This window comes from Trichocoleus sp. ST-U1, assembly GCF_039961835.1.
Classification (GTDB): Bacteria; Cyanobacteriota; Cyanobacteriia; order Cyanobacteriales; family FACHB-T130; genus FACHB-T130.
The window spans coordinates 57672-115342 of the sequence record NZ_JAMPJZ010000008.1; the positions used below are offsets into that span (position 1 = coordinate 57672).

Annotated in this window: 44 protein-coding genes and 1 pseudogene (1 of these 45 only partly in view); 30 read left to right on the forward strand and 15 right to left on the reverse strand. The window is 46.2% G+C overall.

Translation table 11 applies throughout. The features are described 5' to 3' along the window. Positions 1 to 264: 264 nt before the first annotated feature. Complete coding sequence (locus NDA06_RS05095; RefSeq protein ID WP_190984559.1) at positions 265 to 519, forward strand: DUF4212 domain-containing protein; 255 nt, start codon at positions 265 to 267, stop codon at positions 517 to 519. An 8-nt stretch (positions 520 to 527) separates the two neighbouring features. Beyond that, the gene (locus NDA06_RS05100) at positions 528 to 2201 is read left to right on the forward strand and encodes a sodium:solute symporter family protein (RefSeq protein WP_190533006.1); all 1674 of its coding nucleotides are present in this window, start codon (positions 528 to 530) and stop codon (positions 2199 to 2201) included. A gap of 405 nt (positions 2202 to 2606) precedes the next feature. On the opposite strand, the gene NDA06_RS05105 is transcribed toward NDA06_RS05100, so the two are convergent. Continuing rightward, positions 2607 to 3965 (reverse strand): hypothetical protein, encoded by a 1359-nt coding sequence (locus NDA06_RS05105; RefSeq protein WP_190413487.1) that lies wholly within the window; start codon positions 3963 to 3965, stop codon positions 2607 to 2609. An 892-nt stretch (positions 3966 to 4857) separates the two neighbouring features. On the opposite strand from NDA06_RS05105, the gene NDA06_RS05110 reads away from it, so the two are divergent. The 10 genes from NDA06_RS05110 to NDA06_RS05155 all read left to right on the forward strand — a co-directional run bounded on the left by NDA06_RS05110 (position 4858) and on the right by NDA06_RS05155 (position 14053). Continuing rightward, positions 4858 to 5355 carry an HNH endonuclease gene (locus NDA06_RS05110; RefSeq protein ID WP_190413489.1) on the forward strand — a complete coding sequence of 166 codons (498 nt, stop codon included), beginning with the start codon at positions 4858 to 4860 and terminating at the stop codon, positions 5353 to 5355. Positions 5356 to 5820: 465 nt separating this feature from the next. Beyond that, the gene (locus tag NDA06_RS05115) at positions 5821 to 7113 is read left to right on the forward strand and encodes a bifunctional oligoribonuclease/PAP phosphatase NrnA (RefSeq protein WP_190413491.1); all 1293 of its coding nucleotides are present in this window, start codon (positions 5821 to 5823) and stop codon (positions 7111 to 7113) included. Between the two features lie 57 nt (positions 7114 to 7170). Further along, the gene (sixA, locus tag NDA06_RS05120; RefSeq protein WP_190984560.1) at positions 7171 to 7662 is read left to right on the forward strand and encodes a phosphohistidine phosphatase SixA; all 492 of its coding nucleotides are present in this window, start codon (positions 7171 to 7173) and stop codon (positions 7660 to 7662) included. A gap of 94 nt (positions 7663 to 7756) precedes the next feature. After that, complete coding sequence (locus NDA06_RS05125; protein ID WP_190413495.1) at positions 7757 to 8893, forward strand: citrate synthase; 1137 nt, start codon at positions 7757 to 7759, stop codon at positions 8891 to 8893. Positions 8894 to 9063: 170 nt separating this feature from the next. Next, positions 9064 to 9189 (forward strand): DUF4351 domain-containing protein, encoded by a 126-nt coding sequence (locus NDA06_RS05130; protein WP_199292304.1) that lies wholly within the window; start codon positions 9064 to 9066, stop codon positions 9187 to 9189. Positions 9190 to 9429: 240 nt separating this feature from the next. Next, positions 9430 to 10548 carry an NADH-quinone oxidoreductase subunit NuoH gene (gene nuoH / locus NDA06_RS05135; RefSeq protein ID WP_190430307.1) on the forward strand — a complete coding sequence of 373 codons (1119 nt, stop codon included), beginning with the start codon at positions 9430 to 9432 and terminating at the stop codon, positions 10546 to 10548. Between the two features lie 95 nt (positions 10549 to 10643). Further along, positions 10644 to 11228 (forward strand): NAD(P)H-quinone oxidoreductase subunit I, encoded by a 585-nt coding sequence (gene ndhI / locus NDA06_RS05140; RefSeq protein WP_190435723.1) that lies wholly within the window; start codon positions 10644 to 10646, stop codon positions 11226 to 11228. Between the two features lie 93 nt (positions 11229 to 11321). Next, positions 11322 to 11954 (forward strand): NADH-quinone oxidoreductase subunit J, encoded by a 633-nt coding sequence (locus NDA06_RS05145; protein WP_190413503.1) that lies wholly within the window; start codon positions 11322 to 11324, stop codon positions 11952 to 11954. Between the two features lie 15 nt (positions 11955 to 11969). Beyond that, positions 11970 to 12281: an NADH-quinone oxidoreductase subunit NuoK gene (gene nuoK / locus NDA06_RS05150; RefSeq protein ID WP_190413505.1), complete on the forward strand. Its 312-nt coding sequence runs from the start codon at positions 11970 to 11972 to the stop codon at positions 12279 to 12281. A gap of 452 nt (positions 12282 to 12733) precedes the next feature. Continuing rightward, positions 12734 to 14053 (forward strand): 3-isopropylmalate dehydratase large subunit, encoded by a 1320-nt coding sequence (locus NDA06_RS05155; protein ID WP_190435726.1) that lies wholly within the window; start codon positions 12734 to 12736, stop codon positions 14051 to 14053. Positions 14054 to 14236: 183 nt separating this feature from the next. Here NDA06_RS05155 and NDA06_RS05160 read toward each other — a convergent pair whose 3' ends face one another. Then, positions 14237 to 14494 carry a hypothetical protein gene (locus tag NDA06_RS05160; protein ID WP_190984561.1) on the reverse strand — a complete coding sequence of 86 codons (258 nt, stop codon included), beginning with the start codon at positions 14492 to 14494 and terminating at the stop codon, positions 14237 to 14239. A gap of 149 nt (positions 14495 to 14643) precedes the next feature. On the opposite strand from NDA06_RS05160, the gene NDA06_RS05165 reads away from it, so the two are divergent. The 3 genes from NDA06_RS05165 (at position 14644) to NDA06_RS05175 (ending at position 18437) form a co-directional block, all read left to right on the forward strand. After that, entirely contained in the window at positions 14644 to 17475 is a 2832-nt protein-coding gene (locus NDA06_RS05165; protein ID WP_190984562.1) for an NACHT domain-containing protein, read from the forward strand. Between the two features lie 94 nt (positions 17476 to 17569). Next, positions 17570 to 17725, forward strand: a complete 156-nt coding sequence (locus NDA06_RS05170; protein WP_206755330.1) for a hypothetical protein — start codon at positions 17570 to 17572, stop codon at positions 17723 to 17725. A gap of 142 nt (positions 17726 to 17867) precedes the next feature. Then, positions 17868 to 18437 carry a hypothetical protein gene (locus tag NDA06_RS05175; protein WP_190532993.1) on the forward strand — a complete coding sequence of 190 codons (570 nt, stop codon included), beginning with the start codon at positions 17868 to 17870 and terminating at the stop codon, positions 18435 to 18437. A gap of 207 nt (positions 18438 to 18644) precedes the next feature. Here NDA06_RS05175 and NDA06_RS05180 read toward each other — a convergent pair whose 3' ends face one another. From NDA06_RS05180 to NDA06_RS05195, 4 genes are all read right to left on the reverse strand, one after another. Continuing rightward, the gene (locus tag NDA06_RS05180) at positions 18645 to 18824 is read right to left on the reverse strand and encodes a PCP reductase family protein (RefSeq protein ID WP_190413517.1); all 180 of its coding nucleotides are present in this window, start codon (positions 18822 to 18824) and stop codon (positions 18645 to 18647) included. 122 nt (positions 18825 to 18946) lie between these two features. Next, complete coding sequence (gene cynS, locus NDA06_RS05185) at positions 18947 to 19387, reverse strand: cyanase (protein WP_190984563.1); 441 nt, start codon at positions 19385 to 19387, stop codon at positions 18947 to 18949. 201 nt (positions 19388 to 19588) lie between these two features. Continuing rightward, positions 19589 to 20773: an NAD(P)H-quinone oxidoreductase subunit H gene (locus NDA06_RS05190; RefSeq protein WP_190413521.1), complete on the reverse strand. Its 1185-nt coding sequence runs from the start codon at positions 20771 to 20773 to the stop codon at positions 19589 to 19591. 253 nt (positions 20774 to 21026) lie between these two features. Continuing rightward, positions 21027 to 21776 (reverse strand): LuxR C-terminal-related transcriptional regulator, encoded by a 750-nt coding sequence (locus NDA06_RS05195; RefSeq protein WP_190984564.1) that lies wholly within the window; start codon positions 21774 to 21776, stop codon positions 21027 to 21029. A gap of 114 nt (positions 21777 to 21890) precedes the next feature. Here NDA06_RS05195 and NDA06_RS05200 point away from each other — a divergent pair, with 114 nt between their 5' ends. The 7 genes and pseudogenes from NDA06_RS05200 (at position 21891) to NDA06_RS05230 (ending at position 29984) form a co-directional block, all read left to right on the forward strand. After that, the gene (locus NDA06_RS05200) at positions 21891 to 22553 is read left to right on the forward strand and encodes a DJ-1/PfpI family protein (RefSeq protein WP_190984565.1); all 663 of its coding nucleotides are present in this window, start codon (positions 21891 to 21893) and stop codon (positions 22551 to 22553) included. Positions 22554 to 22989: 436 nt separating this feature from the next. Continuing rightward, the gene (gene rsmH / locus NDA06_RS05205; protein ID WP_190984566.1) at positions 22990 to 23886 is read left to right on the forward strand and encodes a 16S rRNA (cytosine(1402)-N(4))-methyltransferase RsmH; all 897 of its coding nucleotides are present in this window, start codon (positions 22990 to 22992) and stop codon (positions 23884 to 23886) included. Between the two features lie 148 nt (positions 23887 to 24034). Further along, positions 24035 to 24763 (forward strand): ribonuclease PH, encoded by a 729-nt coding sequence (gene rph, locus NDA06_RS05210; RefSeq protein WP_277878239.1) that lies wholly within the window; start codon positions 24035 to 24037, stop codon positions 24761 to 24763. A gap of 246 nt (positions 24764 to 25009) precedes the next feature. After that, positions 25010 to 26536 carry a ferredoxin:protochlorophyllide reductase (ATP-dependent) subunit B gene (gene bchB, locus NDA06_RS05215; RefSeq protein WP_190526583.1) on the forward strand — a complete coding sequence of 509 codons (1527 nt, stop codon included), beginning with the start codon at positions 25010 to 25012 and terminating at the stop codon, positions 26534 to 26536. Positions 26537 to 26605: 69 nt separating this feature from the next. Then, positions 26606 to 26752 (forward strand): annotated as a pseudogene (locus tag NDA06_RS05220) (DUF4351 domain-containing protein); the annotation flags it as partial. 38 nt (positions 26753 to 26790) lie between these two features. Further along, positions 26791 to 27402 (forward strand): hypothetical protein, encoded by a 612-nt coding sequence (locus NDA06_RS05225; protein ID WP_348251688.1) that lies wholly within the window; start codon positions 26791 to 26793, stop codon positions 27400 to 27402. 1259 nt (positions 27403 to 28661) lie between these two features. Further along, positions 28662 to 29984, forward strand: coding sequence for an ATP-binding protein (locus NDA06_RS05230; protein WP_190984568.1), 1323 nt, complete (start codon positions 28662 to 28664; stop codon positions 29982 to 29984). A 48-nt stretch (positions 29985 to 30032) separates the two neighbouring features. Here the strand turns inward: NDA06_RS05230 and NDA06_RS05235 are convergent, their stop codons facing one another. Beyond that, entirely contained in the window at positions 30033 to 30812 is a 780-nt protein-coding gene (locus NDA06_RS05235; protein ID WP_190984569.1) for a PRC-barrel domain-containing protein, read from the reverse strand. Between the two features lie 291 nt (positions 30813 to 31103). Then, positions 31104 to 33197, reverse strand: a complete 2094-nt coding sequence (locus NDA06_RS05240; RefSeq protein WP_190532972.1) for an AarF/ABC1/UbiB kinase family protein — start codon at positions 33195 to 33197, stop codon at positions 31104 to 31106. A 279-nt stretch (positions 33198 to 33476) separates the two neighbouring features. Between NDA06_RS05240 and recN the strand changes: the two genes are divergently transcribed. Continuing rightward, on the forward strand, positions 33477 to 35351 hold the full coding sequence (gene recN / locus NDA06_RS05245; RefSeq protein ID WP_190984570.1) for a DNA repair protein RecN: 1875 nt from the start codon (positions 33477 to 33479) through the stop codon (positions 35349 to 35351). 155 nt (positions 35352 to 35506) lie between these two features. Then, the gene (locus tag NDA06_RS05250) at positions 35507 to 38125 is read left to right on the forward strand and encodes an adenylate/guanylate cyclase domain-containing protein (RefSeq protein WP_242030550.1); all 2619 of its coding nucleotides are present in this window, start codon (positions 35507 to 35509) and stop codon (positions 38123 to 38125) included. A gap of 220 nt (positions 38126 to 38345) precedes the next feature. Here NDA06_RS05250 and NDA06_RS05255 read toward each other — a convergent pair whose 3' ends face one another. Next, positions 38346 to 38747 (reverse strand): response regulator, encoded by a 402-nt coding sequence (locus tag NDA06_RS05255; RefSeq protein WP_190413546.1) that lies wholly within the window; start codon positions 38745 to 38747, stop codon positions 38346 to 38348. An 887-nt stretch (positions 38748 to 39634) separates the two neighbouring features. Between NDA06_RS05255 and NDA06_RS05260 the strand changes: the two genes are divergently transcribed. The 6 genes from NDA06_RS05260 (at position 39635) to cheB (ending at position 53788) form a co-directional block, all read left to right on the forward strand. Continuing rightward, positions 39635 to 44761, forward strand: a complete 5127-nt coding sequence (locus tag NDA06_RS05260) for a PAS domain S-box protein (protein WP_190984571.1) — start codon at positions 39635 to 39637, stop codon at positions 44759 to 44761. 250 nt (positions 44762 to 45011) lie between these two features. Then, the gene (locus tag NDA06_RS05265) at positions 45012 to 46466 is read left to right on the forward strand and encodes a protein-glutamate O-methyltransferase CheR (RefSeq protein WP_242047336.1); all 1455 of its coding nucleotides are present in this window, start codon (positions 45012 to 45014) and stop codon (positions 46464 to 46466) included. Positions 46467 to 46471: 5 nt separating this feature from the next. After that, positions 46472 to 47530, forward strand: a complete 1059-nt coding sequence (locus NDA06_RS05270) for a chemotaxis protein CheW (protein ID WP_190984573.1) — start codon at positions 46472 to 46474, stop codon at positions 47528 to 47530. A 794-nt stretch (positions 47531 to 48324) separates the two neighbouring features. Further along, positions 48325 to 49905, forward strand: a complete 1581-nt coding sequence (locus NDA06_RS05275) for a methyl-accepting chemotaxis protein (protein WP_190525026.1) — start codon at positions 48325 to 48327, stop codon at positions 49903 to 49905. A gap of 259 nt (positions 49906 to 50164) precedes the next feature. After that, the gene (locus NDA06_RS05280) at positions 50165 to 52681 is read left to right on the forward strand and encodes a hybrid sensor histidine kinase/response regulator (protein WP_190984588.1); all 2517 of its coding nucleotides are present in this window, start codon (positions 50165 to 50167) and stop codon (positions 52679 to 52681) included. Between the two features lie 54 nt (positions 52682 to 52735). Further along, the gene (gene cheB, locus NDA06_RS05285; RefSeq protein WP_190428709.1) at positions 52736 to 53788 is read left to right on the forward strand and encodes a chemotaxis-specific protein-glutamate methyltransferase CheB; all 1053 of its coding nucleotides are present in this window, start codon (positions 52736 to 52738) and stop codon (positions 53786 to 53788) included. A 94-nt stretch (positions 53789 to 53882) separates the two neighbouring features. On the opposite strand, the gene trpA is transcribed toward cheB, so the two are convergent. From trpA to NDA06_RS05315, 6 genes are all read right to left on the reverse strand, one after another. Next, complete coding sequence (gene trpA / locus NDA06_RS05290) at positions 53883 to 54680, reverse strand: tryptophan synthase subunit alpha (protein ID WP_190984574.1); 798 nt, start codon at positions 54678 to 54680, stop codon at positions 53883 to 53885. A 148-nt stretch (positions 54681 to 54828) separates the two neighbouring features. After that, positions 54829 to 55140: a DUF3007 family protein gene (locus tag NDA06_RS05295; protein ID WP_190413560.1), complete on the reverse strand. Its 312-nt coding sequence runs from the start codon at positions 55138 to 55140 to the stop codon at positions 54829 to 54831. Between the two features lie 24 nt (positions 55141 to 55164). After that, complete coding sequence (gene ndhL, locus NDA06_RS05300; RefSeq protein WP_190413562.1) at positions 55165 to 55377, reverse strand: NAD(P)H-quinone oxidoreductase subunit L; 213 nt, start codon at positions 55375 to 55377, stop codon at positions 55165 to 55167. Between the two features lie 905 nt (positions 55378 to 56282). Further along, positions 56283 to 56774: an FHA domain-containing protein gene (locus NDA06_RS05305; RefSeq protein WP_190984575.1), complete on the reverse strand. Its 492-nt coding sequence runs from the start codon at positions 56772 to 56774 to the stop codon at positions 56283 to 56285. A gap of 77 nt (positions 56775 to 56851) precedes the next feature. Next, positions 56852 to 57001, reverse strand: coding sequence for a hypothetical protein (locus NDA06_RS05310; protein WP_190677045.1), 150 nt, complete (start codon positions 56999 to 57001; stop codon positions 56852 to 56854). A gap of 237 nt (positions 57002 to 57238) precedes the next feature. Beyond that, on the reverse strand, positions 57239 to 57671 hold the 3' portion of the coding sequence (locus NDA06_RS05315) for an FHA domain-containing protein (protein WP_190413566.1). Its footprint extends 347 nt past the window's final position; only the last 433 of its 780 coding nucleotides appear in the window; its start codon lies off the right edge, out of view; it ends in the stop codon at positions 57239 to 57241.

Sequence of the window (57671 nt, forward strand, 5' to 3'; positions counted from 1 at the left end):
ATTTACTCGGAAGCGATCGCGGATTTTCTGCCACTTCCTAAGTTTAAGAAGCTGGAGCATTGCGGTATACGCTGAGCATGTAAGTGTAAATCTTCAAAAACCCGGATTTTGTAGGAACTGAAGTTATCTCCCTCCGGGATTTTACGTTTAGTTTTACGAGATGTTTCGCTGCTAGGTGGCTGCATCAAAAGAGCGCGATCGCGTCCACTCCTGATAATCTAATCAAATTATTCTCTTTTGAGGTTCTGGCAACCGCAAAAATCTATGCATCAAGATAAACGTCAGGCTTACTGGCAAGCCAATACTGCTTTAATTCGGAATCTTTTGATCGTTTGGGCGCTAGTATCCCTCGTTTTTAGCATTCTGTTAGTTGAGCCATTGAATGCGGTGCGTTTTGGTAACGTTCCTCTCGGCTTTTGGATGGCACAGCAGGGTTCTATTTTTGTCTTTGTAGGGCTGATTTTCATCTACGCCGTGCAGATGGACAAGCTCGATCGCAAATACGATATCGATGAGTGAGAGAAAGAATGTCAGTTGAAATCTGGACTATTTTATTGGTTAGTCTTTCTTTCATTGGGTACCTCTACATCGGTTGGCAGTCGCGCGTTAAAGAAAGTGCAGGCTTTTTCGTGGCGGGACGTGGAGTTCCACCCATCGCCAACGGTGCAGCAACAGCAGCAGATTGGATGTCGGCGGCGTCGTTTATCTCAATGGCAGGGTTGATTTCCTTCTTGGGTTACGACGGCTCGATCTATCTGATGGGTTGGACGGGTGGCTATGTTCTGCTAGCGTTGTTGCTGGCTCCCTATTTGCGGAAGTTCGGTAAATATACGGTGCCGGACTTTGTGGGCGATCGCTATTACTCCAATGTCGCCCGTTTAGTGGCAGTTGTGGCGGCAGTTTTTGTTTCCATGACCTACGTCGCTGGACAGATGCGGGGTGTGGGAATTGTGTTCAGCCGCTTCTTGCAGGTGGATGTAAGCACTGGCGTGATCATTGGGATGGTGATTGTCGGCTTTTTCTCCGTTTTAGGGGGAATGAAGGGGATTACCTGGACTCAGGTGGCACAGTACGGCGTGTTGATTATTGCCTACTTGATTCCCGCGATCGCGATCGCCATGCTGCTTACCGGCAACCCGATCCCCCAACTGGCGTTCCCTTTTAGCGATATTGTCCCTAAATTAAACCAAATCCAGGTTGACCTCGGTTTTCAGGAATACACCAAACCGTTTGTCAACAAATCGATGCTGGATGTTTTGTTTACCACCATTGCTTTGATGGTGGGAACGGCGGGACTTCCCCATGTCATCGTGCGCTTTTACACAGTTCCTGATGTCCGTGCGGCGCGTTACTCAGCGGGTTGGGCGCTGCTATTTATCGCGATACTCTACACTAGCGCCCCCGCGCTCGCAACGTTTGCCCGTTATAACCTGATCGACAGTTTGCACAACCAGACGATTCAGGAAATTCATCAACTCGACTGGGTGAACAAGTGGGAAAACACCAAGCTGCTTACCTTTGAAGATAAGAACGGGGATGGGCGGATTCAGCTAACGCCCGATAAAGCTACTAGCGAGATCGGCATCGATCCGGATATTATCGTTCTCTCGACACCAGAAGTGGCAAAACTCGCTCCGTGGGTGATTGGCTTGGTCGCCACGGGAGGATTAGCGGCGGCGCTGTCTACAGCATCCGGGTTGCTTTTGGTAATCTCCAGTGCGGTTGCTCACGATATCTACTACCGCATCATTAATCCAGGTGCGTCAGAATCGCTGCGAGTGATGGTGGGTCGAATTATGGTCGGGTTTGCGATCGCAATTGCCGGATACTTCGGCATCAATCCCCCCGGTTTTGTGGCGCAGGTAGTGGCTTTTGCCTTTGGTTTGGCAGCAGCCAGCTTTTTCCCAGTCATCATTTTAGGTATCTTCGACAAACGGACAAATCGGGAAGGCGCGATCGCCGGGATGTTAGTCGGTCTTATCTTTACCATTTCCTACATTGCGGGTGTCAAATTTTATGGAATGTCACCCTGGTTTTTCGGCGTTTCTGCTGAGGGAATTGGCACCTTGGGCATGGCGATCAACTTTGTTGTCACCTGGGTTGTTTCGCGTCTAACTCCGCCACCGCCGCTGGAAATACAGGAAATGGTGGAAGAGTTACGCACGCCGGGTGGGGAACCAGTCGCTTCGTCAAGCCATTGATCCTCGTTTGGATTTTAGATTTGGGGGTTTGAACGACCAAACAAGCGCCGCAACATAACTTCAAAATTGGCACAAGCGGCAGATCTACAACAAAATGGTATAAATCAACACACAGGTAGGGGTGATTCATCAATCGCCCCTTTTTTGTAGCCTGGTGGAGTAATTTTTTGAGACTCGCTACGTAGATGCGATCGCTTTACAGGTCTACTAACTCTAGCTCTAAAGGTTTACCAACTTATACCCATTCATTCTACTGGCGCTACACTTACGATTTTCTTTTTGCTCCCTTGTGAAGAGGATTGGGATTTCTGATGGCTAGCATCACAAGGAAAAATTAGTATTGAAGTAAGTTCCACCATCCCGCTTTAAACAGGTAGCCCTCTAGAGCCACTACCAAGTTTCCGGTTACTTCCGATACTTCCGAGAGAAAACTCGATAACCCTTCCCATCAATACTACCCGACGGAGAGAGACTATCTTCCTCCATATTGACTAAATCGAATTGAACATTTTCTGTATAAATTGTTAAAGTAATTCTGATTACTTCTAAAAAGTTAATCACCCAAGAGCATTCTTCTTGCGAATATTCTTCATAGTATTGAATCAATTTAGCCAAACAAACTTCTAAATGAGTCCGAGTGGGAGGACAAATTAGAATAATCTTCAGCAGTAGGATTGCTAGAGTAACCGATTTTCCTTCAGAAGCTAATGAAACGAACAGAGAAGAAGGTTCGCCATTATTCTTGATCGTTAAACATTCAATTACCCGTTTACAGGTTTTAATCAGCAGAAGGCTATTGATCTCTTCTTCATCAGCCTCTTTATAGATAAATTCTAATATTTTCCACAAATTAGTTTTTAAAGTCTCTACCTGACCTTGGCTTTCAGTCGAATAAAATAAATATTTTAGTAAGCCTTGCTTAAAATGCTTGTATTTCAATTCTTTGGTTTGTTTTAAAAAAATATTTGCAATGTTTTCATAGCTAAACATTCCGCGTCTAGCGATAACTTTTTTAACTAAACGGAGTGCTTGATCGCCCAAAGCCGTAGGATTTTGGTTTTTCTTATTGTTAAATCCCCTAGACTCAGAATGAGCTGTGTACATTGCCAGATCAAACTTAAACTGGTCTTTCAACTGCTTTGATAAGCCTTTAGCAGCTTGGCGCTGTTCTTCAGAATTTTTCTTATTAACATACTGAGGCGCTAACAAATAAGATGTATAACGGCTCTTCCAATGGTCTTGCTCTCGATTTTCATATCTAGAAACAAATAGCTTAAGTTCCTCGTAATCTTGGCTATTAACGAAATCTGCAAGCCAAGCTTTTAGACATTTTACACTTGGAGATGAGATGCTATCACAGTTAGCAGAATTAGAAATTAATTGAATTAAATCTTTTAAGGCTTGGTAGTGGCGAGCCAATATCCAGTTATTGAGAAGAATATAACAAGAACGCTTTAATGTATTTTTAAATTCTTCTTCGTTTTTAGAATCAACAATTGTTTTAAGTGCTTGTAGATGTGCTGAACCAATCGCCTTGACTGGATTAATAAATAAAGTTTTAAACTCATACAGAACTAAATCTGGTGCCCATTGTTTAACAATGTCCAAAAAAAACTGACAAATTATTTCCTGAGGATCTGGAATCTTCGGCACCAGCTTGTTTGAATTAATAAGTGGTTCAGTCTGATGAGTATCTAATAAGACATCCTTGAGTGTGGATGTCTTAAGAACTCTTGAGTGCTTACTGGTTGCTTGAACTTGCATTGCGCTATCGAGAATTCTTTATTCTAAATGTAAACTTTTTCTTTAGAGGATTTGGTGATTGAAAACCTTGATAGCGTATGATAGTCGCCTCATGACTTAGTGAGGCTGGATACCGCATGAATGTGACGCCTGTCACGCAGACGTCACATTCATGCGGGTAGCAAGTTTGTACACAGCGCGATTTTTAGCATGATTGCCGCCCGTACAGGACTTCTCAGCCTACATCAAGAAGCGGGTGAATGCTGAGTAGTATGCTCTTTCATCTGATTAAGGCGCGGGGTATCATCTATGTCAAAGTATGTCAAAGGCAATGACCATAGAACTACCAATCTCTTTACCCCTAGAAACCGTACTATCTTAACAGGGTGCCCGAAAAGTATGGCAGGTAGGCATTGCTCGCCTAATTTCATGCAACGTCAAAGCAAAAAAAATCCCGACTTCCTATAGCAGCCGGAGTTCTGAAAGGCTGGCATCTTCCAACTGAAATTAGGATTGCGATAAGAGAACGCTTGAAAAATCTATTGATACAGTTATTAGTTTTTATATTTTTAAATTGATTTTTTATCTTTAAAAAAAATTAATTTGAAGGATAAGTCACGTTTATAGCAACGATTAGAAAAAGTTAATGTAAAGACGGAATGTTGAAGAAGCATTTTCGGGACTCAAAGGCAAAATTTAAGTGTTATTCAACTATAGTTTTCTCTTAAGAGAACTGTTAGAAGCTGTCGTATAGCAGTGTTGAGGTCTGAAATCGGCAGGCTGAGGAGTGAGGTCTGAGGTTTGAATGAAAACAGGAATGCTCTCCTACTCCCTCTCTATCTCTTGACCCTGACAGCGTTTGGGTTAACTGTGTTACCATCTGGAAAAATCTTCTCAATATCTCAATCACCCTATGGGCAAGGTTCTGGTGTTAAACGCCTCTTATGAACCGCTCAACATCACCAGCTGGCGGCGGGCTGCTGTCTTGTTGATCAAAGGGAAAGCAGAGCGGGTTGAACACAACGGCAAATACGTCTACTCAGAGTTTCCACTCCCGACGGTTATTCGGCTGCGCTACTATGTCCGGGTTCCTTATAAGGAAATTCCCCTGACTCGTCGAAATATCCTCCACCGCGATAGTCATTCTTGTCAATATTGCGGTTATACCGGGGACGATTTAACGCTCGATCATGTAATTCCCCGCTCTCGTGGCGGCGGCGATACCTGGGAAAACATTGTCACCGCTTGCGTGCGCTGCAATGTCAATAAAGGCAGCCGCACCCCCAAGGAAGCCAACATGATTTTGCGGCAGCCGCCTCGCAAGCCTTACAGTAGTCTGCACTTTGAAGTTGCGAAACACCTCAAAAGTGGTACGCATCAGGAGTGGAAAAAATATGTGATCGGCCTTTAGCCCCCTGCAATTAAATCAACTGCGGGGGGTTTTAAAATTTGGCTAGTCAACAGACTGGCGAGTACGGGTGGTGCCCCTAGGACTGGGGGCTGAGGAACATTGCACTCTTCCTTAACCCCTCATTGCCAATCGGTAGCCATGAAAGAGCAAGAGCGCAACTGTAAAAGGTCAAGACTGGAAAACGCGACCGCAGGGGGAGTGTCGTTTGCCAGTTTTTTTGTCAAGATCTATGAATAGGTAGCTCTATATCAAGACAAGCGTAATCACGGCGTCTCTGGAAACCTGTTTTCGCAGTAAAGAGGCGAGCTTTCGCGGCATTTACAAGGGTTTCTGTACTGCGCTTTTTTTGCCCTTTGGGCGATTGACTGAATCTGTCAAATACTTGGCAGGAAGCGTGAGGAGAGAGACTGTTGCAGCAACTGGAATACTAATTTTATAGCTTTGCACACCTGCATTATCCATAATATGCGATCTAATTTGCTCAAGCCTCTCAATGGTTCTCCAATCGCCGCCGAGTCAAAGCCTATAGACACCAAGCCAGATTCGGAATCTGTGGTTGAAATTCAACTAACAGAGGCGGCTCCCACACAGACAGTGAATGGATCTGGTAATTATTCAGCTAGAGGGTCTAGCGAACCCCCACTGGAAAGAATCGTGGAATCGCTACGACAGACTTTAGAGCGTCACCGGGGCGATCGCCATCTGGTAATTTTGCAAGATTTTCCCGACCCGGATGCCCTTTCGGGTGCTTGGGCGTATCAACTGATTGCCAAGCAGTACAACATCCAATGCGAAATTGTGTACGCTGGCACTCTCAGCCACCAAGAAAATATTGCTCTGGTTAAACTTACAGGCTTACCCGCAAAACGCTTGGGCGTCCAGTGCCTGAAGGAAAAGGAGAAGGACTTGTCGGTGTATCAGGGCTGTGTTCTGATTGATAACCAGGGCACTACCTGTCAATTGCTGCCTTGGGTACAAAAGGCAGGAATCCCGATTACGGTGGTGATTGACCATCACAGTATACAGACGGAACTTCATGCTGAATTTACGGATATTCGCCCTTCTACACGAGCCACGGCGACGATTTTAACCCAGTACCTCCAAGGAGGGTTGCTCAAGCTGGATAGCGGTATTGGCGAACACGTAAAATGTGCGACAGCACTGATGCATGGTCTGAGGTCAGACACGAACCGGCTGATGCAAGCTCAGGAAGAGGATTTTCTAGCTGCGGGGTATCTCAGCCGTTTTTATGACGCCCAGCTGCTGAATGCAGTCTTGCAGGCGTATCGCTCAAAACGGGTGATGGATGTAATCGAGCGATCGCTAACCAACCGCACTGTCCAAAATAACTTCTCTATCGCCGGTGTTGGTTATCTTCGCTATGAAGACCGGGATGCCATCCCCCAAGCGGCAGACTTTCTCGTGACAGAAGAAAACGTCCACACGGCTGTCGTCTACGGAATCGTCCACGACGAAGACGAAGAACTGGAAGTCGTAATTGGCTCCCTGAGAACCAGCAAGCTGACTCTCGACCCCGACGAGTTTATCAAAGAAGCCTTTGGGCAAGACAATCAAGGACGCTTTTTTGGCGGCGGACGACTTTCCGCGGGTGGCTTTGAAATTCCGATGGGGTTCTTGGGCGGCTTCAATGAAAATTCTGAGTATGCCAAGATGAAATGGGAAGTTTTTGACACCCAAATCAAGCAAAAGCTGCTTCGGTTGGTCAACCCAAAAGACCATCTGCTTCATGGGGAGTAGAAGCGAGTGGAAGAATGGAAATTGCGACTCTTCCATTCTTCCATCAGCAATTAACCTATGAAACTTTATTTGATCCGCCACGGAATCGCCGCCGAGCCATCTGAGGACGTCAAAGATGAAGCGCGATCGCTGACCCATGAGGGACGCAAGAAAACCGCTAAAGTAGCAAAACGACTGGATGAAATCGGTGTGCGCTTCGACCTGATCCTCACCAGTCCCTTAGTGAGGGCACACCAAACCGCCAAAATTCTCGTCGCCGCCGGTTTGTGTCCCCATCTAGAAGAATCAATCGACCTAGCTCCTGGGGGTGACATCCAAGCTTGGCTGAGATGGTTAGAGGAATGGCGGCGAGCGGGTGGATCTCAATTAGCCGTGGTGGGTCATCAACCTAACTTGGGAAATTGGGCAGAAATTTTGGTGTGGGGCGATACCCAAGAAGCGCTAATTTTGAAAAAAGCAGGCATGATTGGATTAAGCCTTCCAGAAACCCAGTCTGCCGTGGGTCATAGCCAGATGTTTTTGCTTTCCTCACCCAAGTGGCTGTTGTAATCCCCGTTTAGAAATTCTGGTAAAACTAGCGACTACAAAAACGGTTTCTGGTAAGGTAACTTGAGTATGTTCCCCTCACCCAATCCGTAGCAACATGACTGTCTGCGAGTATAAACCAGGTTTAGAAGGCATTCCCGCTGCCCAATCCAGTATCAGCTATGTCGATGGAAAACAGGGAATACTAGAATATCGCGGCATTCGCATCGAAGACCTCGCAGAAAAGAGTACCTTCCTAGAAACGTCGTATTTATTAATTTGGGGTACGCTCCCCACGAAGGAAGAACTTGAAGCCTTTGAAAGTGAAATTCGCTATCATCGGCGGATAAAATATCGCATCCGGGACATGATGAAGTGTTTTCCGGAAACCGGGCATCCAATGGATGCGCTGCAAGCTTCTGCCGCTGCTTTGGGTTTGTTTTACTCCCGTCGCGCTTTAGATAACCCTGCTTACATTCGGGAAGCGGTGGTGCGCCTCCTAGCAAAAATTCCCACAATGGTGGCAGCGTTCCAACTGATGCGGAAAGGCAACGACCCCGTGCGCCCTCGCGATGACTTGGACTATTCTGCCAACTTCTTGTATATGCTGAACGAGCGGGAACCCGACCCCCTCGCGGCGCGGATTTTCGATGTCTGCTTGACGCTTCATGCAGAACATACGATGAACGCTTCTACCTTCTCGGCACGGGTGACGGCTTCAACCCTGACCGACCCCTACGCAGTCGTTGCCTCAGCGGTGGGAACTTTGGCAGGGCCATTGCATGGAGGGGCGAATGAAGAAGTCATCACCATGTTAGAAGAAATTGGCTCAGTGGCAAATGTTACTGCGTGGCTAGAGGATGCCTTACAGCGCAAAGCGAAAATTATGGGCTTCGGTCATCGCGTCTACAAAGTGAAAGACCCGCGAGCGACAATTCTCCAAAACTTGGCAGAACAACTGTTTGAGAAATTTGGTCACGATAAGTATTACGACATTGCTGTGGAGTTGGAAAGGGTACTTGAGGAAAAATTAGGCGAAAAAGGAATTTATCCAAACGTGGATTTCTATTCGGGTCTGGTTTACCGAAAGATGGGCATTCCTACAGATTTGTTTACACCCGTGTTTGCGATCGCTCGTGTTGCTGGTTGGCTGGCTCACTGGAAGGAACAGTTAGGAGAAAACCGCATCTATCGTCCGACTCAAATTTATAAAGGTTCTCGCGAAGCTGGCTACATTTCTATAGAACAACGATAGTCATCTAGAACCCGAAAAAACGCGATCGCTTCCGACAAAAATTGTATAGAGAAGCGATCGCGCTTTTTTTGTGGCGGAGACGGGAGGAGCGATCGCTGGTTCCGAAAATCGGGGTAGATGGGGAAGCTTACTGTTAATTGGTTGACCTTCGTAGGGATTAGTTGCCTCAGTTGACCAACAGATGCAAGAGCCGGATTCAACAGATACCCATCGCTCAATTAGAGGAGTTGGGTGAGGCGCTGTTGGATTTTACGGCACCGACGGATTTAGCCGTCTGGTTCGAGCAGTATCAGTGATAATTACACAGGCGATCGCACTTCCACACGCCAAAACACGCGATCGCGCCTTCCTTCTTCCTGACCACAGAAAACTTTAACTTAAGGATAAGTAGAATTTCTTATTTGCTGCGCTGGGCTGGATGCGCTCCAACGATATACTAGGCTGTGTAGCTGAAAAAAATCTTCACAAAAGAACAGATAGATTGATTCGATACATCTTGTCTCGAATTGTCCTAGTAATTACTTCGTTCGGGAAACATGAACCCAGGTATTGACCTACAAGGAACTTTTATCCAATCCCTCAGGGATCTGGGCATCCCAGCAGGTGCCGCCAAAGCCATTTGGATGCCGCTGCCGATGTTTCTGATGATTATTGGTGCTACCGTAGGGGTGCTAGTGGTCGTCTGGCTGGAGCGGAAGATTTCTGCTGCGGCTCAGCAGCGAATTGGGCCAGAATTCGCAGGACCACTGGGTGTTTTGCAGCCGGTCGCCGATGGTCTAAAGCTGGTTTTCAAAGAAGATATTGTCCCAGCCAAGACCGACCGCTTGCTATTCACGCTAGGCCCAATCATCGTCGTCATCCCAGTGTTTTTGTCCTTCCTGATTGTGCCGTTTGGGCAAAACCTGGTAATCTCTAACGTCGGAATGGGCGTCTTTTTGTGGATTGCCCTCTCCAGCATTCAGCCGATTGGCTTGCTGATGTCCGGCTATTCTTCAAACAACAAGTATTCCCTACTAGGGGGTTTAAGGGCGGCAGCGCAGTCGATTAGTTACGAAATTCCCCTAGCGCTTTCCGTACTTGCGATCGCGATGATGTCCAACAGTCTTAGCACCATCGACATCGTAGAACAGCAATCTGGCTACGGCGTCCTCAGCTGGAACGTCTGGCGGCAACCCGTAGGTTTCCTCATCTTTTGGATCGCCGCGTTGGCAGAGTGCGAAAGACTCCCTTTTGACCTGCCAGAAGCAGAAGAAGAACTGGTTGCCGGTTATCAGACCGAATACGCCGGGATGAAATTCGGTCTATTTTATATCGGCTCTTACGTCAACCTCGTCCTCTCTGCCCTGCTAGTTGCAATCTTGTATCTAGGCGGATGGGAATTTCCGATTCCCCTTTCAATGTTAGGCGGCTGGCTAGGAGTTAATGAAACCAGTCCCTGGTTGCAGGTGATTGATGCATCACTGGGGATCACCATGACCCTCCTAAAAGCCTACTTCCTCGTTTTCATAGCGATTCTGCTGCGCTGGACTGTACCACGGGTTCGCATTGACCAACTGCTCGATCTAGGGTGGAAGTTTCTGCTCCCAGTGTCTTTAGTCAACCTGCTACTGACCGCAGCCCTAAAATTAGCATTTCCCGTTGCTTTTGGCGGGTAATTGGTAATCGGTAATCGGTAATAAGTCGTGGGAAAAATTACCTTTTTCTACAATCACCAATAACCGATTCTCTAATCAGAGAGAGACACAGAACAATGCTTAAGTTCCTCAAACAAGTTGGCGATTACGCCAAAGAAACCGTCCAAGCGGCTCGATATATTGGTCAAGGGTTGTCTGTAACCTTCGACCATATGCGGCGGCGTCCGATTACCGTGCAGTACCCCTACGAAAAACTCATTCCTTCCGAGCGTTTCCGGGGTCGAATTCACTTTGAATTTGATAAGTGCATTTCCTGCGAAGTCTGCGTGCGGGTTTGTCCCATCAACCTGCCAGTAGTGGATTGGGAGTTTGACAAAGCAAGCAAAAAGAAACTCCTCAAGCACTACAGCATCGACTTCGGAGTTTGTATCTTTTGCGGCAACTGCGTGGAATACTGCCCAACCAATTGCCTATCAATGACCGAAGAGTACGAGCTTAGCACCTACGACCGTCACGAATTGAATTTTGACAACGTGGCACTGGGTCGTTTACCGTACAAAGTCACGCAAGACCCAATGGTGACGCCGCTGCGCGAACTTGTCTACCTGCCCAAGGGCGTCATGGACCCGCACGACCTGCCAGAAGGTTCCCGTCGCCCCGGTCAGCTTCCAGCGGAAATTCTGGAACAAACGGAAAAATAAAAGTGATTTGTCATTTGTCATTAGTCACTTGTAAAAAACTAATGATGAATGACGAATGACAAATAAACGATTGACTACTGACAAAGGACAAAAATGAATCTAGCTGAAGGCGTTCAGATTGTTTCGTTTGGCCTGCTGTCGCTAATGATGATTGGCTCAGCTTTAGGAGTGGTGCTGTTTACTAATATTGTCTACTCAGCCTTCTTACTGGGTGGAGTTTTTGTTAGCATCGCTGGGCTGTATCTTCTTCTCAATGCAGACTTTGTAGCGGCGGCGCAGGTTCTCATTTATGTTGGAGCGATTAACGTCCTGATTTTGTTTGCCATCATGCTGGTAAACAAGCGGGAAGATTTTGCACCCATTCGCAATCGCTGGATTCGCCAAGCATCAACGGCTTTGGTCTGTATCGGCTTGTTTGGGCTTCTGGGTACGATGGTGATCAGAACTCCCTGGACTTTAGCGGTCTTGACCACTCCCATTGAAAGTAGCATTGTGCAGATTGGTCTGCATTTCTTCAGTGACTTTTTGCTACCCTTTGAGTTGGCATCTGTGTTGTTGTTGATGGCAATGGTGGGCGCAATTGTTCTGGCACGTCGTGAGTATATTCCAGAAGAAATTTCACCTCAGCTAACTCAACCAACCTCGTTAACGTTGCCGGAACGTCCTCGCGAACTTTTGACGGTCGGCTCCGAAAGCGGTAAACTCCCCGCAGATACCAACACCTAGAAACCAAGAAAACTCATGCACCTAGAACTTCAGTATTTTCTACTGCTAGCCGCTGCCCTCTTCTGCATCGGTATCTATGGCTTGATTACCAGCCGTAATGCTGTTCGCGTGCTGATGTCGATTGAATTGCTGCTGAATTCTGTAAACCTGAATTTAATGGCTTTTTCTAATTTCCTCGATCCTCAAGAAATTAAAGGTCAGGTTTTTTCCGTCTTTGTGATTACTGTTGCAGCCGCTGAAGCCGCTGTGGGTTTGGCGATTGTGCTTTCGATCTATCGCAACCGCGAGACGGTGGACATGGAGCAGTTTAATCTGTTGAAGTGGTAATGGTTAATGGGTAATGGGTAATGAGTGTTTTGAGTTGAAGAAAGCTCTTGAATTCAAAATTTAGACGCGATAATGGCGTCTCTAGAACTGAAAAGTTTTTACCTATACCAATTACCCATTATTCCTTACTCGCAACGTCAGAAAAATCAGTGATTAATATTTAGGGATATAAATGTAGATTGATGAATCTACAATACAAGCGTTTTAATATTTATATTTATCTTCAGATTTATCTCCAGTAACGTTGAACCCTTATTTTTAGTTTTGCCTGATAAATTTGAGTAGTTAAATCGTGGACAAGGTTGAGAGTCAAACATTTCAGGTATCCAGCCCACATCTATCCTTAGTATTAGTTGTCTGAAATACATTGTTATAGAATGACAGAGGGCTGGAGAAAATAGGCATTATCAAATAAAAGCGATCGCGTCTTTGCAAGGAAGAGGAAAATAGCTATGGGGATGACTCTCACCGAAAAAATCTTGGCTCGTGCCTCTGGTCGGGCTATTGTCGAACCGGCGGAGAATATTTGGGTTAACGTTGATTTGTTAATGACCCATGACGTTTGTGGCCCCGGTACAATCGGGGTATTCAAGCGCGAATTTGGCGCAGATGCCAAAGTCTGGGACAAAGAAAAGATTGTTTTGATTCCAGACCATTACATTTTTACTGCCGACGAACGCGCTAACCGCAACGTTGATATTCTGCGCGACTTTGCCAAAGAGCAAGACATTAAATATTTCTACGACATCACCGACCGAGCCGACTTTAAAGCCAATCCAGATTACAAAGGTGTTTGTCACATTGCCCTAGCACAAGAAGGTCACACCCGTCCTGGGGAAGTGCTGTTTGGTACCGATTCCCATACCTGTAACGCGGGCGCTTTTGGTCAGTTCGCCACCGGCATTGGCAACACGGACGCTGGTTTCATTATGGGCACCGGCAAGCTGCTGATCAAAGTCCCGGCGACGATGCGCTTTGTCTTTGAGGGCGAGATGCCGAATTACCTGTTGGCGAAAGACCTGATCTTGCAAATCATTGGAGATATTGGGGTTGCTGGAGCCACGTATCGGGCGCTGGAATTTGCCGGTACTACCATTAACGGTCTGTCGATGGAAGACCGGATGACGCTGTGTAATATGGCGATTGAGGCGGGTGGCAAAAATGGCACGGTCGCCCCGGATGAAACGACGTTTGAGTACGTCCGCGCCCGGACTGATAAGCTTTTCGAGCCAGTTTATACGGATGCTGATGCTCGTTTCTACTCGGATCGGCATTATGATGTCTCTAAGTTAGAGCCGGTCGTCGCAAAGCCCCATTCTCCAGATAATCGTGCTTTGGCGCGGGAATGCCGGGATGTCAAGATTGACCGAGTTTATATCGGTTCCTGCACTGGCGGCAAAACCTCAGATTTTATGTACGCTGCCCGCATTCTTAAGGGACAGCAGGTGAAAGTTCCTACTTATTTAGTACCGGCAACGCAGAAAGTCTACGAAGACTTATTCACCCAGAAGTACGAAGGGCAAACTTTGTCTGAGATTTTCTTGGCGGCTGGTTGCATTGAGCCTGCGGCACCTTCCTGCGCGGCTTGTTTGGGTGGTCCCAAGGATACTTTCGGTCGCGTGAACGAGCCGGAAATTTGCGTTTCTACGACTAACCGCAATTTCCCCGGACGGATGGGGAATAAAGAGGCCGGGATTTATCTGGCGTCGCCTTATACGGCTGCGGCTTCGGCGTTGACTGGATATGTAACGGACCCCCGCGATTTTATGTAGAGCCGTAGGAGAGGGGAATTCGGAACCTCACCCCCAACCCCTCTCCGTTCACGGAGAGGGGCAATATTGAGTGGCTCGACATTCGTGGAGAGGGGCAATATTGAATGGCTCGACCTTTGTAGGAGGGGCAGGGGTGGGGCTATGTACTCCATCCCATAGAGAATTGCTAGAGTGCTAGAGGCTTCAACCCAGGCTGTTAATCAGGTCAATATAATTGATCCAACCTTGAAAGATGTCTTGAATAGTCCCGCTATTTTCCTCAACAAACTGGCTACCTTCTTCTGAAAAAGGCGATGATGCGATCGCATTATCCAATTCGCCTAAAAGATCCGTCAAGACACTTCCTCCGACGCAAGTAGCGGCTGCTTCATCGGCAAGTTCTTCCCATAACGGGGACTCAGCAGAGATATTCGCTTGCGTGTTAATGGTGCTTTCGTTCATAAAAAACCTCTGGGCATCAAAATTATCTGATATCAACTCCATACTAATTGGTTGTCGCGATCGCTCTTTTGAGACTCGCACGCTGAAAGCGATCGCGCCAACACACTCGCTATACTCGTAGTCTACGGAATTCAGTAGGTACGAGGATTATGGTGGATTGGTTAGTGGTCTGGGGAGTTCATACTGTTGCGGGATTTGTGTTTACAGAGGTTCTGGCTCCTTTAGCCAAAGGAGCTTTAGACGATTACGTTAAAGATTTTTTCAAGGACAGCATCAAGGATTTTACGGGATTATTCCAGAAAGATACCCTGCAAAAGGCAGCGGGTAAAGCTCTGAAGGAATTTTTGCAATTGGTGCAGCAGGAATTAGAAGATGCTGAACTTTCTGAAGAACAACTGAAAGCTTACATCACACCATTTAATCAATTTATTAATAATAAATCTGTTAAAGAGATACTAGGAAGTGGTTTTCAATATGACTGTCAAGCAATAAGTACTAAGAAATTATCTGAAACTTGGTATCAGCTAGACTTGATATCTTTGCCACAGGAATTTGATTGGGAACAAGTTGGCAAGCGTTATCTTAAAAAAGTTAAAGCCATTATCCGCGAATCAGACGAGTTACGCACTATACTTGACTCTCAAAATCTGGAAGCTATTCAGCAAAATACTAAAGAATTGGCTGGAATTCCTACTGAATTTGACTTGAAGCGGTATCAGCAAGGACTGCAAGAGCGATACAGCAATCTTAATTTAGATAGTTTAGATACGAGTATTTACGACTATCGAGAAAAACTCAAGGTATGGCAAGTTTTCATAGCACAAGATGTGCGGGAGTGCCAGGAATATTTACCCCAAGTTTACGAGATTCCTAAAGAGTATCAAAAACGACTGAGAGAGAGTAACCAACTCGAAGCTGATGTTAACCCGGAGGAGTGGGAACGATATAAACAGGTTTATTATCAACAGCCAATTCGCTCAGTTCTGGATATTGTTAATGACTTTCAAACTTATCCCTATGTTGTAATTTTGGGCGATCCGGGTTCGGGGAAGTCCACCTTGTTGCAATACATCGCTTTGAATTGGGCAAGAACGCCTCTCAATAGTGTTATTGAACAGCCAATTCCGTTGCTGATTGAATTGCGGACTTATATTCGCAATCGCGACTCTGGACAATGCAAAGATTTTCTCGAATTCTTCTACAAAGGCAGTGTTATTTGTCGTCTAAATCAGCATGAACTGCACGAACGGCTAAAAGCTGGCAAGGTTTTAGTAATGTTTGATGGGTTGGATGAGGTGTTCGATCCGGTGCAACGAGAGGAGGTTATTACTGATATCCATCGCTTCACGAATGACTATCCAAATGTGCGGGTAATTGTGACTTCTCGCATTATTGGCTACAAACCGCAACGGTTGCGAGATGCTGAGTTTTGTCACTTCATGATGCAAGATTTAGAGTCAGACAAAATTGAGAATTTTATCAAACGATGGCATGAATTAACGTTCAGCGATGAGGCTGATAAAGTTAGAAAGCGAGAGCGACTGCAAAGGGCAATTGAGACTTCTTCAGCAATTGGAGAGCTGGCGGGCAATCCTCTGTTACTGACGATGATGGCGATTTTAAACCGCAATCAAGAATTGCCAAGAGATAGACCAGAACTCTACAACCAAGCCTCGCGGTTGCTGCTGCATCAATGGGATGTGGAGCAGAAACTGCTAGAAAATCCGAGGGTAGATTCGGTAACGATTGACTATAAAGACAAGCAGGCAATCTTACGTCAGGTTGCCTACTTTATGCAAGCATCTGATAACGGTTTAGCTGGTAATCTAATTAGCGGGGATGATTTAGAAAAGATTCTAACTAGCTTTTTGAAAAGCACAGAAGTCAATCAGCCAAGAACTGTTGCCAGATTGCTGATTGAACAACTGCGGAGTCGCAATTTTATTTTGTGTTTCCTGGGTGCTGATTCCTATGCGTTTGTGCATAGGACATTTTTAGAATACTTCTGTGCTTGTGAGTTTGTTGAGCGGTTTGGGAAACGGGGGATTGGAGGGGGTTTGACGCTTGAAGAACTCAAAACAGAAGTTTTTGGCAAGCACTGGCAGGATGAGTCTTGGCATGAAGTGCTGCGGCTGATTGCGGGGATGATTGATACGAGCTTTGCCGGTGAAATTATTGACTATCTGATGGCTCAAAATGGCGAAGCGCAAAAATTTATAAATCTATTTCTGGCAGCTAAGTGTTTTTCAGATGTGAGAAATAGAGCTTTAATTGTAATAACTTCTACGAATTTACTCAATCACTTGAAAGGCTTAGCAAAATACGGAGATAAAGAACGAGCCTCAAGTCAAGAGGAGTACAAGCTGAATGAAGAAAAGTACAAACTAATCAAGAGAATTCGCACCCAGGCTGTCGCAGAGATTGCAACAGTTTGGAAAGATGACCCTAATACATTATTGTGGCTCAAAACTTGTGTCCAATCGGATAAAACTGGGTATGAGCGGCAGGCAGCATTGGAGGAAATAGCTAAAGGTTGGAAAAACGACCCTGATACTTTACCTATTCTTAAAACCTATGCTCAAGCATCTGACGACTGGGGTGTACAAGTTGTAGCAGTACAAGAGTTAGCAAAGAATTGGAAAAACGACCCTGATACCTTACCTATTCTTAAAACTTGTGTTCAAGCAGCTGGCAGTTGGAGTGTTAGACGAATAGCAGTCCAAGAGTTAGCAAAGGGTTGGAAGGATACGCCTGGTGTGTTTGAATTTTTGTGCGATCGCGCTGTCAATGACCCCTTTGAGCGCGACCATCCCTCAAATCGTAACCCTCGGCAATACGCACTTGAGGGAATCATTGAGCAATATCCCAGCCATCCCCAAACTATACTACTGTTGCGCGATCGCTCTCTCAATGACCCAGACCAGAAAGTGCGCGAGTTCGCTACAGAGAAACTAAAGAATTGGAGTAAAGGTTGCGAGTAGAGTAGCGTTGAGGATGCGATCGCTATCTGATTGACAAATCTTTCCCTGTAGATTGGGTTTCGAGAGTTTTGGAGAGTCTTGCAAGTTTTGCTTCTTGAATTTTGTCTGTCAACCAGCGGCTAACCAGAAAGCTTTAGCTTACTTTAGCTTTAAGCCGGAAATAAATTTCCCGGCTTTTTACGTGCTGCGATCGCTTCACAGGCACTTCACAGAAGCTTTACGATCGGGCGAGAATAACCGATTTATTTAAAGGATTGATAAAGATAGCTCTGATTTTATAGCACTTCTCCTTGGAGACTCCTTAAAGTGTAGGGGGAGCCGATAGGTATATTTACGGGGTTGTGAGAGGTTTGTTCACCATGCGGGTACTCTACTCAATTTAGGAAGCACCCATGAATCCACGAACAAGATCAAAATCAGAAAAGTCATCGGCGGGGCAGAATTTAGTCAAAGGTTTTGTTGGCATCGCTGGATTTCTTGGAATCTGTTATTTGGTCAGTATTCCAGTCATGTCCCAACTCAATCAAAACTCTACTCTCAAGGAAACTGCTTCTGAGGAGACTGGCACGACTAGGCGTTCTTCACCCAAAAAGACCAAGGCAAAACAGTCTACAACGACCGCCGATCCGACAACCATGTTCGGAGTCTATACAACCCAGCCGGATGCTACAACCCAACCAAATCAGTCTCCCGCCCCCTTGGGTAATACAACCTTGCCAGATGGGACGATAACGGCTCCCGGCACCACCAGCTTGCCGAGTAGCTATCCCACCACTCCCAGTACAAGCAATTCTGGCGGGTTAATCACGACTCCCGGCACCACCAGCTTGCCGAGTAGCTATCCCATCACTCCCAGTACAAGCAATTCTGGCGGGTTAATCACGACTCCTGGCACCACCAGCTTGCCGAACACAGGATTTTCAACTACACCCAATCCAACGATCAACTATAGCGGGTTTTAAACGTTCAACTGGGTGTGTGTCGTCTGATATAGCAATCCTATTTGAGTTGCGTTTCGGCTCTTCAGATCCCCGGCTTCTCTCTCGAAGTCGGGGATCTCGCCTTCACGAATCATTTACGACTGCGATACTTGAGGCAAAACTAAGACAAAACGCGATCGCGCTCTCAACCGAAAATACGATCGCCCTTAAACTTCCGGGCGAATTCTGCTACTGCCCAAACTGTTGTTTAGCTTGCTGATAAACTTCCACTGTTATTATTTTTTGCCCTGCTTCTTGTGCAAATTTTTCGATCTTTTTCCGAGCGGCGGGACGGACAAAAAAGGGAATTTCTTTCAACTTGGCTTCAGCTTCGGGTGTCCACTCTACGGCATTGGGTTGGTTCGCCACAGTTCTCTCCAAAAAATCCTTAAAACAGGAGTTTAACAGGGAAGCGATCACGCTTGCCAGCGTCTCATCAAGAAGGCGATCGCGCTGATGATGCGATCGCCTTTCCCAACCCTACCAACGAGCTACCACTTTTTGTAGGAGAGGAACTTGCCCGACATAATAATTTTTACGCGATCGCCTTTGGGATCTTCTTCTTTCTCTACATCCAACGTAAAGTCAATCGCGCTCATAATCCCGTCCCCAAACTTATCGTGAATGACGCTTTTTAGCGGCATTCCATACACTTGCATAATTTCATAAAAGCGATAAATCAGGGGGTCAGTAGGAACGACTGGCCCCAATCCTTTTAACGGGCATTCTGTTAGTTCTTTAGCATATATCGGGTCAACTCCTAAGGCGAAGATTAGCTTACTTGCCTCGTCTTCAGAAGCACTTGCTTGACGATAAATTACTGCCGCAATCCAGACTTCGTCGCGTCCAACAACCTTTTCTAAATCAGCAAAACTTAGCCCTTTTTCTTTTTTAGCAGCTAAAAGTATTTGAGTAATTTCAGGAATAGTCATTAACAAACCTCAACAAAAAAGTAGCAACGAAATGTAACGACTGTAATGAATATTTGCCCAGTTTGAGAAACAGTTAAACTATCTCCTTTAACCGACAATCGATTCAGTTACATTCGCTACCTATCCGCTACTACTTTTTAAGTTTCAGACGTTTTAGGCAGGCATTTCCTACCCTAATTCTGCCTTTTACCTTTCGCTTTTTTAGCGGTCTACAGAACCCATGATGATATCGATGCTACCCAAAATCACCACAATATCAGCGAGTTTTACACCCTTGAGAAGACTCGGGAGGATTTGCAGGTTGTTGAAATCGGCTGCACGAATCTTCCAACGCCAAGGGAAAACATTATCATCGCCAATAATATAGATTCCTAGCTCACCTTTCCCACTCTCGACACGGACGTAATGTTCGCCCTTGGGAATCTTAAAAGTGGGAGCGATTTTCTTACCAATGTACTGGTAGTCAAAGCCATTCCATTCGGATTTTGGCCCTTCTGCCATACGCTTGGCTTCCAAGTTCTCGTAAGGACCACCGGGAAGTGCTTTGATAGCTTGGTAAATAATCTTGACAGATTCGCGCATCTCCCGAATCCGCACCAAGTAACGGGCAAAACAATCACCGCCAGTTTCCGTATGCACTTGCCAGTCGAAGTCGTCGTAACATTCGTAGTGGTCAACTTTCCGCAAGTCCCACTTGACGCCAGAACCCCGCAACATAGGGCCAGAAAGTCCCCAGTTGATCGCTTCTTCGCGGCTGATGGTGCCCACGCCTTCCACGCGACGGCGGAAGATGGGGTTGTCTGTAATCAAGCGCTCGTATTCGTCAACTTTTGGCAGGAAGTAGTCGCAAAAGTCTAAGCACTTGTCAACCCACCCGTAAGGCAAATCAACAGCAACTCCCCCAATACGGAAGTAGTTGTTATTCACCATCCGATAACCAGTGGCGGCTTCCCACAGGTCATAAATCATCTCCCGTTCGCGGAAGATATAAAAGAAGGGAGTCTGAGCGCCCGTATCAGCCAAAAATGGTCCCAACCACAGCAGGTGATTGGCGATACGGTTCAATTCCAGCATGATGACGCGGATGTAGCTGGCGCGTTTGGGAACTGAGATACCGGCTAGTTTTTCCGGCGCATTAACGGTGACAGCCTCGTTAAACATTCCCGCTGCATAGTCCCACCGGCTGACGTAGGGGACGTACATGATGTTGGTGCGGTTTTCGGCAATTTTTTCCATACCGCGATGCAGGTAGCCGATCACGGGTTCGCAATCCACGACATCTTCCCCATCCAGGGTAACGATGAGTCGCAGCACTCCGTGCATGGAGGGATGGTGCGGACCCATGTTCAGCACCATCGGTTCTGTTCTAGTTTCTATCTTTGCCATAGTTCAGCCATCTCTCCTTGAAGCCGATTTGGGCAGCCGCACCTGAAATTTCGTAAACACGCCAAAATCACTCCGACTGGCACTGTCTGTTTACTACTGAGTGTTGATTTTTGTTTCGCTTCCTTAATTATATGGAGCTTTGTCCGCAGGATACGTCGGAAATCTAGCTGCATTTAACCAAGGAGAATTTTGGCACAACGTAGGGAATCCGGTGTTGCTGAAATCGTCATGATTTAGGCAACGCCGTCAAAGGTTACTGGTGAGCGTTCAGCGCCAAGTTAGATGGAGATGGCTTTGCACTTGGAAAAGCGTGTTGTGTCGCAAAAAGCTGTGCAACCATTTCTGTACGAGACGAAACCTCAAGCTTACGGAACATTCGCTTCAAAGCCTGCTTGACAGAATTCTCGGTAATCCAAAGTTCAGTTCCGATTTCTGTGTTGGTTCGACCCAGCGCTACCAAGTTGGCAATTTCCAACTCACGAGACGTTAAGCGATGGGTCTTTAAGGGTTGGTGCTGAGGTTCCAAAATCGGGTCTTTAACTGTGCTTGGCGCGAATCGCACGCTGGCGATCCAAACTGATAGGTGTAAACAAATGGCACTCAAATCAGCGATATCTTGGGCATCAAAGGCAGGCATTGATTTGTCACGGGTGCAACCCACTGAGCCGATTAATTGACCCCGATCGATAATTGGTCCTGCCATCACGTGCCAATGATCGGGACGAGGACAAATGATTGCCCAGGCTTTTGGGGATGTCACTAATCCTTCATGGACAGGCGTATGGCGCTCTGCTAGGTAACGCGCCACAGGATTATGTTCAATGGATAAGACAACATTCAGCACTTTTTGAAACTTGCGGTCGCCTAAAAGCTGGTCGAAGAAAAAAATTCCCGAACGCTTAGCAGCAAAGTACTCACCAATTTTTGGCACGAGTTGCGATCGCAGGTCTTGTTCCTCTTTTACCTGACTAATGGCTTCAAATAAAAGCTGCAAGGAAATCATCTTGGATTGGGTGTTATGCCTTAAAGAGTACTCGGTCGAGGACTAGGCGCAGTGGTTTGCCATCCCTAGTATAAGGATAGATTTCATTGCAAGCGCGATTAGAAGGATTGATGTATGACGGACTCACAAAAGCAGATTATTGGTTTGGTCATCTATCCCGGCATGACCGCACTGGATATTGTGGGACCCCAGCAAGTTTTTAGTGCGCTTCCCAATGTCCAGATTCATCGAATCTGGAAAACGTTAGACCCGATCGAAACCGATGACGGCATGGTGATTTTGCCGGATACCACCTTTGACCATTGCCCGCCCTTGGACGTCCTCTGTGTCGGCGGCGGCTTAAAACAGATGGCAATCATAGACGATCCAGAGATCCTTGGATTTCTGCGTCGGCAAGGAAGCACCGCAAAGTTTATTACCTCTGTGTGTGGCGGCTCTATGTTTTTGGCGAAGGCAGGACTGCTGCAAGGCTATCGAGCGGCGACTCACTGGATGATGCGGGAACACCTAGCCGCGTTGGGGGTTGAAGTCGGGACAGAGCGAGTCGTGATTGACCGTAATCGCATGACGGGGGGAGGGGTGACAGCAGGCATTGATTTTGGTCTTGTGGTTGCTAAAGCGCTTTGTGGTGAGGAAGCCGCCAAGATCGCTCAACTCTTGATGGAGTACGATCCAGCCCCGCCCTTCGATGCCGGTTCACCCGAAAAAGCGGGGCCTGATTTAGCGAACAAGGCGACGTCATACGCGATGGGGACATTGGGTTTACAAGTAGAATAGACAGCTTGACATAACTAGCCAATTCGGAAATTGACAGCGGTACAGGCTGGTTTTTCTGCGACTTCGATCGTCTTCAACAAGAGCTTGATGACTCAGGTATTCAATTGAGAAGGCGATCGCTATCAATGCAGACCAGCTCCTTTCAGGGTGCGAGTTAATTGGCGCTTTTCTCAAACAAGGGCAAATCCAGGCGGCAAACGTTTACCAAAAGCGTGCCCAAAATCACTACCAGCTACTATTGAAAGCAAGGCAAGAGCGCTCGACAATTAGCAACGGCGATAAATTTCCACTCTGAATAAACTGGTCTCGGAAATCCAGCTTCCAGCTCAAGCTTATGTCCTGCTCCTGTAACGATAAGCATGGGTATAACCAGAAAATCGGAAAAATTATAGGCAAAATAGAGGGTGCGCCTATTTATCGTCGCTAAGTTTTTTTGATGGATGAAATTGACAAGAGTTTGACCAATCAGACGGAAGCACCGGCATTTTTTCATCTGTCGGTACTGAGTCGGGAGTTAATTGCCGGGTTGGAAATCCGTCCGGGGGGACACTACCTGGATGCGACGGTGGGGGGTGGCGGACACAGTCGGTTAATTCTGGAAGCGGCACCGGATGTTCGGGTGACGGCGATTGACCAGGATGAACAAGCGATCGCTGCGGCTAAAACCCAATTGCACGATTTTAGGGAACGCATCCAATTTTGGCATGGCAATTTCACCAAATATCAACCGAATGGTGTAATATTTGACGGAATTATTGCGGATTTAGGCGTGAGTTCTGCTCAGTTCGATGTTCCAGAGCGAGGCTTTAGTTTTCGCCACCAAGCTGACTTAGATATGCGAATGAATCAGCAGCAATCGCTGACCGCCGCAGAAGTCATTAATCACTGGAAAGAAGCGGAACTGGCGGATATTTTCTTTAAATACGGGGAAGAGCGGCTGTCGCGGCGAATTGCTAGAGCAATTGTGGAAAAACGTCCGTTTCAGACAACAACCGAGTTAGCAGAGGCGATCGCGTATAGCGTTCCCCGTCAGTACCGCTACGGCAGAATTCACCCTGCCACACGGGTATTTCAAGCGCTGCGAATTGTCGTCAACGATGAGTTAAAGTCTCTAGAAACCTTCCTGAATCAAGCACCCAACTGGCTCAAACCAGGCGGTAGGATTGGCATCATCAGTTTTCACAGTTTAGAAGATCGCTTGGTAAAGCATGGTTTTAGAGAATCGTCGATATTGCAGGTGTTAACCAAAAAACCGATTACACCGCAAGACGATGAACTGGAAAATAATCCTCGCTCTCGCTCCGCTAAACTGCGAATAGCAGAACGAAAATGATAGCAAACGACTCGCCGCCTTAGCCGAAAGCTATAGCAGTGAGTCGTTCCTAAATAAATCATCGTAGATTGTTAAAGTTCAACAGATTAATTAACTTAAATTGACTGGTAAGTGCTGTATCCTAATCAAGAATTTTGAGGCAAGTGCGATGTCTTGGCTGCGTCCTGATGGTCGGCAATTTTACCAACTACGTCCGGTTCGGTTTGAACGAATGTTCACCCGATTTGCAGCGGGTTCGGTTCTAACGAGCTGCGGCGACACTCATGTTCTCTGTAGTGCGACGATTCAAAAAGGTGTCCCCAAGTTTTTAGAAGGCACCGGCAAAGGGTGGCTAACGGCTGAATATCGGATGCTACCGGGTGCGACACCCCAACGCCAAGCACGGGAATTTATGAAGCTGTCTGGACGTACTCAAGAGATTCAGCGATTGATTGGGCGCAGCTTGCGGGCGTCGCTAGATTTAGAGGCACTCGGAGAACGCACGATAACGATAGATGCCGATGTTTTACAAGCGGATGCCGGAACCCGCACAACATCGATTTTCGGCGGGTTTGTAGCGCTTGCAGACGCAATAGAAAAGCTGATAGAGCAGGGAGAGTTGACGCGATCGCCAATTCGCCATCAAATTGCCGCAGTTTCGGTAGGACTGTTGCAGGGAGAGCCAGTTTTAGATTTGAACTACGTTGAGGATGTGGCGGCTGAGGTAGATTTCAACGTGGTGATGGACGACCAACTGAACATCATTGAAGTTCAAGGAACGGCTGAGGAAGGCACCTTTAATCGGACTCAGCTCAATCAAATATTGGATTTAGCCGAACAGGGGATTCAAGAATTGCTAGATGCACAGCGCAAAGCATTGAGTTCCTCGACCCATTAAATAAAGGAATATCCCTAAAAATTAAGAATCGTTTCAGATCGACGAGAGTGCGATCGCTCTTATACCAGCCTGGATTATATAGATGAAGGGCATTCCAGGCACTTTTGCAGTTCACCAGAACCCTAACCGCTCATGAGATCGGGGTTGGTGGATGTTTGAGACAATCTGAGACAATTAGCCTTTGAAATCAACTGTTTCAGCTCATTCCAGATAGATAGATAGTCATCAGCACGAAGGGAGAACTCTATGAAATTGGCTTACTGGATGTATGCAGGTCCCGCGCACATTGGTACTCTGCGGGTCTCCAGTTCCTTTAAGAACGTCCACGCCATTATGCACGCGCCAATTGGCGATGACTACTTTAACGTCATGCGCTCGATGCTAGAGCGCGATCGCAACTTCACCCCAGTTACCATCAGTTCCGTTGACCGGAACGTTTTGGCGCGTGGTTCCCAAGAAAAGGTGGTGGACAATATCACCCGCAAAGACGTTGAGGAACATCCAGACCTAATTGTTTTAACTCCTACCTGTACCAGCAGCATTCTCCAAGAAGACCTGGAAAACTTCGTAGAACGAGCTTCCATAGAAACCAAGTCAGACGTAATGCTGGCGGACGTGAACCACTACCGCGTCAATGAACTGCAAGCAGCCGACATTACCCTGCGGCAAATTGTCCAGCTTTACATCGAGAAAGCCCGGAAAAAAGGCGATTTACCCGAAGGGAAAACTGAAAAGCCCTCGGTTAACATTCTCGGAATTTCCAGCCTCGGATTTCACAATCACCACGACTGCACCGAGTTGAAGCGGTTGATGGCTGACTTGGGGATTCAAGTCAACGAAGTAATTCCCGAAGGCGCATCAGTTCACAACCTCAAGAATTTGCCAAAGGCTTGGTTTAACCTGGTTCCTTACCGCGAAATCGGGCCAATGGCAGCTCAGTATCTGGAGAAAGAATTTGGGATGCCTTTTGTAGACATTACGCCGATGGGTGTGGTGGAAACTGCACGTTGCATCCGCAAAATTCAGGAAATCATTAATGCTCAAGGCGCAGATGTTAACTACGAAGACTACATCAACGAGCAAACTTTGCACGTTTCTCAAGCCGCTTGGTTCTCCCGTTCAATTGACTGCCAAAACTTGACAGGGAAGAAAGCTGTGGTGTTTGGTGACAGCACCCACGCCGCCGCCATCACGAAAATTTTGTCAAGAGAAATGGGGATTCACGTTGTTTGGGCGGGAACATACTGCAAGTACGATGCTGAGTGGTTCAAAGAGCAGGTAGGCGAATACTGCGATGAAGTGATCGTCACCGAAGACCACGGTCAAATTGGGGATGCGATCGCTCGTGTGGAACCTTCTGCCATCTTCGGTACCCAAATGGAACGTCACGTCGGTAAGCGTCTAAATATTCCCTGCGGCGTGATTGCAGCACCGATTCACGTTCAGAATTTCCCCATCGGTTACAAGCCATTCTGCGGTTACGAAGGTACGAACCAAATTACAGATTTGATCTACAATTCCTTCACTTTGGGAATGGAAGATCACCTGTTAGAAATCTTCGGCGGACACGACACCAAAGAAGTAATTACTAAGGGAATTTCTGCTGATTCTGACCTCGGTTGGAACAAAGAAGCGCAAGCAGAACTCAACAAAGTTCCCGGTTTTGTGCGCGGTAAAGTGAAGCGCAACACTGAGAAATTTGCACGCGATCGCGGTTTCAACGTCATCACTTTAGAAGTGATGTATGCAGCTAAAGAAGCAGTCGGTGCATAATTCAGCAGTTAGTCGTTAACCATTTAGCAGTCAGCCCTAAAAGCTGGCTGCTAGTCTCAAAAATCAGGAGCGATCGCCCCCGATTTACAATCAATAATCAACAGCTTATCCGCAACTGCTCTCGATGAATTAAGCGAAACTTTATTAGACTTTTCGGATGAAATCGAGCTAGCGACTTGCCTAGCACAGCATCAAGCTAAACGTTTTGGATTTTGAGAGCGATCGCCCCTTTACTGAAAAGTATTCTGGAAGCAATGAATTTTTTTAAGATACTTACCAGAATTTCTTATTCTTTGTCTGTTGCTGTCACAGGAATAGTTTCTGGTACGGTAACAATAATAGTTTTATGCCTGGTCACTTTTGAAGTAATTTCTTGTAGAAATGGGTCAACATTTCCCACCTATTTGTTGCCTAGCAGAAGATGTTATTCTAGTTATTGGGAAGTATTGCAAGGTTTTGCTACAAGTAGAGCAGGATTAATAATATTAGCTATTCTAATAATTCCACGCCTAATTACTTTTTGTGTACGGACATGGAACCTTCTTAATGAAAAAAACATGAAGAGCGCAAAAGGAAGGCGCTTGCGAGTGATAGTCTTAAATAAAATTGCACAGGATGTTGCTGTATATTGGTTAAAAGTTAGTTTTAAAATATCTTTATGGATCTTAATTGTAAACGGAGTATTCCTCTTATTTCCTTTAGCATTATGCGTAGGAAATGACTTATCAAAATGTACTATTTATCTACAATCCTTACCCTTTGGTTCAACAAGAGAAATTCTAATTAATATTTTAGTTTCTTTATTAATTATTTGTTTAGGTATTAAGGTGAGCAAGCACTTTGGGATAAGTTTATTAGAGGATTGAGTGATATAAATTTGTGAGTATTTACTTCCATATTGACACTAAACTAGAAATACAAGAAAATTAATCCAGTCACCTAGATTTTTTTGTTAATGCTGTATTAAATACATACTAAAGTTTGGGTGTAAAAGAAACTTTTTTGCCAGCCGTTTAGTTATTTGAAAATTTGGTTTTATTAGGTTGTATTAATATCTAAGTCATAGCCTAAAAAATAAGGGATTTCATGGCTATTATCAAATCAAATTAGTACATGACAATAGCGTTATACTTAAGTGAATAAAACAATGGAAATTTGTTTGAGCTAATAGTTGTCAGTTAATTTTAGGATGTAGTTATTTGCGAGTGTAGTTTTTGAGGAGAAGAGCGGTTGCATTATTTAATTAAAAGTGCGATCGCTTCCCCTTCATGTATAGATGTTTGCGTTTGCTTTGGTGGAGATGAGCGCGATCGCATGACATCGTTACTTTTATTAACTGCACTCCTAGGCTTTTGTATCAGTTTGCAATTAGAGTAAGGATAGACGCGATCGCTACTGCACTCTTACTCACTAACCTTGAAGTTAAGTTTATCGTAGAACCTCAGATGATGGAAATTGGAATTGGAATAAGTTAAAGCTAGCACTGCCTTTTTATTTTTATATTTATGAAAAAACTATTTCTTGAAAGTTTGGGTGGCTTTTTAAATAAGTTTTATATTAAATAACTAATTTTACTGATAAAAAATAATTTTAATCTACCAATAAAATTTGCAATTTAATTTTAATCCTATATTTTTATAAGTAAACTCAACATTAATTTAAAAGTTGATAATTGTATTACGGTAAAGTTATGAGTAGTTTAAAATCATAGTTGCACAGAATCATATTCTAATACTTATAATCGAAGATAGGGTTAAGTTAATTTCTGAGTATTAGTAAGCATAAATTGTTAATTAAAAGTTCATTGCCTTATTCTTGTGAAAAAAATGCTTAAGAATTCTCAAATTAAGTACTAAGCAATTATGATTAGTAGAGAGACTTAGCAATGACAGGATATTACGATAGTAATATTCAATTTTATAGTTTGCCGCTTCCTGTATTTACAAATATTATTCTGGTGGTAAGTAATAGCGCTGTTCCTAAGCTTGCATCTTTTGTGAGAGGATTTGCTTTTATACTAAATTCATAAATCTGTGAGTATGAAGGAAGCGATCGCTCGTGAATTTAGGAAAACTCCTGCAAGCGCATCAACCCTTAAGCTTAATTCTCACAGAACAAGTACGTGATGGAAGAGGAAATTTTTAACCAACAGATTGAGGCGGCACAACAGCGCCTGCACGAGCTGTGGCAGCGTACTAGGGAATCCCCATCCCTTCCGCATCCGCAGGAAACACTGACAATGGAGGCTTTGCAGGAACTCTCCACGGTTTTGGAAGAGTTGCAGGTGGCTACAGAGGAGTTGCAGCAACGCAACGAACAACTGGCGATCGCCTGCGAGACTGTAAAAGCAGAACGCCAGCGCTACCAAGAGCTATTTGAGTTTGCCCCAGACGGGTACATCGTGACGAATACCTCTGGAATCATTCAGGAGGCTAACCGCACAACCGCGGCTTTGCTGAACCGCTCCCAGAATTCTCTAATCGGCAAACCAATGGCGATTTTTGTGGCTAAGGAAGATCGCAAAACCTTTAGGGATATATTGACCGAATTGAATCACTTCCCGCAGTTGCACGACTGGGAAGTGCGCTTACAACCCTCAAAAGGTCAGCCGTTCCCAGCTGCACTGAACGTGGCTGCTATACGCGATCGCTCCGGCAACTTAATCGGTTTGCGCTGGCTAGTGCGTGACATCACCGAACGCCACAAACAGGCGGAACAAACCCGAAAAGCACTAGAACAAGAAAAAGAACTTAGCAATCTCAAATCTCGCTTCATCAGGGCTGCATCTCATGAATTCCGCACGCCACTGACAATTATCTCTATGTCTGCTGAATTACTGGAACGCTACAAACACAAATTATCTGACGTACAAAAAGACTCGCATTTCCAGAAAATAAGAGCTGCTAGCAAACAAATGGCTCGGTTGTTAAACGACATCCTTCTTCTGGATAAAACAGAGGCTGGCAAGTTAGAGCTTAATCCCATACCAGTAGATTTAGTAGAGTTTAGCCGCGAGTTGGTGGAAGAATTGCAACTTAGCATAGGCTCCCAACACGCGATTACTTTTATTCATCAAGGGCAGTGTGCTAACGCCTACCTGGATAAAAAGCTGCTGCGACAAATTATTGACCATTTGCTTTCAAATGCAATTAAATATTCTCCTAGAGGTGGCAAAGTTCATTTTGAACTTATCTGTCAGGATCGTGAGGCAATCTTCCAAATTCAGGACGAGGGAATAGGAATCCCAAAAGAGGACCAACGACGCTTGTTTGAGCGATTCCATCGAGGAACGAATGTCGGCACAATCTCTGGTACAGGGCTGGGATTGACAATCGTTAAAGAGTGTGTTGATTTACACGATGGTGCGATCGCTGTCGAAAGTGAAGTTGGCAGCGGCACGACTTTTACTGTTAAGTTGCCGCTCAATCACCTGAATCAAAACCGATAAGTAAAGATTATTTGATGTGCTTCATCATCGATTTTTTATCCTATTAGCTTAATTAGTGTTTCCAGGTAGCTCTGGAGGCTCGTTTGGTAAAGACTGAGCCGTCGTATCAATTGTTTTTATCGTCTCATTTGGTTGAGAAGTGTCTTGTCGCTGCGTCGCCTCAGAAAACTTTTCTTTAGCAATCCCAGTCACCGTTTCAGTTGTGTCTTTGACTTGCTCAGCAATATTTTGAGCGCTGCGCTTTAGCGCTTCTAAATCATCCTGAGTTTTCTTATAGTCTTCTCTCAGTAACTCTGCGGCTTGACTCATTTTTTGATTAAGTCCCTGGGTGTACTGTTGCGGAGTTTGGACGATGGCATCCGCGACAAGCGCTCGTTTACTACCCGTGCTAGAAATAGCTTCTACCGGGAGCAAATAAACACCATTCAAAACACCGCGCCAACCACTAGAAACAAATAAGTAATTAACAACAGCGCCGGTTTTAGGATTGAAGAGATAGTCTATAATTTTGCCAGCTTTGTTGCCAGCGTCAGTCCACACCTCATGTCCAATTAAAGAAATTTTCTGAATTGGCGTTTCGGGTTCAATAACTTCTGGAGTGTTGTTGACGATAATACTATCGGTGCCAATCGTAGTAATTTGCTCCCACCTAAACACCTGTTTCAGACTACCCAAAAATCCTGACTTGCAGCTAAACCCTACGACTTGGTGAGATTGAGAATTTAGCCACAATTGCTCTACCCGACCCACTTCTTCTGCTGTACTGCGATCGAGTACCAGCCGATTGAGTAAGTCACTTTGTCTAATTATCTGTGGTTGCGCGTTCATGACCAAAATCCTTAGAGATTCATCCAATTGGCAATATATGCTGCTTTAGATTAACAAGAGTCGGGAAGCGATCGCCTCAAACTTAGCTTTCTTGTAAACGTTTCCTAATCAAAGTGTAAGTTGAGGTTAAGCCAAGAAAAGCAACCGAATAAAGCAAAAATTGGGTGGAGCTGACGCTCCACCCAACCTAAAATCATTCTCAACTGAACGATATTGTCACCAGAGCGATCGCTCTTTACGCTCTTCAGTGAACCCAGCTAGTTTTCCCATGCCCCAACGGTCTCTACAGCCTTATCTCGCGGCAGCAGGCGGCAACGCTAAGCGTGGTGATGTTGGGGGATAAGTACGTGGCGTGTGACCGTTCTGAGAGGCTTTTGGGGGCGCATCCTGAAGTAAAACGTCCCGAATCAACCGCGCCGCCACTCGCTGCACCAAACCCCCGGCAATTTTTTGACCCATGCGCTGAGTTTCTGGCTTCATAAGCAATTGGGGAATCACAGGCAACAGTTGCATCGCATCAAATCCGCTCGTTTCCTGGAGAATATCCCAGATCCGTTTAATATGCTCCAGACTGGCGGGCGTTTCTGCCGACGGCGGTGCCTCATTCACCGTCATCCCCACCCGTTCGCGTAGCGAATACGTGACATTTTGGAAGGTGCGGCGTCCCAGCGAATCGATACCCTTCACAATTTCATCCGTTAGGTGTTCCCTGATAAATGCACCCCGCTCTGAGAACAGAAAATCTAGAGTCTGATTCAGCACCTGAGTCAGGTCATAATCGTCACTGAAACGGGCATTTTTTAACAGATTTTCCAGACGATTCCAGCGGAAACTGCCGTCTTTGAACAGGAGGTCGCGCAGAGATGCCCGCAATTCCGGGGAAGGGTCTGTCAAGAGGCGCTTGGCAACGTAGGGATACGCTTTACTGAGAACTTTAAAATTGGGATCGACATTAATCGCAATCCCCTCTAACGTGACCAGAGACCGGATAATCAGCGCGTAGTAGGCTGGAACGCGGAAGGGATACTCATACATCAACGCCGACATATCATCGGTGATGCTCTTAAAGTTCATCTCCGCGACACTAGCTCCCAGCGCGTTGCTGAAGACCTTGGAAAGGGCTGGGATGATGGGAGCCAGGTCAGTGTCTGGGGTTAAAAACTCTAGATTCACGTAGTCGCGAGCTAAGCCCTCAAAGTCCCGGTTGACCATGTGAACCACGGCTTCAATTAAGCCATACCGCTGATAAGGTTTGACATCGCTCATCATGCCAAAATCCAGATAAGCAAGTTGACCGTCAGTCGTCGCTAACAAGTTACCTGGATGGGGGTCAGCGTGGAAAAAGCCATGTTCTAGCAATTGCCGCAACGAACACTGAACGCCAACCTCGATTAAATGAACGGCATCAATTCCCTGAGCGCGGAGTGCCTCTGGCTGGGTCAATTTGGTGCCGTTAATCCACTCCATTGTCAGGACGCGACGCTGGGTGTATTCCCAGTAAATCTTGGGAATGTAAATATCTTGTAAGTGACCGTATAGAGAGGCAAAGCGCTCGGCGTTGTGACCCTCTTGGGTATAGTCCATCTCTTCATAGATGCGGGTGCCAAATTCATCCATGATGGAGACAAGGTCGCTCCGCACCTGTTTGAGATTTCTCTGCGCCCACCCGGCAAGGGTACGCAGGATGTAAATATCTAGGGCAATGTTTTCTCTTAAGCCGGGACGCTGCACCTTCACAGCAACGGTTTCGCCAGTCTTGAGCTTGCCTTTGTAGACTTGTCCCAAGGAGGCAGCGGCTACCGGGGTCGGGGAGAGTTCGGCGTAAATTTGTTCGGGGCGATCGCCTAATTCTTCCTCAATAAACCGATAAGCTAATTCATTGGGAAAAGGTGGCAGTTGGTCTTGCAGGTGACTTAGTTCGTCTAAATAAGTCGTCGGAACTAAGTCTGGTCGGGTCGAGAGCGCTTGCCCCACCTTAATATAGGCGGGTCCCAGTCTCGTGATGATTGTCCGCAATCGAATTGCCCGTTTCCGCTCGTTCTTGGGAACGCTACCTGTTTGCTTGTCCCACCACAAACTCAGTCCAAAGCGGAGTATCGGCACCAGAATATTGAACAATCGCCCCCAAACTTGGAATGGACGCCTCCGGTAGTAATCGGTAATGGCGACGGGGTCGTAGCGCAGTTCTTCTGCTTGGATATAGGCGGTTTGGGCATCTACGGCTGCTGGATATTGCTCTGCTGTCGGCGTCAGCTCATACTCCACCACGACCGCCTCTCCTGGCGCGGCGGACGCTGTCTGGGCAGGTTTCATCACACCTGTTGTAGAAATGCGATCGCTTGCGTCTGTCCGATGTGACATAGGGGAGACTCTTTTAACATTCATAAGCTTGGGAACCGACTCAGAGCAACTCTGTTAAGTATTGTAACAATAAGTAGGGGAAGCGCCAGGACAAGGTATTCCGGCTCTAGCTGGGGACAATGCCAGTTCGGTCAATTTCCCGCTACTCTGAAAAAGTTTCGGGACTTAAAACTAAACACTAAACTAAGTTTGGTAGCCCAGTACCTTTTTTAAATAACTCGCACAGCATCAAATGCTTCGCACTTGCCATTGTTCATTGGGTTGCCACTGCCTGCCCTCTTCCCTCAAGGTGAATTTTGCTCCATGCTCCTGTCCCTACGGATTGAAAACTTTGCCTTGATTGACCATCTGGAGCTTGAATTTGGCTCTGGATTGAATGTCCTGACCGGCGAAACCGGCGCGGGAAAGTCGATTATTCTGGATGCGATTGACGCCGCCTTGGGCGGAAAAGTCAGCAAATGGTCGATTCGCACGGGTAGCGATCGCGCTTTGGTGGAAGCCACCTTCAAGGTTGACCGAGTTGTGACCGAGTGGCTCTCCGAACAAGAGATCGAGCTGCTGGATGATACAGCCGTGGTTTGTTGTCGGGAGATAGCCTGCCTGCAAGGAAGCCTCCGCAGCCGCTCTCGCGTCAATGGCGTTCTGGTCAATCGGCAATTAATGGATCGCCTGCGCGATCGCTTAGTAGAAATTACTGCCCAAGGTCAAACCGTGCAACTCGTGGCACCTGCGCTTCAGCGAGAGTTACTGGATGTCTATGGCGGCGAGGCGGTGCTACAGCAACGCTCAGTCGTTCAAGCTGCCTATCTCGACTGCCAACAAGCACGAGATCGCCTAGACAAACGCCGTCAGTCCGAGCAGCAACGCTTGCAACGGCTCGATTTGCTACAGTATCAAGCCCAAGAATTAACTGCCGCTAATTTGAGCGAACCGGATGAGCCAGAACAGCTCGAACAAGAACGCCAGCGCTTAAGTCATGTGGTGGAGTTACAACAGCTGAGTTATCAGGTTTATCAAGCTCTTTATCAAAATGATGCGGGGGAGTCAGCGGGTGCAGACTTATTAGGTCAAGCTGAAGCCACGCTGATTGATATGGTAACGTATGATGCCACGCTGCAACCCGTTCTGGATATGGTGAGTACGGCTCTGGCGCAAGTGGTGGAAGCCGGACAGCAAATTAATGCTTACGGTGCTTCTTTAGAAGCCGATCCCCAGCGACTGGCGGAAGTGGAAGAGCGCATCCGCACCCTGAAGCAGATTTGCCGTAAGTATGGCCCGACGTTAGGGGAAGCGATCGCTTACAGTCAAAGCATCCAAGCTGAACTCGCTCTCCTCACCGATAGCGGTCACTCCCTCGAAGAACTGGAAAAAATCTATTCTCGATGTCATGAAACTTTGACCTTTACGGCTGACCAGTTGACCGCTTTGCGCGGCGTTGCTGCCAACGAACTAGAAAGCAGGCTCGTGGCAGAACTCAAGCCTTTAGCGATGGAAAAGGTGCAGTTTCAAGTCAAAATTACCCCTTGTCCCCCAACCGCAACAGGTGCCGACGCAATCGCCTTTTATTTTAGTCCCAACCCAGGCGAACCCCTACAACCGCTGTCTGCCACTGCCTCTGGAGGGGAAATGAGCCGCTTCTTGCTGGCGCTGAAAGCTTGTTTCTCGCAACTGGAAGCTGCCGGAACCCTAATTTTTGACGAAATCGATGTCGGGGTGTCCGGACGGGTTGCCCAAGCGATCGCTGAGAAACTCCACCAACTTTCTCAGGGACATCAAGTTCTTTGCGTCACTCACCAACCCCTCGTCGCCGCAATGGCTGACCGCCATTTCCGCGTCGATAAACACGTCGTTGAAGGAAGCCAGAAGCCAGATCCCTCCAAGAAGGCTGGGAAAAAGGGCGAAGTCTCGACAACCAACGCCGAAGCAATTCATCCAACCCTCCCCTTAGAGAGAGCAATTCAAGGACTCCGGGAAGAAGACCCGACATCTTACATCCTTCAGGCTTCCGAACGCACGGTTGTCCGAGTCAGCGTGCTTGACAATCACCAGACGCGCCGCCAAGAATTAGCAACACTAGCTGGGGGACATTCTGCCAAAGATGCGATCGCTTTTGCAGAGTCCTTGCTAGCTCAAGCCGCAGTCAAACATAATGGACGCAAGACCAAGAACAACAAATAAATAACCTGCCCTCTATCCAACCCCAAAACAAAGAGTAAACTGTTGAGTAAGTAGTATGGCATTTGCTCACTAGGCACAAAAAGTTTGGCTGTTAAATTTGTAGGATAATTCCACCGCCTCGTACCTCGCTCAAATTCAGGCATCTGAAAAAATCTATGACACCTTCATCTACCAAAATGCATGGTTGGAACGATACAGACAGGGTGATTGATGTTGTTCCCCACGATGAAAATCAAACAGGGAATCAAATTCCCCAAACCTCTACAAATATTCCTACTGGTACGGGTGGTGCATTAGCCACAAAAGAAGGCAGTTTTACGGCACTGCTCGCCCCACTGAATAAGGAAACTTTCAAAGAAGTCGTCACAGGTGTCGAAGAAAAGCTTCAGGTAGTCAATCAAACCCTGTCAATGTTGACTGATAGTCAGGGTTTTGATGCCATTCTTCAAGAAATGTTGAATGCCATTACCTTAAAAACCGGAGAATTACTCGGCGCAGATCGCACAACCATCTATTTACTAGATGAAGAAAAGAACCAACTCTGGTCAATTCTTGCTGAAGGCGCAGAGGGGCGACCTTTAGAGTTGCGGATTCCGGCAGATAAAGGCATTGCCGGTGAGGTAGCAACCCATAAAAAAAGTATTAATATTCCCTTTGATTTTTACGAAGATCCGCGCTCTGCGTTCGCCAAAAAGAAAGACCAAGAAAATGGCTATCGCACCTATACGATGTTGACTTTACCTCTGGTAAACGAAGAGGGAAATTTAGTCGCTGTCGTTCAATTAATTAATAAATTAAATTTACCAAATCAGCCAGGAAAGCCGTTAGGGGAAAGAATCGATCTCAATGGTTTTACTTCAAAAGATGAAAGAATTTTTGCAGAATTTGCGCCTTCCATTCGCCTGATTCTAGAAAGTTCCCGCTCTTTTTACATGGCAACGCAGAGACAGCGGGCTTCTGATGCCTTGATGAAGGCGACTCGATCCTTAAGCCAAAGCAATCTCGACTTAGAAGATACCCTGAACCGGGTGATGCATGAAGCCCAGGAGCTGATGAATGCAGATCGTAGCACCCTGTGGCTGTTAGATAGCGATCGCCATGACTTATGGACAAGAATCCCTCTTTCCGACGGTTCCATGCGGGAACTGCGAGTGCCAGTCGGAAAAGGTTATGTCGGGAAAGTTGCTGAATCCGGCAAACCCCTGAATATCTCCTTTGACCTCTATGCCGATCCAGATTCTGAAGTGTCTAAACAAGTCGATCAGGCAAATGGCTATCGTACTTGTAGCTTATTATGTATGCCAATCTTTAACGCTGACAAAGCGTTGATTGGTGTCACCCAACTTGTAAATAAGAAAAAACAGGGAGAATTTCCCCCTTATAATCCGGAAACTTGGCCCGAACCTCCCGAATGCTGGAAGGCAAGCTTTAATCAAAGTGATGAAGCTTTCATGGAAGCATTTAATATTCAAGCCGGTGTAGCGCTGCAAAATGCCAAATTGTTTGCTACGGTCAAACAGCAAGAACAAATGCAGCGTGACATTCTCCGCAGCCTTTCTAATGGAGTTCTCTCTACTGATAAATCCGGTCAGATTATTGCAGCGAATGAAAGCGCCAAGCGACTCTTAGGATTTAAAAATGAAGACCATATAGAAGGTAGAAAAATTGCCGATCTGATCCGCATCAAAGAAGGTGACTTTTCTAAATGGTTTAAAGCTGCGATAGACGCCGCTGAAGAAAAAAGCCGCCAGCAATACTACCCCGATCAAACTCTGCTCTCTACAGAAGAAGAACAACATAGCGTTCACCTGTCAATTAACTCCATTGCAGATGCCAGCGACAATAACAACGTCTACGGTGCCTTGGTGGTGATGGATGACATCTCTCAGGAGAAACGGCTCAAGAGTACGATGTACCGCTACATGACTCAAGAATTAGCAGAACAGTTAATCAATAGCGGTGATGCCAAACTAGGGGGCGATAAAAAAGAAGTTTCCATCTTGTTCTCAGATATTCGCAGCTACACCACCTTAACCGAAAGTATGAATGCAGAAGACGTGGTGCAGATGCTCAATGAATATTTTGAGTCGATGGTAGACGCTGTTTTTACACACAAAGGCACCCTCGATAAATATATTGGCGATGCCATTATGGCAGTCTTTGGTTCTCCCTTACCCTTGCCGGATCATGCCTGGATGTCGGTACAAACAGCCGTCGAAATGCGTCATCGTTTGACAGAATTTAATGCCTGTCGCCAAGACATCGGATTCCCAACGTTTAAGATTGGGATTGGGATTAATTCCGGTACGGTAATTAGCGGTAATATTGGCTCCAGTAAGCGCATGGAGTTCACCGCAATTGGTGACGAAGTGAATTTGGGATCTCGCTTAGAAGGTGCTAGCAAACAATATGGTTGCGATATTGTGATTAGCGAAAGCACTTATCAGCCTTGCAAGAATCTGATTTGGGCAAGAGAACTTGATTGTATTCGAGTCAAAGGTAAGACTACGCCAGTGAATATCTATGAACTGGTGGGACTGCGGGAAGAGAAAATCTCAGATCAAAAGCAAATGACGATCGAGCTTTACCATAAAGGACGCGAGTATTACCTAAATCGCAAGTTTACTCGCGCAATGGGTGAGTTTGGCACGATTCTGGAAGAAATTGACAAAAACGACAAAGCGGCTGCTTTGCACCTGAAACGCTGTCAGTTGTTTCTCCAAGAACCGCCTCCTGATAACTGGGATGGGGTTTTCACGTTGACGGAAAAGTAGGAATGGCTAATGGCTAATCTCAAGCCTCTATTTTTGCGATTAGCTATCAGCAAAATCACCCTGGAATCGGATAACTGTAACCGTCTTAAATGATTCCTGAAGGCGAGATCCCCGACTTCGAGAGAGAAGTTGGGGATGTGAACCAATGGCATCGTGTTGGTAACTAATTTTAACCACAAGTATTCGCTACGCTAACACTTCTAGTTTGAGGGAGTGGAAATTAAATTTCAGTTGAACAATTTGAATTAATAAAACTGCCAACAATCTGGCGCAGTTGCTCAGCCTCAAAGGGTTTTGTCAAATATTCAGTTGCACCCGCCAGACGCCCCTGTACTTTATCAAAAACTCCGTCTCGGGCTGTCAGCATGATGATGGGTAGCTCGCTAAATTGCGGTAAACTCCGGACTGTGCGGCAGAGTTCTAAGCCGTCTACCCCTGGCATGGAAACATCCAGTAATAAAATTGAAATCTGCTGGTGGTAAATCACCGATAAGGCATCTACTGCATTATCTGCCACCAAAACTTTGTAGTCTCTTTCTAGGGCACGTTTGATCAGCGTCTGCATGACGCTACTATCATCCACTGCTAGGATAGTCGGTATATCACTCAAAGTTGAAGACATCTTCTTTACCCAGTTTTTAGTATACAAAAACCTACAATCGTTGAATTTGGTTCAAAGGCGATTAAAAAGCCCAATCCAAATTATTCTAACGTCAGCCCCAGTAGGTAAGAGAGCATCGCTTTCCTTTGTCAGAATACATCTATCCTGTCCAGCTATTCTTAATTTAAGGCTTTTCTAGTTTCGTTGAGTTTTTTAGGACTCCTTATTAATAAATGTTCGTTCAATGTTTGTCTATCTCAAAATGCTTTACAAAAATTTAATTTTATTAAAATAAACATTCTACTATATGCACTATAGCTTGAGGATTATTGCTCAGTAAATAGAATAATTACGGGAATATAGTTAACTAATTGTAACAAGAAAACAAACTGAAGCTGCATTTGTTTTGTAAAGATAAAAATACTAAAAGAGCGGATGGGGTGTTTGTTAATCAAAAAATATCAGTCTGTGATAGAAATATATCCTCGACGGGAATCCTAGATAGAGAAGGTTCTGCCAAGTTGCTCTAGAAAGGCTTCGTTAGCAGGCTGCAAGCAGAAGGGCGATCGCATTTCTGCTCGCAGCCAAAAACCTAGCTTTCCCTAAAGACGGATGGTGGCTTGGCAATTGCGGTGAAGAGGGTATTGCCTACCTAAACTTTATGCTGTTGTTTCTTTTAGTCTGTGGCTGGCATCAACTAACCTAACTTGAGCGATGCAGTATCAAAGATTAAGTTCAGTAACTAAATAAGGGAACATCTACATCATATAACTTTCAATAAAGCTTCTCATAGAGGCAAAGGGAAAGTAAGTCTCAAAGAGTGCCTTCATCATCCGGTTTTAATAAAAGTAAACATTTATACAGCTAGCTCCTAAAAAGTGCAGCATTCGCAGAAAAGGGCGCTTAACATGAACGCAAGAATACCTGGAAACGGAGCAATCCCGCTCGATGCTCTGGGATGGTGTCCGCTACTCAACTCTATCCCCGATCGCATCAGCGTTACAGCTCCTCCGGAGCTAGCGTATCTTCAAATATCTGTAGCTGCTTTCGACGATCTGACCCGTTTAGCAGCCTATATTTGCCAGACAAAGATGGCTTTGCTCAGCTTTATGGATGGCAAACAACATTGGCTTCAGTCAAAATTGGGCATTTCCACCCCAGACACTGACGCCTATGTTGCTTTCTGCACTTATGCCATCCTGCAACCAGAAATCTGCGAATGCGAGTTGATGCTCGTTCGGGATACCCTGTCTGATAAACGGTTTGCTAGCCATGCCTTGGTGAAATCCGATCCAAAAATCCGATTTTATGCGGGTGTGCCCTTAGTCACGTCTGAGGGCGTGATGGTAGGGGTGCTATCTGCCCTCGATGATGTGCCGCGAGATTTAAGCAGGGAACAGCAGGAAGCACTGGGGACATTAGGACGGCAAGCGATCGCTCACTTACAACTGGGAAAAAACTTAACAAACCTCGAACAAATTATCATCAATCAACAGCAAACTGAAGCAGCACTTCAGGAGAAAGAAACCCGATTTCAGTTGGGACGAGCAGCTTCTGGCACTAACATTGAGGATTTTAATCTTTTGACAGGTGAAGGAATCGCTCCAACAGGATCTGATAATTTAGAGGGGCTATTGGGTTTAGTTCCGGGCACTGACGCAACTCAGGAATGCTTCCTAAAATGGGTTCATCCTGAAGATCGGGAACTTGTCGCTGGGGCGATCGCTGACTCTATTCAGGGTAAAACAGACCACGAGATTGAATTCCGCATTGTCTGTCCTGATGGCAGTATCCGCTGGCTAGCGGGAAAAGGCAAAGTTCTTTACAGCGAAACGGCAACAACGGTTCGCACGATCGGCACAGTTATGGATATCACCAAACGTCAGCAAACTGAAGATGCCTTGCGTCGAGCCGCCGCAGAAAATCTGAAACTGGCACAAGCTGTAAAGTCAGTTTCAGATGGAGTTGTCATCGTCGATCCCCATCAACCAAATTGCCCGATTGTTTACGCGAACCCAGCTTTCACCCGAATTACTGGGTATCAGCCAGAGGAAGCGATTGGTCGTAACTGCCGGTTTTTGCAAGGTGCCGATACCGATCCAGAAGCGATCGCAAAAATTAGGAATGCGATCGCTCAAGCGAAAGAAGTTAAAGTCACGCTGCTAAACTATCGCAAAGATGGTCAACCTTTCTGGAACCAATTAAAAATTTCGCCTGTGTTCTCAGATAATGGCGATTTACTTTACTTGGTTGGCATTCAGACAGACATCACGCTCTCCAAGCGAGCCGAGACAGCGCTTCTGAAGAGCAAAACTCGTCTTCAGTTGCTTAACAGCATCTCGACTAAAACCCGATCTGGTTTGTCGATAGAGCAAATAATTGAGCGCACGCTCAAACAAATTAGCGAATATTTCCCTTATCTGCGAATAGCTTACTCAACGATTAATCACCAAGGTATCTTGACGGTAATTTCCTCCATCGAGCCGCCAGGAATGCCGAAACTCTTAGGAGCGGTGGTTGACCTCACTGCGGCTCCGGAGTATCTCAATGCCTTGCAGATGGGCGAATCATTCATCTGTAACGATGTTACCCAAGACTTCCGGCTAGCACCTCTCGCTGATGTCCTGCTGGCAGTCCAAACTCAGTCTATGCTTGACGTACCGTTTCCGTATTCCGACCAATTAGTAGGCTTGCTGTGCTTTGACTCGCCGCAACCATACAAATGGAGCGAACATGAGCTAGCCACCTTAACTGATATTGCCGGATACTTGATGATTACCATCAAAGACGCTCATGCACAACAAGAGCGTCAGCGAGCTGAATTTGCACTGTCTGAATCCCTCAAAGAAGTGGCAGACATCAAGTTTGCACTCGCTCAATCTTCAATCGTGGCAGTCACTGACTCCACCGGAAAGATTAACTATGTAAACGATAAATTCTGCGAAATTTCTCAATACTCCAAAGAGGAACTGCTCGGACAAAATCACCGCATCGTCAATTCTGACTATCACCCCAAGGAATTTTTTCAGCAGATGTGGGCAACCATCAGTAGTGGCAGCGTCTGGCATGGCGAAATCAGAAATCGAGCCAAAGACAAAACTTGTTACTGGGTAGATACCACCATTGTGCCCGTCTTAAATTCCGATGGAAAACCCGTTGAATATGTAGCAATCCGTCAAGACATCACTGAGCGCAAAAGGGCAGAAGAATTACGACGGCAGAGCGAACAGCGCTTTCGCGCTTTAGCTGAAGTGATTCCGCAACAGGTATGGACGGCACAGCCAGATGGCGCACTCGATTATGTGAACCAGCGCGTTCTAGAATATTTCGGACGCACCTTCGAGGAAATGGTGGGCTGGGGATGGCAAGATGTGCTGCATCCGGAGGATGTGCCGGGGTGTATTGCCCGCTGGAGTCATTCTCTCTCTACGGGAGAGCCTTACGAAGTTGAATTTCGCCTGCTGAATGCGGCTGAGGGAAACTATCGCTGGCACTTGGGACGGGCGGTACCCGTGCATGATAACGAAGGCAGGATCGTTAGTTGGTTTGGGACGAACACGGATATCGACGAGCGCAAGCGGCAAGAGGAGGAGCGCATCCAGCTTTTGGCGAGAGAACAGGCGGCACGCGAGGCGGCTGTCAACAGCGAGAACCGCACTCGGAGCATTTTGGAAAGTATTACCGATGCTTTCTTTACTTTAGATACCGAGTGGCGATTCACCTATTTGAACTCGCGGGCAGAGCAGCTTTTATTTAGAAGCAAAGATGAGTTGATTAATCAGTGTATTTGGGATGAGTTTCCAGAAGCAGTCACTTCTAATTTTTATCAGGAGTACCAGCGGGCAGTTGCCAATCAAGTAACGGTTCACTTTGAGGTGTTCTACGAGCCTCTGGAGTCGTGGTTTGAAGTGCGGGGCTATCCCTATCAAGATGGTCTATCGGTTTATTTCCGGGATGTTACAGGTCGCAAACAGTCAGAAGCAGCACTGATGGAGCGATCGCGCCTCTCGACCCTAGAAGCAGAAATCGGTACTGCTTTGGGTGCGGCTGGGTCTTTATCAGAAAGTCTCAATCACTGTACGGAAGCAATGGTGCAGCATCTCGATGCAACTTTTGCTTGTATCTGGACATTTAACCAAAAACTCAATCGCTTGGAATTGCAAGCAACGACAAGGGTTGATCGAGACAGCGAATTGTATTGGCAAGATTTGTTGGCTCAGCGTCACCAAGTTCTAGACGGTACCCTCGTCGGATTCGTCGCTCAAACTCGTCAACCCTACCTGACTCAGGATAGTAATTATCGGTCTGGGGGCGGGTTGGAAGCCCGCTTGTACGATGATTTTGTCGCTGAAAGCTGTTTGCGAATTCCCGAAAGCTATTTAGCAACCTATCCCCTGATTGTCGAAGAGCGACTGGTGGGCGTCATGGCTGTATGCAGCAGCCAACGCTTTACCGAAGCCGTTCATCAAGTCTTAGGGTGGGTCGTCAACGCGATCGCGATCGCCATCGATCGGTCTTGGGCGAAAGAAGCCCTCTCCGCACGTCGGGAAGCCTTGCTGTTCCGATTGGCAAGCCAGATTCGAGATTCCCTCGACCTAGATACCATCCTGGGAACTGCCGTCAATGAGATTCGCGGTTTGTTGCAAGTTGACCAATGTCAGTATTTGTGGTGCTGGGCGCAGTCCAATCAGGCGAGTCTGACCGTAACTCACGAAGCGACAACAGACGGGAGTAGACCGAGTTTGCTCTCCGAGTGTCCCCCAGAAAAACTCGATCCCCTAAGCGACAAAATCCGCAAACTTCAGACGTTGCGGGTTGACGATCTGACAAGCGATCGCAGCCTAAATGCCGAGGATGGAGAAATGCAAATCGCACCTCTACTGAGCAATTTGGGCGTTCGTTCGGTGCTGCTGCTACCTTTGAAAACCCACGCCGGTCATTTAGGCGCGATTGTCTGTAGTCATAGCAGTGGATCTCGTCCCTGGCTTGACAGCGAAATTGAGCTACTGCAAGGCGTCGTGGATCAGCTAGCGATCGCCATTGACCAAGCAGAACTCTACGCCCAAAGTCGTGCCGCCGCCCGTGCCGCGCAAACCCAGACGCAACAACTAGAGCAAGCATTGCACAATCTCAAACAAGCCCAATCTCAGCTGATTCAGACTGAAAAAATGTCCAGCTTGGGTCAAATGGTCGCCGGTATCGCCCACGAAATCAACAACCCAGTCAATTTCATCACCGGCAACCTCAGCCACACCAGCGACTACATTCAAGACCTACTCGATCTCGTACACCTCTATCAACAGCACTACACCAATCCCGTTCCCGCAATTCAAGCGCAGGAGGAAGAGATTGATTTAGAGTTCATCATTGATGACTTGCCCAAAATGCTATCTTCCATGCAAATGGGCGCTGACCGCATCCGTCAGATTGTCTTGTCACTGCGGAACTTCTCTCGTCTGGATGAAGCTGAAATGAAGCCGGTCGATATCCACGAGGGAATCGACAATAGTTTGCTCATTCTTCATAGCCGTTTGAAACCCAATGGCGCTTACGGCGGGATTCAAGTCTTGAAGGAGTACGGCAATCTTCCCTTAGTCGATTGCTACGCCGGTCAGCTCAATCAAGTGTTCATGAACATTCTCAGCAATGCGATTGATGCCCTCGACAGCCAACCCGAACCAAGGAAAATTACTATCGCCACCGAAATCCGTAATCGTCTAACGGGTAATGAGGAAGAGACTGGAAGCCCTAACACGTCGCTGACGCCAATCACCGAAGATCCATTACCAATGACCAAGAACCAAGTCGTTGTGATTCGGATTCGAGACAATGGCCCAGGAATGCCAGAGAACGTTATCAAGCGTCTGTTTGACCCCTTCTTTACCACCAAGCCAGTCGGCAAGGGAACTGGTTTGGGGCTATCCATTAGCTACCAAATTGTGGTGGAGAAACATGGCGGAATGCTCAAGTGCGTTTCAGAACCAGGACAGGGAGCAGAGTTTTGGATTGAAATTCCTATGATTCCTTGCCTGTAACCACTCAACATGACTAAGCGTTGCCCTTGCCGAGGAATGTATCTACCGCTAAAGCGATCGCCCTCTTGTATTCAGTAAGCGATTTACTCGTCCTACCAGGGAAGTTTAATGAGAAGGAGATTCCGTGTCATTTCAAAGACAATTTAATGAAGCTCTCATACAGCGTTTTATACAACTCATTGGGACTCATACAGGCTTACAGATTCGTCCGCAAGAGCGAGAAGCTTTATGTGAAAAAATTTGCTTCCGGATGAACGTCATTTCTATCTATCTTCCTGAGGCTTATTACCAATTATTAGAAATCGATAATTATCAAAGTCAGAGCGAATGGCAAGAACTAGCGAATTTGTTAACAATTGGCGAAAGTTACTTCTTTCGAGATAAAGGTCAGTTTTCTCTATTAAGATATCAAATTTTACCGCGATTGATAGCCGCTAAGAAGCAAATGAAAACCCTGCGAATTTGGAGCGCGGGATGCTCAACTGGCGAAGAACCTTATTCTCTAGCTATTCTCCTCACCGAACTCATTCCAGATTGGGAAAGCTGGAATCTCTATATTTTAGGAACAGATATCAATCAAGAGTCTATCAATAAAGCAAAACAAGGAGTTTATAGTTCTTGGTCATTTCGATTGTTAGACCAGAAACTACAAAACTGCTACTTTGAACCACATGGGACGGAATGGAAAATTAACAACAGCATTCAAAACATGGTTAATTTCAAAACCGTCAATTTAATTCAAATGCCCTTTCTTAATCTATTATTAGATGCTCAAAATATTGATTTAATTCTTTGTCGGAATGTCTTTGTTTATTTTGATAAACCTGCCATCTCACTTGTTGTCAATAACTTTTACAATACTCTACAACCTGGAGGATATCTTTTGACGGCTCATGCTGAACTTCAGGGGATAGACCTCAGCTTATTTCACACGGAGTCGTTTCCCGAATCAACGATCTATCAACGCCCTAAAGAGACGGTTGGAGGGAATCTTTCAAGGAAGAAAGCAAAAGCTTATTCTGACACTGAAGAACCAATACTTTGCCCATCTTCCCCAGCTGCAAATAAGGTGAAAATAGAACTGGCACAATTAGTTCCGAAAACTTATTCTCTTGTACAAGTAACATATAAAATTAGTAACGAAGTCAATGAATGCGGACGCTTATCTAATCTTGAAATCAGCGAGAACCTGACGAATACTTCAACCTTCCAGACACTTATCTGTGAAGCTAAAACCCTTTTTAAACAGAAGTATTATCCCTCAGCAATTCAAAAAACAGAGCAAGCGATCGCTTTGGCACCCAAAAACTTTGACTCTTACTATCTGATGGCTCAAATATATGCCAACTTAGGTGAATATGACAAGGCAGTTCACTACTGCCAACTAGCACTTAAAATCGATTCTCTTTCCGAAAAACCTTTATACCTACTCGCCCATATTGCGGAAGAACGGGGGGATGTTGAAGAAGCTAAAATTTTATTAAAAAAAATCATTTACTTAGTACCTTCCTCTATTTTGGCATATCTGGAAATTAGCGGCATTTACGAACTAGAAGGGAATCTTTCTAGAGCTTTAAAAATGCGAACTGTTGCTTTGGAAATTTTAAAAAAATTACCCCAGGAATTGATAGTTGAATTCCCAGAAAAAATGACCGTTGGAGAATTGAGCGTACACATCCAAAAAATGTTACAACCACAGTTATAATCTCTATGGAATATAAACAATATATTATTTTCAGCTTAAATGCTTCCCTTTATGGAGTAGAAGCATTTTCAGTACAAGAGATTTTCTTTCTCCCAGAGTTAACGCCAATAGTAGAAGCACCTCCTGAAATGGTAGGAGTGCTTAATCTCCGGGGTGAAATCTTACCAGTTATGGATCTTCATTATCGCCTGGGGTACGGATTCCCAGAATATCGCCTTACGGATAGTGTAATTGTTCTGGTATGCCAGGGATTTAGATTTGGCATTATTGTCAATGAAGTTCATGAAGTGCAGAAAATTTACAATAATGCGATCGCGGCAGATTTTTCCTATAAACGAGAAATCGCGAATCAACTCCATTTTGTTACGGGTATTGCCAAGGTAGAGACAGATATCGTGATGTTACTGAACCCGGAAAAGCTCCTCCAATTTACAGAACACATTGAAGCATTAATTACAGAAAAAACACCGCTGAATCCAGAATTAAAAGCTGATATCGCCCTTGGTTCTCCCAAAGAGAGACGCCTATCTTTCTCCAATAAAACCTCAGAAGAAAAAGCGATTTTTCAGGAACGGGCAGAAAATTTAAGGCGACAAGCGGAGAACCAAGATTTTACGGGAAGCCGCCCGATGGCAGTGATTAATTTAAATAATGAATATTTTGGGGTGGATTTGGGGAACGTGCGCGAATTTACTGATATTCGCAAAGTTACTCCGATTCCTTGTTGCCCACCTTATATTGTCGGGAATATGAATTTGCGGGGTGAGATTTTGACATTAATCGATATTCGTGGGGTATTAAATTTACCATTGGGTAATTTAGAGAATACCGCGAAGGCGATGGTTGCTTGCATCGACGATCTAGTGGCTGGTTTGATAGTTGATGAGGTATTGGATGTGATGTATTTGCACCTGTCGGAGATGATGCCAGTACCTGCCGCAGCTCGTTCTGTTAATGATGAATACCTCCGAGGAACGGTTGCTTACGGCGAAAAGATGATAGCTATTTTAGATTTACCCAAAATCCTGATGCAAGCAGGGTTGATGGTTGATGAAGAAGTGTGATTAGTTGTTACATTCCATTGCGCAGAAAGCTTTATTTAATGCTGGTTGAGAAAGCAACCCAGGCGGCATCGCTAACATTAGAAGGGGCAGCGATGCTGAGAAGAGCGAAAGCCGCTATCTAACAGGTTGTTGGAGCGCTGAAGGCTCCCAATCAGCAAGCCAAAGACACCGGCGGCATTACTCAACCGATTGGCACTTAAAACCTCAACAAAGCTGCGTTGAGATTCGAGGCAGTCATTTGGTTAATCTGTATGCGGCTGGTTAGCAGCGTGAATAAATATCATTTCTATATTTTAAGTTTTTTAAACTCTTAACACTCCTAGAGCGGAAGAGGGATTAATAATAAGAGCCGTTCTAACACAGAACTAAGTATGTATAGATTTTTAAAAAAATTCCAAAGAGTATTTTCTTGGTGGATTATAGAGATGTTAGGCGCAGGTTTAACTAAGAAATTTTACATTTCCTAAACAATCCTCTCTTTGGCAATTCAATTTTTTAGGAGAACCTGCCCTAAGAAGAATTTATCACCAGTATTTATACTAATCCTCTAGGTGTATTAAATTTAAAAACGAAAAGTCAGAAAAAGGGTAAATTAGCTACAGTGTTTTAAGTTACTAACTGTCTCTCACTCCTTGCATCGCCCTGAGCGATCGCTATCCAGCGAGTCATGCTGGCTTGACTGAGGAAACAAAAAAATACTAGTACGAGCAAAATCAAACTTAGCGACAAAATCTAAACAAAGCTGACTTCAATCTTTACCCAATCATCGAATTTAATAATGCAGGATAAGTCTGATGTTTAAAAGTTTATCTTTACAATCTCGATTAATCGGCTCATTTTTACTAATGGGTCTAATTGTATTAGTGGTTGCTCTCGTAGGTTGGAGCGGAGCTACTCGGCTGGGCGACCATATTAATACACTGGGGAATAATACTTTGCCTAGCGTAACTGGATTGTGGAAAATCAATGAAGGACAGACCCAAATCCAGTCATCGGAACGAGCGCTACTCAATACATTTTTGAAAACCGAAAATCGCCAGTTTGAATTGAATAGAATTAAAAATGCTAAAGCGCAGATTGATGAAGGGTTTAAACAATATGAGTCAGTTTCACAGACTGCCGACGAAAAAAAGCTCTATCAAAAATTTCTTGGGGACTGGAAAAGGTGGCAGCAAGACCATGAAAGATTCCTGGGTATTTATCAACAATTTGCCAAACTGGGCGTCTTAGATCCTGCGAATCGGCTGGCTGAGCTTGTAAGTCAGGAGAGGCAGACTTCACCAGAATTTGCACGGGCAAAAGCGGCGGATGCCCTGCTGGACGAACTTAGCGAACTGGCAGCAAATGAAGAACTAAACTCATTTAACACAGCCACAGAATCGGTGCTAGCAGTTGTGGAATACAACCAGAACTTTGGGGAAGCAGCCCAGAAGGTAGCAGAAACAGATGTGGCTCAAACCTCTTTTTGGGTGTTTGTTGGGATGATTCTTGGCCCCCTGACTGCGATTATTTTTGGTGTTTTCTTCAGCATCACGATTGCTAAGCCGCTCGGTGCCAAAATATCTGGCATTGTCAACACGATTGTCACTTCTTCATCAGAAATCGCTGCCACGGTAGAGCAACAAGAACGCACGGCAGCTCAACAAGCGGCGTCTGTAAATCAAACCACGATCACGATGGATGAGTTGGGTGCTTCATCCCAGCAATCAGCAGAGCAAGCCGAGGCAGCAGCAACTGGATCGCGGCAAGTGCTGTCGCTGACGGAGGGTGGAAGCCAAGCCGTCGGGCGAACTTTGGAGGAAATGGCGCTGCTCAAGGATAGAGTGGGAGCGATCGCTTCTCAAATTCTCCGTCTATCCGAGCAAACGAATCAAATCGGTAATATCTCTGGATTGGTGAGCGACTTAGCCAACCAAACGAATATGCTGGCACTGAATGCAGCCGTTGAAGCTGTTCGAGCTGGCGAACACGGCAAAGGCTTTGCGGTGGTGGCGGCAGAAATTCGCAAACTGGCAGAACAAAGTAAGAAATCTGCCGGAAAGATTAACGTCCTCGTTAGCGATATTCAAAACGCGATCAATGTCACGGTGATGGTGACGGATGAAGGGACGAAAACGGTGGAAGCTGGGGTGAAAACCGCTCAGGGCACAGCACAAGCATTCACCGGCGTGGCTGATGCCATCGAAAATATCGCCATAAACAGTCAACAAATTTCGCTTTCTGCCAAACAACAAGCGATCGCGATTCAACAAGTCGTTGATGCAATGAGCAGCCTTAATGTCGCAGCTAAAGAAAATGCCAGTGGCATTACTCAAACTAAAATCGGCATCCAAAGATTGAATGAAGCGGCTCTGAACCTCAAGTCAGTGGTGTAGCGAATCCTATAGCAATCCGTGCAAAAGTCGTAAAATTATCTGCTCCTTTTTCTCTCTTACTTGGCGTCCTGAGCTTCCCCTTGCTTTGCTAGAGCGTCTAAGCGCTAAGGCACAGGCTCCGCCAACGCGGTTCGTTAACAAAAGAAAATTTCACTATTCAATCAGGATTGCTATATTCGCTTAAAAATATCCCAAAAAATTACGGCTAATTATCTCTAAAACTAAGAATCGAAAGCTAAAAGCTTCTCAGTTAACCATGATGATAGAAGACGACGAACTCCGAGATTTATTCAAAATTGCCAGCGAAGAACATTTGCAGAAACTTGATGATGGGTTGCTGCATTTAGAAAAGTACCCCAACGACGAAGCTCGACTAGAAGAATTATTGCGGGAAGCCCACAGTCTCAAAGGTGATGCTCGAATGCTGGGCGTGCGCGATGTGGAAACTCTCACCCATCAGCTGGAACATATTTTGGGAGGTGTCAAACGTGGCGAGACACAACTGGTATCTGCAATATGCGATCGCCTCTATCAAGGCTTAGATGCCATTCGCAAACTGGTCTGCGAAGCCGTCACCGGGGAACCCACAGGTATCAACACCTTTCTCGTCCTCGCCCACATGATGGGAGCTGAATTTACAACTCCAGCGAATCAGAATAATCAGAATTATTTAGACCAAGAAGGCGTTCAGCCAGAACATGAGGAAGCAATTGAGCAAGAAACCCTTTCCCCGGATATAACTTCCGAACTGCCCGAAACATCCGCCAACATAGAAGTATTACAGACAACATTTCTCCAAACACCCGCATCCCTCACACCAGTGGAGGTGGGTGTCAAACCTGCCCCTGATGCTCCCAACAGTAAGGACAGTCCACCCAACTTTTCGCACAACGGCTCTCAACACCCAAACTCCCCCCCCGTTGCCCTCGGCGAACCCTACCGCATCGAAACGATTCGCGTCGAAACCCGCAATCTTGATGCATTGCTGACCCAAGCAGGCGAACTCACCGTTACCAAAATCCGCATTGCCCATCGACTCGCTGAAATTGAGGAAATCGTGACGCTATGGGAGGAGTCGAGCCGTCTAAGCGTGCAGAAAACTTCAGCCCTGAGCCTACACAAAGAAAAGATAACAGGTGACAGGCAAGCGGTAAGTTTCACTGCTTCCCCTCAGAACGGGCGGAGAGACCCCATCTCTACAGCGCCGTTGGGGGGACACTCCTACAGTATGAACGGGGGAAGCCAGCCTCTACAGGACTTCGATGAGCGCCTGGGAGTTCTGATCAACCAGTTAAGAGATGCCATCTATGAAGATACCGCCAGACTGGACACCATTGCCGGTGACTTGGAAGAAGGCATTCGCACTCTCCGCCTGTTGCCCCTATCCACCATTTTTCAGTTATTTCCCCGGATGGTACGGGATTTAGCCAGACAGCAAAATAAAGAAGTCAATCTGGTCATTGAAGGCGGCGAAACTAAAGCGGACAAGCGCATCTTGGAAGAAATGAAAGATCCCTTGATGCATATCCTTCGTAACTGCGTCGATCATGGTATTGAGACACCAGCAGAGCGGGAAGCGCAGGGAAAGCCCCGTACCGCTACTATTCAGATCAAAAGCTACCAAACTGCCACAAATATTGCGATCGCCATTAAGGATGATGGGCAAGGATTAGACATCGAAAAGATTAAGCAGACAGCTCTCAAACGCGGACTCTGTCGGGAAGAAGAACTTGCAGCCATGACACCGGCTCAAATTCACTCGTTGATTTTTGCCCCTGGTTTCTCAACGCGGACTTTTGTGACCGAGGTTTCAGGCAGAGGCGTAGGGTTAGACGTGGTTCGCACCAATGTAGAACGTCTCAAAGGCAGCATTGAGGTTGAATCAACACCTGGAAAAGGCTGCACGCTTCGGCTCTGTTTAGGCACGACCCTGGCAACCGCGCCGGTACTGATTGTGGAAGTGAGCGGAAAAGCTTACGCCCTTCCAGTGGAGTTTGTGCAAACAATGCGGTTGATTTCCCAGAATCAAATTTTTACGATTGAAGGCAGAGAAACCATTGTTGTGAATGGACACCCGGTTTCCGTCGCGCGACTGGCAGATTTGCTGGAATTGCCAGTCGCCAGTAGCAACGGACAACGAACGACTTCTACCGATTTAGAACAACTGCCCTGCATTATTTTGAAAGTGGGAGATGATCAACTGGGACTATTCGTTGATGGCTGGGTAGATCAACAGGATGTGGTACTCAAATCTCAAAGTAAATTGCTCAAACGAGTTCGCAATGTGATTGGCGCAACTATCCTCGGTACCGGGGAAGTTTGCATGATTTTAAATCCTTCAGATTTAATTAAATCTGTGCGAAAACGAAACCCGCTTGTGAAATCGTTTGCACCCATTACAGAAGACGCCAGAAAACCCGTAATCTTGTTAACAGAAGATTCCATTGCCATTCGCACTCAAGAAAAACGCATTCTGGAGGGTGCCGGTTATGAAGTGGTAACAGCAGTGGACGGATTGGACGGTTTCAACAAACTTAAAACTCGTTCTTTTGATGCGGTGGTTTCCGACGTGCAAATGCCGAATTTGGACGGTCTGAGTTTTGCTGCAAAGATTCGCCAGAATAAGGAATATAATGAAATTCCAATCATTCTGGTGACATCTCTGGCTTCAGATGAAGATAAACGCAGAGGTGCAGAAGCTGGTGCGAATGCTTACATTACCAAAGGCACTTTTAACCAAGAAATATTATTAGAAACCTTAAGAAGACTTGTGTAGTTAATCGCTAATCGCTAATGGCTTTTGAATAATTAGCAATTAGCAATGAACAAAATGCCAATTCGAGTTTTATTAGTAGACGATTCTGCGATTGCAATGGCAGTGCTGAAACGGATTCTGTCATCCTCACCAGAAATTGAAGTGGTGGGAATGGCTCAAACGGGTCGGGAAGCATTGGCATTGATTCCTTCTTGTTCGCCACAGGTGATTTGCACAGACCTACATATGCCACAGATGGACGGTCTGGAATTTATCTCTGAGGTTATGGCAACTTATCCTCGTCCGATTCTGGTGATTAGCACTTCGGTACAGGAAGAGGATAGGCAAAATGTTTTCCGGCTTTTAGAGGCGGGGGCAGTGGATATTTTTCCCAAGCCTCGTGGTGGTGCGGGATCGGATTATGAGTTGGTAAAACAGGAGTTAATTGGCAAGATTAAAATCCTCGCTGGCGTGAGTGTCTTTACCCAGTATCGGAAGAAGCCAGTTTTAGATTTTAAATTTTCGACGATAAATTCTCAAGCTAAAATCCCCCATCAAAAATCCAAAATCGTGGTAGTTGGCGCGTCTACTGGAGGACCGCAAGCTTTATACAACATTCTTATCCATCTGCCAGCGAATTTCCCCCTCCCGGTGATTTGTATTCAACACATCAGCGAGGGTTTTTTGCAGGGAATGGTGGATTGGTTAGGGTTGGAATGTCGTTTGCCCGTCAAAATTGCCCGTGCTGGGGAAATACCAAAAGCGGGAACGATTTATTTTCCACCGGAACGGCTGCATTTAGAATTGGATACTCAAGGCAGATTTTGTCATTCTGCCGCCCCGCCAGTGGGGGGACATCGCCCTTCTGTCACGGTTACTTTTAAGTCGGTGGCGAGTTTCTACGGTCAAGGAGCGGTGGGGATATTGTTGACTGGGATGGGTAGAGACGGTGCGGAAGGGATGGAAGCGATCGCTCGTGCCGGTGGCGTTACCATTGCCCAAGATGAGAAAAGCTGTGTGGTGTTTGGAATGCCAAAAGAAGCGATCGCCCTCGGTGCAGCACAGTATGTTTTGCCCGTCACCGAGATCGCGCCCATGTTACTCGCCAAAATCAGGGGTGGCGATTAGTTATTTAATCGGTAATTGGGCGGACAAAAATTTTAAGTGATGAGTTTTTTAATTCAAAACTCATCACTTAAAACTCACTACTTTACAAACGGGGTTAGGTTGTAATCGCCGTTTTCAAACTCCGGCAAAACTCAGCGATCGCATCGAGTCCCTGTTCGGGTGTTCCTTCTGCCAAACGTTTCACCAAGGCACTCCCGACAATTGCAGCATCTGCCCCCCAGTCTTTCACCTGACGGGCGTGTTCTGGCTCGGAGATGCCAAACCCAATGCCGATGGGCTTATCCGTAACGCTTCGGATCTGCTTGAGGATATCTTGCACCCGCGAGTCCAGTCCAGAGCGCATTCCCGTTACGCCAGTGACACTCACCAAGTAAATGAATCCCTGAGACTGACGCGCGATCGCTTCTATTCGCTCTGGAGAACTGGTAGGCGCGACCAATAAAATTACATCAATTCCCATACTGGCAGCAGTTTGCAGCAGGTTGGAAGACTCCTCCAATGGCAAATCTGGCACGACCAATCCCCGCACCCCAGCATTCGCAATCTGCTTGAAGAACGGTTCAATGCCTCGGTTTAGAATCGGGTTGTAGTAGGTAAATAGGACGATAGGCGATCGCACCTCTTTGCTAACCCCGGATACCATCTCTATTACCTGTTCCAAGCGGGTTCCCCGTTGCAAGGCGCGAGTCGCGGCAGCTTGAATCGTGGGTCCATCTGCCAACGGATCTGAATAGGGAACGCCCAGTTCAATCATGTCAGCACCGGCGGCATCAAGAACTTTTAACGCCTTAGCCGTGGTCTCCAGATCCGGATCTCCCGCCGTGATAAAGGGAATTAAGGCACATTCAGAGCGACGCGCGAGAGACTCAAAGCACTCGGAAATTGAAGTCATTTGTCAAAAATCAGTGGTCAGTGGTCAGTGGCACTTCGGGCGTTAGCAATTCACGGATCAGCAGTCAGGGGCAAACAAGAAACTACAGGCTCTTATACGGGCACAGCATTACCGTGCCCCTACACACCTGACCGCTAACGGCTATCAGCTATTTTTTTAATTTGTTTTCCCGTTCGATTTCAGCTTGCAGCTGAGCCAGTTCTTCTGGCGTCAATTCTTCCAGTCGCTTTTGTAAAACGGCTTCTTCATAGTCTTTGAGCTGCTGGTTATAGGTCATCCGTTTCGTTCCGACTCGGAACAGGTAGGTCAGCAGCCAGCCAACCAACCCGCCCACTAGGAAAACTTGACTCCAAATCCCCGCTTCCAGGCTATCTAGCCCAGCCACCAGCAACAGCAAATACACAATTCCACCGGCGGCAAAGACGCCGATGCCAATTCCAATGATGTCAATTCGTCGCATTTAGCGCTTACCCAACGACAAACCTTAACTCTGAACTTGCCGCCGCTTGGGTCGAAAATTCAAAAATGGGCTGAGGAGCAACAAACCTGGGAAGAAAAAGAAAACCAGGAAATACATGAAACTCCGTTCAAAGGAGCTAGCAACATACCAACGCTGTTGCAGGTAGGCATACAGGGCGAAGGGAATCACTACCAGGTAGGCTCCACTCAAAACTAGATACAATATCGCAACCATCATAATTTTTTCTGGCAGTAGAAGAACGAGCGCGAGTACCGGCGTCCCGGCGCGGACATCAACACAAAAAGTCTCCCAACAGAGAACTCTCCGTTTAGACACCCGACGAACTGTCCATATTTTACCGTTTGCTGGAATCAGCCGCTTAATTAGTGAGACTACTAAAGGAATAGTTGCATAAAGTCCCCATTTAATGGTGCAATAGACAATGAAGTTAGTTTTGTAGAAGATACGTAACGACACTTCTCCCCATCGGGGGGGCATGGCGGAATGGCAGACGCTACGGACTTAGAAAACTGAGCCTTGATGGAGAAATCTGTCAAGTGACGGCTCTCAAATTCAGGGAAACCTAAATCTGGCAACAGACATGGCAATCCTGAGCCAAGCCAAAGTCAGTGCTTGAAGATTGAGGACTGAGGACTGAGTGAATTTAAAACTCAAAACTCAAAAACCAAACTTCAAAACTCTTTGGAAGGTGCAGAGACTCGACGGGAGCTACCCTAACGTCAAGCCGAGGGTAAAGGGAGAGTCCAATTCTCAAAGTCGTAAAAGACAGTAGCGAAAGCTGCGAGAGAATGAAAATCCGTTGACCGTAAAAGGTCGTGAGGGTTCAAGTCCCTCTGCCCCCATTTCAATTCAAGCCAAAATCAATGCTATCTCCAGATCGGCAATCCGTCGCTGTCTGAGAGATAGCATTGTGGTGAGATAGGCATTTTACTGGCATTTTCGCTTATTGCTAGCTCAATACCTGTTTATAGCGTTTCTTAAGTTGAGTGGAAGATATCGCGGCTCTACGTTTTAACCGCGCCCATTAGGTAGGGGCTTTTTGATTGCCATGCCCCTACGGATGTATTCCATACAACCCTTGAATTGCGATGGTAAAGACCTAGGACAAAATCTTGGCAACCCTAGGGTAATTTTTTAGATTTACCAAGATTTTCCAAAGCAGCAACCAGCTTCACGCTTGGTTGATTCTTTTCATCTGGTTCAAGCGAACGGGCATCTATGAAAGTCTCTCTATCTCTGGATTTCTCTTCAGACTTTCGAGTGACCGATTGCTTACCTGCAACCGTATTTAGCCTTGCCTTAGTTTCTGCCGAGCCAATCCGAATTTGAATTTGGGGGCCGGAGCTGGCGAGGCGAATAATCATCCCATCGACCACCGGCACTTGGTCGATGCGTTTTCCATCGAGATAGGTGCCGTTGGCACCTAAACTAACAACTTCCCAATCGGAACCACTACGCCGAATCTCGACGTGGTGTCGAGAAACAACCGCACTGTAAAGAATGACATCATTCTCGGTTGACCGTCCAATCCGAATTACTACTGATTCGGGTTCAAAAGTCCAATTCTGAACTGGTATAGATTGGATAGGATGCAGCAGGGTCAGGGTAATCACCGATGTTACATATTCTAAAGATTTCCGTCTCTAGGCTTGGGACTCGTAACACTGTCAACTGACGTGACTTCCTCCATTCAATGAATTGAAATGAATCCCCCAATGACTGGAGTCAGACCGCGAATGGGTAGAACGTGGGCAGATGGAATTGTAAACCCTTTTGACCTCGTTCCACCTGGGTTTCGCGTTTTTAGTTCCAAGGCACCCACGGGTGTTACCAATGGCATCGTATCATGAGGGGGTCAAGTCGGTGTATCCCCCGAATTGATTCGCCGGGATTCCCAATTTCTCCCATCACAGGTTTATATAACTGTGGAATTTACATAAACCTGAGTCCGATGCCGAATTGTTTCCCTCAAGCCTATCACTTAAAAAAACAGTCTGCAATTGCCATGACCCCTCACCCCAAGAGGCGATGCAGCAGGCTTTTCAGGCTTTGCGATCGCATCGAACAGCCTCTGGGATTAAGAGAGTTGGAACAAGAAGGTCATCTTGTCGCCTTTGCCTAGGCCAATGCGATCGCCGGTTCTTAAACGGTGCCGATTGCCGCTAGGCAGGGGGTTATGGTTAATGTAGGTGCCATTCGCACTCCCAACGTCTTCGATGTAGAAGGCATCTCCCTCCACACGGATATCCGCATGAATCCGAGAAACAATCTCGGAATTGGGGAATCCTGAAACATCAATATCAGGTGGAATCTGGTCGTTTGGCTTGCCGATGTGAATCACCGACAGTTGTGCTGGCAATTCAATCATCGTATCCGTTTGGACGTGCAGCAAACGGGCATTCTGCTGCTGTAGCTGCGTTTTTGAGCTACCAGAAGTTGCTGCGGACGCGGGTGGAGTGCTGCTAGAAGCCGCCGGGGGGGTAACGCTTGCTTGCTCCTGTGCGGGTGGC

Coding starts and splice junctions, on each gene's coding strand:
- NDA06_RS05095 (WP_190984559.1), top strand. CDS start 265: ATGCATCAAGATAAACGTCAGGCTTACTGGCAAGCCAATACTGCTTTA.
- NDA06_RS05100 (WP_190533006.1), top strand. CDS start 528: ATGTCAGTTGAAATCTGGACTATTTTATTGGTTAGTCTTTCTTTCATT.
- NDA06_RS05105 (WP_190413487.1), bottom strand. CDS start 3,965: ATGCAAGTTCAAGCAACCAGTAAGCACTCAAGAGTTCTTAAGACATCC.
- NDA06_RS05110 (WP_190413489.1), top strand. CDS start 4,858: ATGGGCAAGGTTCTGGTGTTAAACGCCTCTTATGAACCGCTCAACATC.
- NDA06_RS05115 (WP_190413491.1), top strand. CDS start 5,821: ATGCGATCTAATTTGCTCAAGCCTCTCAATGGTTCTCCAATCGCCGCC.
- sixA (WP_190984560.1), top strand. CDS start 7,171: ATGAAACTTTATTTGATCCGCCACGGAATCGCCGCCGAGCCATCTGAG.
- NDA06_RS05125 (WP_190413495.1), top strand. CDS start 7,757: ATGACTGTCTGCGAGTATAAACCAGGTTTAGAAGGCATTCCCGCTGCC.
- nuoH (WP_190430307.1), top strand. CDS start 9,430: ATGAACCCAGGTATTGACCTACAAGGAACTTTTATCCAATCCCTCAGG.
- ndhI (WP_190435723.1), top strand. CDS start 10,644: ATGCTTAAGTTCCTCAAACAAGTTGGCGATTACGCCAAAGAAACCGTC.
- NDA06_RS05145 (WP_190413503.1), top strand. CDS start 11,322: ATGAATCTAGCTGAAGGCGTTCAGATTGTTTCGTTTGGCCTGCTGTCG.
- nuoK (WP_190413505.1), top strand. CDS start 11,970: ATGCACCTAGAACTTCAGTATTTTCTACTGCTAGCCGCTGCCCTCTTC.
- NDA06_RS05155 (WP_190435726.1), top strand. CDS start 12,734: ATGGGGATGACTCTCACCGAAAAAATCTTGGCTCGTGCCTCTGGTCGG.
- NDA06_RS05160 (WP_190984561.1), bottom strand. CDS start 14,494: ATGAACGAAAGCACCATTAACACGCAAGCGAATATCTCTGCTGAGTCC.
- NDA06_RS05165 (WP_190984562.1), top strand. CDS start 14,644: ATGGTGGATTGGTTAGTGGTCTGGGGAGTTCATACTGTTGCGGGATTT.
- NDA06_RS05175 (WP_190532993.1), top strand. CDS start 17,868: ATGAATCCACGAACAAGATCAAAATCAGAAAAGTCATCGGCGGGGCAG.
- cynS (WP_190984563.1), bottom strand. CDS start 19,387: ATGACTATTCCTGAAATTACTCAAATACTTTTAGCTGCTAAAAAAGAA.
- NDA06_RS05190 (WP_190413521.1), bottom strand. CDS start 20,773: ATGGCAAAGATAGAAACTAGAACAGAACCGATGGTGCTGAACATGGGT.
- NDA06_RS05195 (WP_190984564.1), bottom strand. CDS start 21,776: ATGATTTCCTTGCAGCTTTTATTTGAAGCCATTAGTCAGGTAAAAGAG.
- NDA06_RS05200 (WP_190984565.1), top strand. CDS start 21,891: ATGACGGACTCACAAAAGCAGATTATTGGTTTGGTCATCTATCCCGGC.
- rsmH (WP_190984566.1), top strand. CDS start 22,990: ATGGATGAAATTGACAAGAGTTTGACCAATCAGACGGAAGCACCGGCA.
- rph (WP_277878239.1), top strand. CDS start 24,035: ATGTCTTGGCTGCGTCCTGATGGTCGGCAATTTTACCAACTACGTCCG.
- bchB (WP_190526583.1), top strand. CDS start 25,010: ATGAAATTGGCTTACTGGATGTATGCAGGTCCCGCGCACATTGGTACT.
- NDA06_RS05225 (WP_348251688.1), top strand. CDS start 26,791: ATGAATTTTTTTAAGATACTTACCAGAATTTCTTATTCTTTGTCTGTT.
- NDA06_RS05230 (WP_190984568.1), top strand. CDS start 28,662: ATGGAAGAGGAAATTTTTAACCAACAGATTGAGGCGGCACAACAGCGC.
- NDA06_RS05235 (WP_190984569.1), bottom strand. CDS start 30,812: ATGAACGCGCAACCACAGATAATTAGACAAAGTGACTTACTCAATCGG.
- NDA06_RS05240 (WP_190532972.1), bottom strand. CDS start 33,197: ATGAATGTTAAAAGAGTCTCCCCTATGTCACATCGGACAGACGCAAGC.
- recN (WP_190984570.1), top strand. CDS start 33,477: ATGCTCCTGTCCCTACGGATTGAAAACTTTGCCTTGATTGACCATCTG.
- NDA06_RS05250 (WP_242030550.1), top strand. CDS start 35,507: ATGACACCTTCATCTACCAAAATGCATGGTTGGAACGATACAGACAGG.
- NDA06_RS05255 (WP_190413546.1), bottom strand. CDS start 38,747: ATGTCTTCAACTTTGAGTGATATACCGACTATCCTAGCAGTGGATGAT.
- NDA06_RS05260 (WP_190984571.1), top strand. CDS start 39,635: ATGAACGCAAGAATACCTGGAAACGGAGCAATCCCGCTCGATGCTCTG.
- NDA06_RS05265 (WP_242047336.1), top strand. CDS start 45,012: ATGAACGTCATTTCTATCTATCTTCCTGAGGCTTATTACCAATTATTA.
- NDA06_RS05270 (WP_190984573.1), top strand. CDS start 46,472: ATGGAATATAAACAATATATTATTTTCAGCTTAAATGCTTCCCTTTAT.
- NDA06_RS05275 (WP_190525026.1), top strand. CDS start 48,325: ATGTTTAAAAGTTTATCTTTACAATCTCGATTAATCGGCTCATTTTTA.
- NDA06_RS05280 (WP_190984588.1), top strand. CDS start 50,165: ATGATAGAAGACGACGAACTCCGAGATTTATTCAAAATTGCCAGCGAA.
- cheB (WP_190428709.1), top strand. CDS start 52,736: ATGCCAATTCGAGTTTTATTAGTAGACGATTCTGCGATTGCAATGGCA.
- trpA (WP_190984574.1), bottom strand. CDS start 54,680: ATGACTTCAATTTCCGAGTGCTTTGAGTCTCTCGCGCGTCGCTCTGAA.
- NDA06_RS05295 (WP_190413560.1), bottom strand. CDS start 55,140: ATGCGACGAATTGACATCATTGGAATTGGCATCGGCGTCTTTGCCGCC.
- ndhL (WP_190413562.1), bottom strand. CDS start 55,377: ATGATGGTTGCGATATTGTATCTAGTTTTGAGTGGAGCCTACCTGGTA.
- NDA06_RS05310 (WP_190677045.1), bottom strand. CDS start 57,001: ATGCCATTGGTAACACCCGTGGGTGCCTTGGAACTAAAAACGCGAAAC.